The organism is Pseudoxanthomonas helianthi (assembly GCF_017939625.1).
GTDB lineage: Bacteria > Pseudomonadota > Gammaproteobacteria > Xanthomonadales > Xanthomonadaceae > Pseudoxanthomonas_A > Pseudoxanthomonas_A helianthi.
The window spans coordinates 1,104,964-1,160,267 of sequence record NZ_JAGKTC010000001.1 but is presented as its reverse complement, the minus strand read 5'-3'; the positions used below and the strand labels follow the sequence as shown (position 1 = coordinate 1,160,267).

Sequence of the window (55,304 nt, the reverse complement as noted above, 5' to 3'; positions counted from 1 at the left end):
GGACCGGCCGCCGTCGGTTTGGCTCCTGCCTCCAGCTCCACTCCGTGGGGGCAAGGAAGATCGGCTGGGTGATCCCAGAGGCAAGGATGTGTCCTCGCTGTAGTACTGCGCCGAGTGCAGCCATGTAGAGCCGAACACATCCGGCTGCTTTTGCCGTTGCTCGTCATCCCGGCGAACGCTGGGATCCATTTTGCTTTTGCGCCCGTAGGAGCGCACCTTGGTGCGCGACCGTAAAAGCGAAGTTGCGTGGACGATTCCTCAGCAAATGAGGCTTCCGGTCGCGCACCAAGGTGCGCTCCTACAAGAGCTTTCGCGCTGGTGCGCGAGTCACTTTTCTTTGCTTGTGCAAAGAAAAGTAACCAAAAGAAATGCTCTTCAACAGGCGAATGTCTGGTCAAGCACACCCTTCCTCGCGCCCTTCGTGCTGCGCACGAAGGGTCCGCGGAGACGGCGGGAATTTCCGGAAGCAACATCCTGTTGCTCCGGAAACGGCGCACATCCCTGTGCGCCGCCCCTGCGGGGTTTACCCGCCGTCTCCGCCGCTGCGGACGGGGCCCGCCAAGCAAGGGCAACAGCAAAAGCAAAAATCCGGCATTACGCTCGGCTTAGTTATCCCCACGTCCCAGCAATGCCCGCACCACCGCTTCGGCCTGCCCGCGCAACTCCGGCACCGCCGTGCTTTCCCACAGGCAACCGATGCGCAGGCTGCCCAGTGCCAGCAGGCGTGATTGCGCCTGGCCCGCGGCATCGACCACGCGGCCGTCGAGGGTGGTGCGGATGCCGATGCCGTGCGCACCCGGTACGGCCATGCCCTTGCCCAGCAGGTCGGACAGCAGCGGGTTGCGCATGGCCTGCGCGCGCATTTCCATGCCGGTGGCGTTGATCACAGTGTCGACGTCGAACTGGTCGATGCGGCCGTCGCGCATCTGTGCGGAAACGCGTACCCGCGGGCCGACCGTCTCGACTTCGCGCAATCGTCCGCGATGCAGCCGGATTCGGCCGTCCTGGACCAGTGCCTGTACGGACGCATGCACCTGCGCGGCGACGCGATGGCGGTGCACGTCCCAGTAGCGCACGACATGGCGCAGGAAGCGACGCTGGTCGGCTGGCGACAGCGATTGCCAGAGCGCCTGTCCATGCGGGCGCAGGCATTCCATCACCGCCTGCCAGGGCGTGCCGGCCTGCCCTGCCTCGCGCACCGCCTCGCGCAATACGCGCATGCGCTGGCGCAGCGGCAGGCCGAGCAGGGCCTTCACGTTCAGGTCGACCGTCGCATGCGGCGCGTGCGATTGCGGCAGCAATGCATGTCGCGACAGTACGTGGATGCGGCCGTGGTGGCCGTTCGCGGCCAGGCTCAGCACGGCGTCGACCATGCTCAGGCCGGAACCGGCGATGCACACCTCGGCGCCGGCCGGGACGCGCTTCACCGCGTCGAAATTCCACGCCGACAAGCGCTGCGCCGGGGACAGCCGGATCGCGCCGTGCGCCGGCAGCGGCCGTGGCGTATTGCCGATGGCCAGGACGACGCCACGCGCGCAGATCTGCTCCCCGTCTTCCAGGGTCAGCCGCGAGCGCGTGCCGTCGTCGTCCAGTGCGACCACCCGACTGCCGTGCACGACCAGTTCGGCGGTGCTGGCCTCGCGCGCTTCGCGCAGGCGTTCGCCGAGATAGTCGGCGTAGCGGTGGCGTTGCACGAATTGTGGGCCGAGCTGCTCGCGACTGGCGCCGCCGGCGTCGGTGGCGACGACGAAATCGAGGAAATCCTCCGGCGCATCGTCGAACGCGCTCATCCGCTGCGCCGGCACGTTGAGCAGGTGTTCCGAATGCACGGTCGCGTAGGCCACGCCCTGTCCCAACGCCGCCGGTTCCACCAGCGCGATGCGTGCGGACGCCCTGCACAGGCGCAGGGCATGTATCGCGGCCATGACTCCAGCCGCGCCGCCGCCGACAATGGCGATGTCGAAGCTTGCCCCGTGCTGCGGTGCGGGGGCGGTCCCGTGGTTTGCATCGCTCATCGCGCACATTGTAGGCGATGCTGTGTTGCGGCCTTTTCGCACGCCTTTCCTGCGGTCACATCAGCGAATCGGCCAGTCGCGCGATCCCTTCGCGGCTACGGTGCCACGCGGGGCGCTTGCGCCAGGCCTGCAGCGAGATCGTGTCGGCCTCGGCCAGGTACGAGGCTTCGATTTCGCGCATCCGCGCGACCACGCCGGCGTCGTAGCAGACCAGGCCGACTTCCGCGTTCAACGCGAACGAGCGGATGTCCAGGTTGATCGAGCCGATCAGGGCCATGTCGTCGTCCACGCTGAGGTGCTTGGCGTGGAGGAAATGCGGGCGATACAGCGCGATTCTGACGCCGCAGCGCAGCAGTTCCTCGTAGTACGACGCCTGCGCCCACGCAGTCAGCCGCTGGTTGTTGCTCGCCGACAGGATCAGCTGCACGTCCACGCCCGACAGCGCGGCGATGCGCAGCGCGCTGAGCGTCGCATCGTCCGGCACGAAGTACGGAGTGACCAGCACCAGCTTGCGCTGGGCCAGGTGGATCAGTGCGTTGACCGTGTCGCGCGCGTTCTCGAACGGATATGCAGGGCCGCTGGGCAGCAGCTGGGTGGCGACGTCGGCGTTGTGCACCGGCGTGGTCGGGGTCACCGGCAGGGCTTCGCCGGTCTCGATGTACCAGTCGCTGGCGAACACGCCTTCCAGATGCGCCACCACCGGGCCGTGCACGCGCGCAACCAGTTCGCGGTTGGGGCGGCCGGGGACGAAGTCCGCATCGGCCAGGTTCTGCGAGCCGACATAGGCGGTGCGATTGTCGATCACCGCGACCTTGCGGTGGTTGCGCAGGTCCATGCGCCCGCTGCGCCGCCAGCGCAGGCCGCCCGGCAGCATGTCGTGGACCTGCACGCCGGCGGCGCGAAGACGCCGGGCATACGCGTGCAACCCGCGCTTGGCCCCGACCGCGTCCAGCAACAGGCGGCAACGCACGCCGCGCGCGGCGGCGCGTTGCAATGCGTCGGCCACCGCGTCGCCGACCGCATCGTCGAACATCAGGTAATACAGCAGGTGCACGCGTTCGCGCGCCGCGTCGATGTCGCCGATTAGCGCGCGCAGCGAAGCGTCGTAGTCGTCGAGCAGTTCGACCGCGTTGCCGTGGGTGGGCATGAAGTCGCCCAGCCGCTCGATCAGCGGCGCCATTTCGCTTTCCGCGCCGTGGCCGGGCGGGGTCCAGCGCAGGTCGCGCAACGGCGCCTGTTCCTCGCGGATCATCTGCGAAGCCAGCGCCTGCCGGTGCACGCGTTGGCGCGACAGCCAAGGGTGGCCGAACAACAGGTACAGCGGCAGGCCGAACAACGGCACGAAGCCGACCAGCAACATCCAGCTGCGCGCGGCCGCCGAGGTGGTGCGCGAAGGAATCCACAGCAGCGCGGCGACGCGGATGGCCCAGTCGAGGCCCAGCAGCCAGGTGCCGAGCGACCAGTGCGGTTCCATCAGGCGTCAGCGATCAGGGACGACATGGGGCGATTGTGCCGGTCGCCGCCACGGTTTTGTAGGCACTCGTTTGTTGCCGGCACCCCTCAATGCGCAGGGTATTCGGGATGGTGCGAACTCGATGCGGTTTCCCTCTCCCCGCTGCTTTTCGGGGAGAGGGTGCCGAAGGCGGGTGAGGGGCGTTTTTGCTTTTGCCGTTGTTGCTCGTATGCCGGAAGCAAAAGCACGCTCGCTTCGCTCGCGCCCCTCATCCGGCCTGCTGGCCACCTTCTCCCCGCTTGCGGGGAGAAGGGGACTCCCTGTCGAAATCCGGAGACCCAAAAGAAAACCCGCCGTGAGGCGGGTTTTCTTCGGATCCCGGAAGCGGGATTACTTGATCTTCGCTTCCTTGTAGACCACGTGCTTGCGCACCACCGGGTCGTACTTCTTCATTTCCATCTTCCCGGGGGTGTTCTTCTTGTTCTTGTCGGTGGTGTAGAAGTGGCCGGTATCGGCCGTGGACACCAGCTTGATCTTGTCGCGCTTGCCTGCCATGTCCTATCTCCTCAGATCTTCTCGCCGCGCGCGCGCAGCTCGGCCAGCACGACGTCGATGCCGACCTTGTCGATGGTGCGCAGGGAGTGCGCGGAAACCTTCAGCTTGACCCAGCGGTTCTCGCTGGCGACCCAGAAGCGGCGCTCGTGCAGGTTGGGCAGGAAGCGGCGGCGGGTACGGTTGTTGGCGTGGGAGACGTTGTTGCCCGTCTGCACACGCTTGCCGGAAACTTGGCATACGCGGGACATCTGTGCACCTCGAAATAATCTTGCCTTCCATAGCCTGGAAGACGGCGGCCCCTGCGGCCGAGGCCGCCATGCGATACGGGGAAGGAACGCTGCAGACCCAAGCCGGAATCGCGCTTCCGGCCGCAAATCCGGCACGAACCGGACGCAGCGAGCCGCGCATTATGCCCGCCGGCAGCGGGGCGGGCAAGCCGCCGGCCGGCAAATTTCCATGAATATCCAAGACTTAGCCGCGACATGGGGTTGGAGGGGAAAATTTCCATTCCATCAAGTAAAAAATTATTGACATCGAGTAAATCCAGTTTTACCTTGCGTCGCGTGTCCTTGACCTTCAATCGCAGGGGAGTAGCCAACATGTTGCCCAGGGAACGTTATGCGTGGATCTGGCTGGTGGCGCTGGTCGTCGTGTTCACCGCCTACTTCTCCGCCATCGGCATCGGCCACCAGGCGTGGCTGGCGCAGAGCTTCCTGCACAAGATCGGCTGGCTGGCCCTGGCGCTGGGTTCGCTGGGGCTGATCGCCTTCTTCGCCTGGCTGTTCACCCGCGACCCGAAGGCAGTGGACGAACGCGACCGCCTGATCGATCTGCGCGCCTCGGCCATCGCGTATTACGTGCTGATGGCCGGGATGATCGTGGTCGGTTGCGTGATGCCGTTCCAGCACACCGGCTGGGACATCGCGCACGCCGCGCTGCGGGCCATTGCCATCGCCGAGATCGTGCACAGCGGGCTGGTCGTGATGTGGTACCGCCGGGGTGGCTGGCATGGCTGAGCGCCGCTTGACCAACAACATCCGCACCTTGCGCTTCCTCGCCAACGAGATGACCCAGGCGGAACTGGGCCAGCGGGTCGGGCTGACCCGGCAGACCATCGCCGCGGTGGAAGCCGGCAAGTATTCGCCAAGCCTGGAGACCGCGTTCCGCATCGCCGAGGTGTTCGGCAAACCGCTCGAGGAAGTGTTCCGCTGGGAGGGGTGAATGCGGGGGGTGGCGTGGTTGATGCGGATTGACGCGGAAAACGCGGATAAAACTTCAGAGTTTTTATCCGCGCCCATCCGCGTCAATCCGTGTCGATGACGCTTTCGAAAGCGCTGGCGCGGCGTTTAGCCGGCCTCGGCGCCGCGATGCAGCCAGCGATACAGCACCGGCAGCACCAGCAGGGTCAGCAGCGTCGACGACACGATGCCGCCGATCACCACCGTGGCCAGCGGCCGCTGCACTTCCGAACCGGCGCCGACGTTGAAGGCCATCGGGATGAAACCCAGCGAGGCCACCAGCGCGGTCATCAGCACCGGCCGCAGGCGGCCGAGCGCGCCGTCGATGATGGCGTCTTCCAGCCGATCGCCCTGTTCGCGTAGCTTGCGGATGAAGGCGATCATCACCAGGCCGTTGAGCACCGCCACGCCCGACAGCGCGATGAAGCCCACGCCGGCGGAAATCGATAGCGGTATCCCGCGCAGCCACAACGCGATCACCCCGCCGGTCAGCGCCAGCGGCACGCCGCTGAACACGATCGTGGCGTCCTTGGCCGAACCGAAGGCCATGAACAACAGCGCGAAGATCAGCAGCAGGGTCACCGGCACCACCACGGCCAGGCGCTGGCTGGCCGAGATCAGTTGCTCGAACGTGCCGCCGTAATCGATCCAGTAGCCGCTCGGCACTTCGACTTCGGCGCCGACGCGGCGGCGCAATTCGGCGACGAAGCCGCCAAGGTCGCGGCCGCGCACGTTGGCGGTCACCACGACGCGGCGCTTGCCGTTCTCGCGGTTGACCTGGTTCGGCCCCAGCATCGTTTCGATCTTCGCGACCTCGCGCAGCGGTACCGTCTGCGGTGCGCCGGACATCCACGCCGCCGCGCGGCTCGATTCGTCGAGGTTGTCGCTGCCGCCCAGCGGCACCGGCAGGTCGGCCAGCGCCGCTGGGTCCTGGCGCAACCGCTCCGGCAAACGGACCACGATGTCGAAGCGGCGGTCGCCTTCGAAATACTGGCCCGCCACTTCGCCGCCGACCGCCGTGGCCACGGTGTCCTGCACCGCGCCCGGGTTCAGGCCGTAGCGCACCAGCGCCTGCCGGTCGGGTGTGACCGCCAGCAAGGGCAGGCCGGTGGCCTGTTCCAGCTTGACGTCGGCGGCGCCCGGCACGGTCTTGGCCACCGCCTCGATGCGCTTGCCCACCTCGACCAGCGTGTCCAGCTCGTCGCCGTACAACTTGATCGCGACGTCGGCGCGCACGCCCGAGATCAACTCGTTCATGCGCATCTGGATCGGCTGGGTGAACTCGTAGTTGTTGCCGGGCAGCTGTTTGACGGCCTGTTCGATCTCCGCGACCAGTTGCGCCTTGGTCTTGCGCGGGTTCGGCCACTGCTCGCGCGGCTTGAGCATGATGAAGGTGTCGGCCACCGAGGGCGGCATCGGATCGGTGGCGACCTCGGCGGTGCCGAGCTTGCCGAACACGCGCTCCACCTCCGGGAAGCGCTTGATGCGTGCTTCCAACGTCGACTGCATGGTGATCGCCTGGTCCAGGCTGGTGCCGGGAATGCGCAGCGCATGCAGGGCGATGTCGCCCTCGTCGAGGCTGGGAATGAACTCCGAACCCAGTCGCGTGGCCATGAACCCGCATGCGGCCACCAGCACGAGCGCGCCACCGACCATGCCGGCCCGGTGCCGGAGGGCCCATGCCAGCGCTGGCGCATAGGCCTTGCGCGCCCATCGCATCGCGCGGGTCTCCTTCTCCACCACGCGGCCGCGCAGGAACAGCGCCACCGCGGCAGGCACGAAGGTCAGCGACAGCAACATGGCGCCGCTCAACGCGAGCACCACGGTGATCGCCATCGGATGGAACATTTTTCCTTCCACGCCGGTGAGGGCGAAGATCGGCAGGTAGACCGCGGTGATGATGCCCAGGCCGAACAGGCTGGGACGGATCACCTCGGCGGTCGCCGAAGCTGTCGCATCCAGGCGTTCTTCGTCGCTCAGCGCGCGTCCCAGCGCATGCTGCAGTTCGCCGAAGCGGCGCAGGCAGTTCTCGATGATGATCACCGCGCCGTCGACGATCAGGCCGAAGTCGAGCGCGCCCAGGCTCATCAGGTTGCCCGACACGCCGCCGCGGACCATGCCGGTCATGGTGAACAGCATCGCCAGCGGAATGACCGCGGCGGTGATCAGGGCCGCACGGAAGTTGCCCAGCAGCAGGAACAGCACCGCGACCACCAGCAACGCACCTTCGACCAGGTTCTTCGCGACCGTGCGGATGGTGCGGTCGACCAGCGTGGTGCGGTCGTAGACCGGGTTCGCCGAAACCCCTGGGGGCAGGCTCCTGCTCGCCTCGGCCAACTTCGCCGCCGCGGCTTGCGAGACTTCGCGGCTGTTCGAACCGATCAGCATGAATACCGTGCCGAGCACGACCTCGCGACCGTTCTGGGTGGCCGCACCGTTGCGCAGCTCCGGGCCTTCGCCGACGTCGGCCACATCGCGCACGCGGATCGGCACGCCGTCGCGCCGATCGAGCACGATGTCGCGGATCGCGTCGAGGTCGGCCACCTGGCCCGGCGCGCGCACCAGGAACTGCTGGCCGTTGCGCTCGATGTAACCGGCGCCGACGTTCTGGTTGTTGGCGGCGACCGCCGCGACCACGTCGTGCAGGGTGAAGCCAAGGGCGACCAGCCGCGCCGGATCCGGGGTGATGTGGATCTGCCGGGCGAAGCCGCCGATGGTGTTGACCTCGGTGACGCCGGGCGTGTTGCGCAACTGCGGCCGCACCACCCAGTCCTGCAAGGTGCGCAGGTCGGTGGCGGTGTACGGCGTCCCGTCCTGCTTGCGCGCATCCGGCCTCGCGTCGACCGTGTACATGAAGATCTCGCCCATGCCGGTGGCGATGGGACCCATCTCCGGTTCCAGCCCTTGCGGCAGTTGCGATTTCACCTGCTGCAGGCGTTCGGCGACCTGTTGCCGGGCGAAGTACGGATCGGTGCCGTCCTCGAACACGACGGTGACCTGCGACAGGCCGTAGCGCGAGATCGAGCGCGTGTAGTCTAGCCGCGGCAGGCCGGCCATCGCCGTTTCGACGACGAAAGTCACGCGCTGCTCGGCTTCCAGCGGAGAGTTGCCGGGCGCCTCGGTGTTGATCTGCACCTGCACGTTGGTGATGTCCGGCGTCGCGTCGATCGGCAGCCTGGTGAAGCTCCATGCGCCGATGCCGACCAGGGCCAGGGTCGCCGCCAGCATCAGCCAGCGGCGCGCGATGGCGAACCGGACGATCCGTTCGAGCATTCCCTTGGGCTCAGTGGTCATGCGAGGCCCCCGACTTTTCGATGTCCGCCTTCACCAGGTAGCTCTGCTCGACCACGACCTGGTCGCCCGGCTTGAGCCCGGACAGCACTTCGACGCGCTGCGCGTCGCGCTTGCCCAGTTCCACCGGTCGCACCTCGTAGGTGTCGCCGACGCGGACGAACACCACGTCCCAGTCGCGGAACGTCTGCAGCGCCGCCAGCGGCACCACCAGCGCAGCCGGCTGCTGGTCGACGGTGATGCGCGCCTTGACCGCCGAACCCGGCCGCCACAAGCCATCGGCGTTGGCGATCGTGGCGCGCGCGACCGTGCTCTGGCTGGCCGTGGCCGTGCCCGGCAGCACGCGTTCCAGCGTGGTCTGCGCGGTTGCGCCATCGCTCAGCCGGGTGATCTCGACTGGCACGCCCGCGCGGATGTGTTGCGCATCGCTGCCGAACACGTGCAGGTCCACCCACAGCGAGGACAGGTCGGCGACTTCGAACAGCGGCGCGGCATCGCTGGCGACGCTGCCCACCGCGGCGTTGCGCGCGAGCACCACGCCGGAAATCGGCGAAGCCACCGTGTAGGTGGTCAGGCTGAGGTTGCTTTCGATCGAGGCCAGCGCCTGGCCGGCACGCACCGTGTCGCCCGCGTTGACCGTCAAGCGGCGCACCGGCCCCGGGAAGCGGGCGGTTACCTTGGCGATGCGTCCTTCGATCGGGGTCAGCAGGCCCTGTACCTCATGCTCGTCCGCGATGGTCCCGGCGCCCGCCGTGGCGACGCGGATGCCGGCGTCCTGCGCGATCTTCGCGGGGATTGCGGTGCGGCCTTCGTAGCTGGGATAGGTCCAGCGCAGGTTCGTGCCATCGACGTTCGCGACCACGTCGACGTCGAACGAATGCGGCTCGCCGACGACGGTCGCCGCCATCAGGCTGCCATCGGCCTGCGCTTTGAGCGCGTGGTTTTCGGCGATGTTGCCCAGGCGCTTGAGCCGCACCTCGACGCTGCCGGCCGAAGGCGGCAAGGGCTTGCCGTCGCGATACAGCCAGGCCTGGAACCGGGGCGGCGCGCCATCCTCGGCGATGCCCAGTTCGACGGTGTAGCCGTCCTTTTCGAGCAGGCGTCCGCCGTGCTCTCCCTTGGCGGGTTGCTGCGTTTCCGCGTGTTCGCCATGGCCGCCTTCGGCGTGCGAATCGCTTTCGGAAGGTCCGCCGCAGGCGGCCAGCAACAGGGTCAGCGCCAGCGCGCCGGCAATGCGATGCATGTTCATGGAGTCGATCCTTGTTCGATGGCGGGGCCGGCGACGAACGCCTGGCCGGTGAGGCGCTGGATTTCGATCAGCGCGCGCTGCGCATCCACCGCGGTGTCGAGTTGCTGCCTGCGCGCGGTGGTGCGCTCGGATTGCAGTTGCGCCCATTCGAGGTAGCTGATCGCGCCGGCGCGATAGGCGCGCTCGGCGGCGGCTTCGGCGCGCGCCAGCTTGGGCAGCACGTCGTCGTGGAGGCGCCGGACTTCGAGTTGCGCCACGCGGTAGCGGCCGTGCGCCTCGACCAGGGTCGAATACAGCGACAGGTCCTTCGCTTCGCGTTCGATCTCCAGCGACGCCAGTTCGGCTTCGGCCGAGCGGATCGCCGGCTCGGCACGACGTCGCGCGCCCAGCGGCAGCGAAAAGCCGGCGACCAGCGCGGTATCGGCGGTGTCCTGCAGGCGGCGCACGCCCACTTGCCAGTCCACGTCCGCCGCGGCCGACGAGCGCGCCAGTTGCAGGCGGGCTTCGCGCAGGCGGCGCTCGTCGGCGAACTGGGCCAGTTCCGGCGTGCGTTCCAGCAAGGCGACCAGGACGGAGGCATCGTCGATGGCTGGCAGCACCAGCGGATCGCCCACCGCGATGTGGAACTGCGGGTTCCTCTCGCCCCACAATGCCGCCAGGTGCTGGCGCGCGGCTTGTTCCTGCTGTTCGCCACGGGCGCGGGCCAGTTCAGCGCGTGCCAACGCCGCCTGTGCGGTCAGCAACACGGATTCGGGCGAAGCGCCGGCCTGCAATCGTGCGCGCGCTGCGGTCACCGTGCGTTTGCGCTGGGCGATGTCGAAGTCGGCCAACTCGATCCGGCGCTGTTCGGCGACCACGGCCAGGTAGCGGCGTGCGGTTTCGGCGAGCAAATCGAGGCGCCGGCTTTCGCGTTCGACCGCGAGCGCGTCGATGCGGCTCTGGGCGAAGGCGCGGCGTGCGTCGAGCTTGCCGCCGCGTTCGAATACCGAAGCCAGGGTGAGTGTCGCTTCGGCGCCACGGGCGCCATTGAACGCGCCGCTGCCGAGGAAGTTCTCGAGCGTCGCACCGGCGACGAAAGCCGGCTTCTGCGCGGCGAGGTCGCGCTCGGCTTCCAGCACGTCGTACCGGTTGCCGAACAGGCGCAGGTCCGGATGCCGGTCCTGGACACGTGCGAATGCGTCGTCGAGGGTGAAGGTCGAAGCGCTGCGCGTATCCGCGCCGGGAATGGAATGCGTGGCAGCGGCCACGGGAACGACGGGTCGCGGCTGCGCCTGCGCGGGCAGGCACAACGCAACCGTCAGGACGGCCAGGGCCGCCGGACGCGAATGCATGGGATTTCTCCGAAGGTGACGGTGACGGATTTGCGGCGCAAGGCCGCGAGCGCGTCAGGCCACGATCGGCGGGCGCAACGGGTTGTCGACGCGCCGGCTGGCGGCGGCGATGGAGAAGGAAACGGGCGCCTGTTCGGGCAATGCGATCGGCGCCCAATCCAGGGTCATCGGGATCGCGACGAGATGGCCGCAGCAATGCCCGGCATGCATCAGGGCATGCGAGAGGCCGGCGTCCGCGTCGGGATCGTCGCCGGCGTCGTCGTCCAGGCCTTCCGCATGGGCATCCACATCATGCAGGTTGCCGCCATGGCTCAACTCGTGCACCTCGCCTACCGCGGCAAGAGCAGGTTGCGCCACTACGCCCAGCATCAGCACGCACAGCGCGAACAGGCGTGCGAAGGAGAGCTGGCGGCAGCGTTGCAACAGTGGCATCGCGACACAGGTTAATCGCGCAAGGGGGCGTTACACAATCGCAGCGCCTGTCGGAAAGGCTTCAGTGGCCGGCCTTGTCGCGCTTCCAGCCACGGTGGCGGACATCCAGGTACAGGCTGTACGTCGCGGTGAACGCCGGGAACAGGTTGCCGAGGATGCCGACCGCGTCGTTCTTGCCGAAGATGAAGTAGCTGAGCGTCATCAGGCTGCCGACGATGCTCATGTACCAGAACAGGCGCGGGATCACCGGCTTGCCCTGGCGCTTGCTGGCAAGGAACTGCACCAGCCAGCGGCCGCCGAACATCAGCGTCCCGGTCAGGCCGATCAGCTTCCACGGGCTCATGTGGATGCCGGTCCATTCCAGCCACGCCAGCGGCGTGTCCATGAAGCCGCGCTGCGCGACCTGCACCGCGGCGACCAGCAACGACATCAGGCTTCCTCCACCGCGGTGCGGCGGCTGCGCGCGATCAGCCACGCCACCCCGCGCAGGTCGCGGATCCCGACCAGGGCGCGGTTGAGGTTGTTGTACTTCGACACGCCGCTGGCTCGGTGGCGGTGGTTGACCGGCACGCTGACGGTCTTCCAGCCGGCGCGCTGCATCAGCGCGGGCAGGTAGCGGTGCATGTGGTCGAAGTAGGGCAGGTCGAGGAACGCGATGCGCTCGAACAGCTTGATCCCGCAGCCGGTATCCGGAGTGGCGTCCTGCAGCATGCGCGAGCGGATCGCGTTGGCCCACTTCGAAGCCCAGCGCTTGCTGCCGGAATCCTGCCGGTTGACCCGCCAGCCGGCGAACAGCTTGGTGTCGGGCGCGGCCCTGTCGCGTTCGGCCAGCAGCTTCGGGATGTCGGCCGGATCGTTCTGGCCGTCGCCGTCGAGGGTGGCGATCCACGGCGCGCGTGCCGCCTTGACGCCGTTGCGCACGGCGGTGCTCTGCCCGCTGTTGGACAGATGGCGAACGACGCGCAGTTCAGGGGTATTCGCCTTCAGCGCCTGCAGTCGCTGCAGCGTGGCGTCCTTCGACAGGTCGTCGACGTAGACGATTTCGAAATCCACCTTGCCGCGCAGCGCGGCGACGATCTCGCCGACCAGCGGCGCGACGTTGTCTTCCTCGTTGTAGACCGGCACGACGACCGACAGCTGCGGCGTTTCGCTCACGCACGTTCCCCGAAGTATTCGCGGCACCATTCCACCACCGGCGGCAGGCCGGCCTCGATCGGCGTCGCCGGCTCGAAGCCGAACGCCGCCTTCGCCCGCGCAGTATCCGCCATCGTCGCGACCATGTCGCCGGGTTGCATCGGTTTGTAGATCTTCTCGGCCCCGCGCCCGGCGGCCTGCTCGATCACCGCGATGAAGTACTCCAGTTCCACCGGGGTGTGGTTGCCCAGGTTGAAAACCCGGTGCGGCACGGGGTCCGCCGGCGGATGGTCGAGCGCGCCGAGCACGCCGCGGACGATGTCGTCGACGTGGGTGAAGTCGCGCCGCATCCGGCCTTCGTTGAACACCTCGATCGGTCGGCCGGCCAGCACTGCGCGGCTGAACAGCAGCGGCGCCATGTCCGGACGTCCCCACGGCCCGTACACGGTGAAGAAGCGCAGGCCGGTCGCGTGCAGGCCGTACAACTGCGCGTAGGTGTAGGCCATCAGTTCGTTCGCGGCCTTGGTCGCGGCGTACAGCGAACGCGGCTTGTCGATGCGCTGTTCCTCGGAGAACGGCGGCACCGCCGAATCGCCGTACACCGACGACGAGCTGGCGTAGGCGAGGTGTTGCACGTCGCGATGCCGGCACAGTTCCAGCAGGGTGACGAAACCGACCAAGTTGCTCTGCACGTAGGCCTGCGGGTTCTGCAGCGAATAGCGCACGCCGGCCTGTGCGGCCAGGTGCACCACGCGTTGCGGCCGCGTTTCGTCGAACAGCGCGGCCATCCCGTCGGCGTCGGTCAGGTCCAGTGCGCGGATGTCGGCGCCTGGACACAACGCGGCGATGCGGTCGCGCTTGAGCTGCGGGTCGTAGTAGTCGTTGAAATTGTCGAGGCCCACGAAGCGTTCGCCGCGGCGTTGCAGTTCGCGACAGACGTAGGCGCCGATGAAGCCGGCCGCGCCGGTAACCAGGATCGTCATGCCCGCATTATCCCCGGTCGATGTGAACGGTAGTGGCAACGGCGATGTCCCGGTGGGAGCGGCCTGTGGGAGCGGCCTTGGCCGCGAATGCTTTCCAATCGCTGCCGGATCCCCGAAAAAGCATTCGCGGCCAAGGCCGCTCCCACAAGATCAGGGCTTGCCGCGCAGCCGCTCCAGCAGGCCGTCGAGCGTGTCGAGGTCGCTGTAGTGGATCACCAGCTTGCCCTTGTTGCCGCGGCCGTGGGCGATGGCCACCTTGGCGCCGAGCGATTCGGACAATTCGTTTTCCAGCGCGGCGATGTCCGGCTGCGGCATGGCCTTCGCGGTCTTGGCCTTCTTGCCTTCGCTCGGCAACTTGCCGGCGGCGAACTCGTGCGCGCGGCGTTCGACTTCGCGCACCGACCAGCCTTCCTCGGCGGCATCGTGCGCCAGTTTGCTGGCCAGGTCCGGCGACAGGGTCAGCAGGGCGCGGGCGTGGCCCATTTCCAGGCGGCGCGCTTCCAGCAGGGCGCGGATCGCCGGCGGCAGGTCGAGCAGGCGCAGCAGGTTGGACACCGCGGCGCGCGAGCGGCCCACCGCTTCGGCGGCTTCGGCGTGGGTCAGCGAGAATTCGTTGATCAGGCGTTGCAGCGACTGCGCTTCCTCCAGCGGATTGAGGTCTTCGCGCTGGATGTTCTCGATCAGCGCCATCGCGATGACGGTGCGGTCGTCGAGTTCGCGCACCACCACCGGCACTTCGCTCAGTCCGGCCTGCTGCGAGGCGCGCCAGCGGCGTTCGCCGGCGACGATCTCGAAGGTGCCGGCCGCGATCTCGCGCACCACGATCGGCTGGATCACGCCCTGGGCCTTGATCGACTCGGCCAGCTCGTCGAGCTTGGCCGGGTCCATCGCCGTGCGCGGCTGGTACTTGCCCGGCTGCAACTGGCCGACCGGCAGCTTGCGCAACGCTTCGCCCGGCTGCGCCTGCGGCGGCGGGGTTTCGGCGGCGGCCTTGGGGCCGAGCAGGGCTTCCAGGCCGCGGCCCAGGCCGCGCTTCTTCGGGGCGGACATCAGTAGTTCTCCTCGAATTGCGGTTGCTTGGGCCGCGCGCGATCGGCCTGGCGGCGCAGGATTTCGCCGGCCAGGCCCAGGTAGGCGACGCCGCCGCGGCTGGTCCGGTCGTAGCCGACGATGCTCTGGCCGTGGCTGGGCGCTTCGGCCAGGCGCACGTTGCGCGGCACGATGGTGCGGAACACCTTGTCGCCGAAGTGCGTGGTCAGTTCGCCCGACACGGCGTTGGCCAGGTTGTTGCGCACGTCGAACATGGTGCGCAGCACGCCTTCGATCTCCAGCGCCGGGTTCAGCCGCGCCTTTAGCGCCTCGATGGTTTCGACCAATGCGCTGAGGCCCTCCAGTGCGTAGTACTCGCACTGCATCGGCACCAGCACCGAGTCGGCCGCGGTCAACGCGTTGAGCGTGAGCAGCGACAGCGCCGGCGGGCAGTCGATGATGATGAAATCGTAGTCGCCGCGGATCGGTTCCAGCGCGGCCTTCAGCCGGCCTTCGCGGCCGTCCGCTTCCATCAGCTGGATCTCGGCCGCGGTCAGGTCGATGTTGCCCGGCAGCAGGTCGAACTCCTCGGCCGTCTTCACCACCGCGTCGCGCGCTTGCGCTTCCCCCAGCAGCACGTCGCAGGTGCTGGCTTCCAGCTCGCGCTTGTCGACGCCGCTGCCCATGGTCGCGTTGCCCTGCGCGTCCAGGTCGACCAGCAGCACGCGCTTGGGCGCGCGCGCCAGCGCGGCGGCCAGGTTGACGGCGGTCGTGGTCTTGCCGACCCCGCCCTTCTGGTTGGCGACGGCGATGATGCGGGCCATGGAGTTGGGGACCGGTGGTGGAAGGCGGATTATGCGGGATGACGGCGATATTTGTAGGAGCGCCCTTGGGCGCGTCTCTTGTGGGAGTGGCCACGGCATGTCGTGGCCGGCTTGGTCGCGAAAGCTCTTGATCTTCAGCCAGAAGCATTCGCGACCAAGGTCGCTCCCACGGGCAGGCGCCCAGGGTCCTCAGCCGCGCTCGACCACGACCAGATGGCGTTCCGCGTCGAGCCCGGGCACCGACAGCACGTGGACCGTTTTGAGCCGCCAGCCCGCGGGCAACGCGGCGATTTCCTCGTGCGGCACCGCACCTTTCATCGCCAGCAGCTCGCCGCCGGGTTTCAGCAGATGGCCGCCGACTTCGATGATGTCGGGCAGCGTGGCCAGCGCGCGCGCGGTCAGCGCATCGTAGGCGCCGGGCTCGTCGAGCGCTTCGGCGCGGCTTTCGGCGACGCGCGCGTTGCCCAGCCCGAGCTGGCGCACGGCCTCGCGCAGGAAACGCGCTTTCTTGCCGTTGCTTTCGACCAGGGTCACGCGCAGTGCGGGATTGGCGATGGCCAGTGGAATCCCCGGCAGGCCGGGGCCGGTGCCGAGGTCGGCCAGCGCCGCGCCGGTTCGCGCCAGCGTCGCGACGTGCGCATGCATCGCCAGCGAATCGAGCAGGTGCAGCGGCACCATCTGCTTCGGCTCGCGGATCGCGGTCAGGTTGTAGGTGCGGTTCCAGCGCGCGAGCAGGGCCAGGTAGGCCAGCAGCGGCTGCGCCAGTGCGTCGGCATCGAGGCCGAGCGTGGCTAGGCCGCGATGCAGAGCCTGCCCCGGACTTGATCCGGGGTCGTCGCGGATTTCGGGGGGAAGAGCGGTGTCGTTCACCGGCGCATTATCGCCGGTCCGCAGCTGTGGGAGCGGCCACGACATGCCATGGCCACTCCCATGAGAGCCAATCCCGCGGAAATCACGCGGATCGCCACGCCAGCGCGGCGCGATAGCCGGGTTGCGGTTCCCATTCGCGCAGCTGCCAGTCTTCCGGCAGGCCCAAGGCGCAGTCGCAGGCGACCAGGCGCAATTCACCGTCGCGTTCGTCGAACACCAGCTTTTCCAGGCCGAAGGAAATGCCCTGGCCATGCGCTTTCAGTACCGCTTCCTTGGCGCACCACAGGCGCACGAAGAACGGCACGCGCGCTTCCTCGGGCAGGGCCAGCAGGCGCGCGGTTTCGTCGGGATGGTAGAAGCGTTGCGCCAGCTCCATCGCGCGCGGCCGCGGACGCAGATGCTCCAGGTCGACGCCGAGTTCGATCGCTTCGCCCAGTGCGACCAGCAGCAGGTCGCCGCTGTGGCTCCAGTTGGCGTCGAAATGTGCGTGTGCGCCCTGCAGTTGCGGCCGGCCGTGCGCGTCGCGCTGCCAGGCCAGCGATGCGGTGCCCAGCGCGGCGGACAGCAGGCCGACCGCTAGCGCCTCGCCGCGTTCGCCGCGCGCGTGCGGGCGCAGCCAGAGGCGGACCGGGCCGTACTGGCGATGGGGCTCGCCCGCAGCCATCTTGGTGAAGGCGGATTCGCGATCTTGAACGGCGGCCGTGGGCTGTTGCGGTGCGGTGTGCATTCGTCGCGATTCGGGGCTATCAAAGGCGCGGCAGGGAAGCGCCCCACGCAGCTTAACAAGGGTTTCGCGCCAACGTTGTTCATGAGGCCCTCGCGGGCCGTACATCCATGCAAAGGAGACATGAATGAACTTGCTGATTCAATTGATCGTGGGTGGCATCGCGGGCTGGCTGGCCAGCATCCTGATGAAGCGCGACGGTTCGCAGGGCATCCTGCTGAACATCGTCGTCGGCATCGTCGGCGGATTCCTGGGCGGTTGGCTGCTGCCGATGCTGGGCATCGGCCTGGGCGGAGGCTGGGTCGGTTACCTGATCACCGCGCTGGTCGGTGCCGTCGTCCTGCTGCTGATCGTCAATCTGTTCACGCGCGGCAGGGCGCGCTGAACGTTTTCCGCTGCGGCCGCGTGCGCTGAGGCGAAGACGCACCCAAGGCCCGTGGCGTGCAAAGGCCCGGTCCGCCGGGCCTTTGCTTTGGTCAGAACAGGCCGTCCACATTCGGCGATTGCGCGGGCACCGGCATGCCCAGATCCCACATCTCGACGATCCGGCCCGCTTCGAAGCGGAGGATGTGCACCACCGCGAGGCCCGGGTCTTCCGGCTTGAAGCGCAGGTGCGAATGCACCGCGACGCGGTCGCCCTCGGCGATGGCCTGCTTCACTTCGAAGATCTTGTCGGGCTGTTGCACGTGCGCGGCCTTCATCGCTTCGCGCAAGGCCTCGGCGCCCGCAGGGAAATAGGCGTTGTGGTGGCGCATGCCGGCGGCGACGTAGCTGTCGTAAGCGCGATCGATCTCGCCAGCGGTGACCAGGCGAAGGAATTCCAGCGCCCTGTCCTTGTTGGTTGCGGTCATGGGTCGTCCCTCTTCATGGAAGCGTAGGGCGGGCCCTGGCCCGCCATCGCTTGCCGAACGAATCGCGCCGGCAGGGCTCACCCTGCGCACGCACCTCGGTTGCAGAGCGTTCGCAGGCGCGGCAGAGCATGCGCCTGCCGATGTTTGCTACGCGTGCAGCCTCACCCAGGCCGGCGCGTGGTCGCTGGGGCGCTCCCAGGTGCGTGGTTCGCGGTCGATGCCCGATTCCGCCGCGCGGTCACGCAGTGCGTCGGACACCAGGGTCAGGTCGATGCGCAGCCCCAGGTTGCGGCGCAGCCCGCCCATCCGGTAATCCCACCAGCTGAAGATGCCGGCCTCGTCGCTGTGCAGGCGGAACGCGTCGTGCAGGCCCAGCGCGTACAGGCGCTTCAGCGCGTCGCGCTCGGCGGCGGAGGTCAGGATGTGGTTGTCGTTCCAGACCTTGGCGTCGAACACGTCGCGATCGTCCGGCGCGATGTTGAAGTCGCCCATCACCACCAGTTGCGGATGGCGCTGCAGCTCGCCGGCCAGCCAGCCATGCACCGCGTCCAGCCAGCGCAGCTTGTAGCTGTACTTCTCGGTGCCCACGTCCTGGCCGTTGACCACGTACAGGTTGACGATGCGCACGCCGTTGACGGTGGCGGCGATGACGCGCTTCTGTTCGTCCTCGAAACCGGGAATGCCGACCTGCACGTCGAGCGGCGCTTCGCGGGCGAGGATGGCCACGCCGTTGTAGGTCTTCTGCCCGGCGAACACGCTGCGGTAACCCAGGCCGGCCAGCACCGTGTCGGGGAACTTGTGGTCCTCCAGCTTGGTTTCCTGCAGGCCGACCACGTCCGGCGCGAAATCGCGCAGCCACTGTTCCAGGTGCGGCAGGCGCACGTTGAGCGAATTGACGTTCCAGCTGGCGATTTTCATGGCGCCAATGCTATCCAAAACCCGACGTGGGAGCGACGTGAGTCGCGAACGCCTTTCGTGGCGCTGCGACCGGAGCCCTGCGCGACTCACCGGTTTGCTGCCGCAACCGCTCCCACGGCAAGCATCGTCGTGATTACCGCACGATCAAGTCGATCAACCACTGCGCCTTCTTGTACGGCGGCTTGAGCAGGTCGCCCCCGGTGCGCCGCGCCTGCCACAGGATCGGCAACGCCTTGCTCATCGCATCGAAGCCGGCGCGGCCGTGGTAGGCGCCCATGCCGCTGGGCCCGATCCCCCCGAAGGGCAGGCCGCTGATGGCGAAGTGGAACAGCGTGTCGTTGACCGAAATGCCGCCGGCCAGGGTGCTGCGCAGGATCTTCTCGACGCTAGCCCGGTCGTGGCTGAAGGGATACAGCGCCAGTGGGCGGTCGTGCGCGTTGACGTAGGCGATGGCCTCGTCGAGCGACTTCACGCTGCGGATCGGGAATACCGGGCCGAAGATTTCCTCCTGCATCACCTTGGCGTCGTCGCCCGGTTCCAGCACCAGAGTCGGCGGGAACAGGCGTTGCGCCGGATCGGCCGGGCCCAGCGCGATCACTTCCAGTCCGCGCGCGCGCGCATCGTCCACGTAGCCCTGCAGGCGCGCGTATTGGCCATCGTTGACGATGCGGCTGTAGTCGCCGGCATTGGCGAAACCCTCGCCGTAGCGCGACTTCACCTGTTCGCGCAGCGCCTGCACCAACGCGTCGCGGCGCGCGGCGCCGACCAATACGTAATCCGGCGCGATGCAGGTCTGGCCGCCGTTGAACCACTTGCCGGTGGCCAAGCGCGCCGCGGCCTGTTCCACCGGGTAGTCGTCGCAGACGATGGCCGGCGACTTGCCGCCCAGTTCCAGCGTCACCGGGGTCAGGTTCGGCGCGGCGGCGGCCATCACCTTGCGCCCGACCGCGGTGGAGCCGGTGAACACGAGGTGGTCGAACGGCAACGCGGCGAACGCAGCCGCCACGTCCGCGCCGCCTTCGGCGACGGCGACGCGGTCTTCGGGAAACACTTCGGCCAGCAGTTCGCGCAGGAAGGCGCTAGTGCGTGGCGTGTGCTCCGACGGTTTCAGGTAGACGTGGTTGCCGGCGGCGATCGCGGTGGCCAGCGGAATCAGCGCTAGGTTGACCGGGTAGTTCCATGGCGCGATGACGCCGACCACACCGACCGGTTCGGGACGGATTTCCGCGCGTGCCGGCAGGAAGCGCCAGCCGACCCCGACGCGCTTCGGCTTCATCCAGCCGCGCAGGTGCTTGCGCAGGTGGTCGATCTCGTTGAGCACGGTCATGCCGTCGGCGATGCGCGATTCGTGCAGCGAGCGGTGGCCGAAATCGGCGGCGATGGTCTGCGCCATATCGTCCAACCGCCGCTTCAGCACCTCGCGCAGGCGCAACAGGTCGGCGCTGCGCTGGGCGCGGTCGGGGCGTTGGGCCTGCCATGCGGTGCGCAGGCGGTCGAAAGTGGGGCGCAATTCGGAGACGGGGGTCGCGGCGTTCATGTCCATACGCCGGAGTCTAGTCCTGTACGATGCGGTTTTTCCGCGAACCTGCCGCGCCAACGCGACCATGACCTCTCTGCGCCCCCATCTCGGCCGTTTTCCCACCCTTGGCCAGCGCGCCTACGTCGATCCGGCGTCCACCGTGATCGGCGACGTGGTGCTGGGAGACGACGTTTCGGTATGGCCGGGCACGGTGATCCGCGGCGACGTCAACTTCATCCGCATCGGCGCGCGCACCAACGTGCAGGACGGCACCATCGTCCACGTCAGCCACGACGGTCCGCACGCCAAGCTGGGCGGCTTCGCCACGGTGATCGGCGAGGACGTGACCATCGGCCACCAGGCCATCGTCCACGCCTGCCGCATCGAGGACGCGGTGCTGATCGGCATGGGCGCGATCGTGCTGGACGGCGCGGTGGTGCAGAAGCACGCCTTCGTCGGCGCCGGCGCGCTGATCGCCCCGGGCAAGGTGGTCGGCAGCGGCGAGATGTGGCTGGGCAGCCCGGCCAAGTTCGCGCGCAGGCTAAGCGACGCGGAGATCGACGCCCTGTACTACTCGGCCAAGCACTACGTGAAGCTGAAGGACGAGTACCTGCAGGCGGGATAGCCACCGTGGTGGGAGCGAGCTTGCTCGCGAATGCTTTTGCCTTCCGGGCCCTGGAGTCGAAATAGGGGGCTGCCTTGCGATACCAGAAGCATTCGCGAGCAAGCTCGCTCCCACAAAAGCCGGCCGGTCAGTCGGGCCGCGTCGCGGTTTCCAGCGCGGCGAGGATCGCCAGCGCCTCCTCGCGCGAGTGGCCGCACATCTCCGGACCCGGTTTCAGCGACGCGCAGAACGCGGGCCGTTCCGGCCGGCCGAACAACCGGCAGCGGTCGGCTTCGTCCAGTTGCACGCAACGCACGCCGGCCGGTTTGCCCTGCGGCATGCCGGGGATCGGCGAATGGATCGACGGCGCGATGCAGCACGCGCCGCAGCCGCCGCGGCAGGAAAACGTCGCGCTCATGCGGGCCAGTCTAGCGGGCTGGGCAAGCCCGGGCGCGGCGGTTAAAGTCGGCGCAGGGAATCTTCGGAAACCGCGCATGCCGCGCCCGCAGGAACTCCGGCAGGATGGCCGGAACGCAATCGCTACGCCGCCTGCGCAGGTGAGCGGCTGATGCTGGACACCTACCGCGAAGTGGTCACGCCCGAAGGCGTGGCCCTGCACCTGCCCGCCGCCGGTCCCGTGCCCCGCGCGGTGGCTTGGGCCATCGACCTGTGCGTGCGCATGGGCGTGCTGATGGTCGCCGGCATGATCCTCGGCCTGCTTGGCGGCATGGGCGCCGGCGCCAACCTGATTGTGATGTTCGCCGTGTACTGGGCCTATCCCATCGTGCTGGAGGCGCTGTGGAACGGGCAGACCGTCGGCAAGAAGGCGATGTCGCTGCGTGTGGTGGCCGCCGACGGTGCGCCGGTCGGCTGGCTGGCGGCGATCACCCGCAACCTGCTGCGCACCGTGGACATGCTGCCGTTCGGCTATGCGGTCGGACTGGTGTCCTGCCTCGTGGATCGCCATGGCCGCCGCCTCGGCGACCTGGTCGCGGGCACCCTGGTGGTGCACAACGAACGCGAGCGCGACGCGCTGCCGGCGCCGGCCAATGCAGTGCTGGCGCCACCGACCGGACTGCGCCCGGCCGAACAGGCGGCCATCGTCGCTTTCGGCGAACGCGCGCCGCTGCTGACCCCATCGCGCCAGGCCGAACTGGCCGACATCGTCGAACCGCTGACCCGCGCACGCGGCCAAGCCGGCGTATTGCGCCTCTACGGCATGGCGAACTGGTTGCTGGGGCGGCGATGAAACAGGAACAATTCGTCGCCCGCCACCAGGCCGAATGGCAGGCCTTCGAACAATGGCTGCAGACCCGCGGCGACGCCCGCATCGCCCGTGGCGAGCGCAACAGCGGCGAACTCGGCGACGAACAGATCCCGCAGCGCTACCGCCGCCTGTGCCAGCAACTCGCCCTCGCCCGCCGCCGCGGCTACAGCCCGGTGGTCACCGCGCGCCTGCAGGAACTGATGCAGCGCGGCCACAACCTGCTGTACCGCACCCCGCCGCCGCGCTGGCGGCGCGCGCTGGAATTCGTGCTGGCCGAGTTCCCGCGCCTGGTGCGCAGCGAACCCGGTTGCATGTGGGCCGCGCTGGCGCTGTTTGCGTTGCCGCTGGTCGGCTTCTTCGTGTTGCTGCAGTTCCAGCCCGAGCTGATCCACGGCCTGATGGATCCGGTGCAGGTCGCGCAGATGGAACAGATGTACGACCCCGAAAGCCCGTCGCACAAGCTCGGCCGCGACAGCCAGAGCGACTGGTACATGTTCGGCGTGTACATCATGAACAACATCAGCATCGGCCTGCGCACCTTCGCCAGCGGATTGGTATTCGGCATCGGCGCGATCCTGGTGCTGATATTCAATGGCGTGAGCATCGGCGCGGTGTTCGGCCACCTGCAGCAGATCGGCTACGGCGACCCGCTGTGGCGCTTCGTCTGCGGGCATGCGCCGTTCGAACTGACCGCGATCGTGATCGCAGGCGGCGCCGGCATGCGCCTGGGGTTGGGCCTGATCGCGCCGGGGCGGCTGACCCGCGGCGAATCGCTGCGCGTGGCCGGCGTCAAGGGCGCGAAGCTATGCCTCGGCGTGGCGATGATGCTGCTGGTCGCGGCCTTCATCGAGGCGTTCTGGTCGTCGATCGGTTCGATTCCGGCCGTCGTCAAGTATTCGGTGTCCGCAGTGTTGTGGACATTGGTGCTGGCGTGGCTGTTCTTCGGAGGGCGAGGCCATGACGTGCTGGCGCGGCATGGCCGCGCCGTCATGCCGAGCGCCCGGCCAGGGATGGCCGGGCAGGACGATCCGCAAGCCGGGATGTCCCGCCATGGACGGCTGCAGGAAAGTTTGACGGGGCATGCCGATGCGCCTTGACCAGCTGACCGTCAACCTGCGCGCGCGTTCGCCGTGGGAAGCGGTGGAGCTGGGCACCGCGCTGGTGCGCCGACACGCAGCCGCGATCTGGAAACCCTGGTTGCTGCTGAGTCTGCCGCTGTTCGCATTGCTCAACCTCGCCGCATGGGCGCTGGATGCGATGTGGCTGGCCGGCGTGGCGATGTGGTGGTTGAAGCCGTTGTTCGACCGCATCCCGCTGTACGTGATCTCGCGCGCGACCTTCGGCAACGTCCCGACCCTGCGCGAAACGCTGGCGGCGCAGGCGCGCTGGGGCTGGAAGCCGCTGCTGCATTACCTCACCTGGCGGCGTTTCAGCTTCGCCCGCGCGCTGTACCTGCCGATCGACCTGCTGGAGGGCGTCGATGGCGAGCGCCTGCGCGAACGCCGCCGCGTGCTCGGCGGCGCGGTATACGGCAATGCCGCGCTGCTGGGCCTGGTCTGCCTGTGCTTCGAGGCCGCGCTGAACCTCGGCATCATCGCCGCGATCCTGATGTTCGTACCGATCGACGAACTGCCGGAAACCGTGCGCGCCGGCTGGGCGCTGATCGGCGAGCAGACGCCGTGGTGGGCCAGCCTGGGCCTGAACGCGATCGCCTGGCTGGCACGTAGCGTGGTCGAACCGTTCTACATCGGCGCCGGCTTCGGCCTGTATCTGAATCGCCGCACCCAGATCGAGGCCTGGGACGTCGAGATCGCGTTCCGCCGCTTGCGCGAACGCCTGCGCGCCGCATCGATGACCTTCGCCGTGCTGCTGGCCGTGACCGGCGCATTCGCCTTGCCCGCACGTGCGCAGGACAGCGATCCGCTGCCGCCCAATGCCGCGCCCGTGCGGACGCAGCAGGACGCCGCCGTCCAGGTCGTGGATGGAAAGAAGCCGGAAGACGCGGCGACGCCGGCCAGCGTGTTCGGCGAACAACGCGTCTACGATGCCAGGTTCCGCAAGGCGGTGGACCGCGCCTATGCCGACCCGCTGCTCAACGGCAAGCGCAAGCAGACCAGCTGGGAGCGGCGGCGTACCTTCGATCGGCCTGCCGATCCGCGCAAGGCACCGGATTTCTCCTGGATGGCGGGCATCGCCCAGTTCTTCGCCCTGGTCGGCGAATGGGGCCTGTGGATCATCCTCGGCATCCTGGTGCTGGTATTGCTGGCCACCGCGCCGCGCTGGTGGCCGTGGATGCGCGGCTCGTTGCGGCGCAGTGCGGTCGAAGCGCAAGGCAAGGTCGAAGTCGAGGCGATGCCGCTTCCGGACGTGTTGCCGGAGAACGTCGTTGCCGCCGCGCGCCGGCTGTGGCGCGAAGGCCGGCCGCGCCATGCGTTGGCCCTGCTGTATCGCGCCAGCGTCGACAGCATGGCAGCGCGCGCCGACGTCGTGCTGCCGCCGGGCGCGACCGAATCCGAATGCCTGCGCGCGTCGCGGCGCATGCCCGACGCCGACGACCGCAGCCTGTTCGCCCGCGTGGTCAAGGTCTGGCAATACGCCGCCTACGCGCAGCGCTTGCCGGAGGAAGACGAATTCGAAACCCTGCTCGGCCAGCTGCAGCAACGCTATGGGTGGGCCGCATGAACGCCGCGGCGAAGAGCAGCACGCGCGGCGCGCGCGTCGGCCTGGTCCTGTTCGCCGTGGCGGCGGTGGCGTTCGTGGCCATCGCCTGGTTCCTGCACAACTTCCATCGCGTCGAGCGCGAATTCGACCTGCCGCCGCGCGGCGAAGCCGCATACAACCCGCTGTACGCGCTGAAGAAATCGTTGCAGGCCGACGGCATCCGCGTCGATTCGCGCCAACGCCTGAACCTGGCCGCGCATGCCCTGGGCGCCCGCGACACCCTGCTGCTCTACAGCGACCCGCGCAGCCTGTCGCCGCCGGAAGTGGATCGCGTGCTGGACTGGGTCGAAGCCGGCGGCCACCTGGTCGTGCGCACGCCGGGCTGGCGCGACGGCAACAACGATGTGGCCATCGCGCTGTTCGACGAACTCGGTGTGGTGCTCGAAGGCGAGGAGGGCAGCCGCGAGTGCATGCCGTTCCAGGTCGAAGGCGAGAAGCCGCACGTCGAATTCTGCGGCAGCCAGCGCTTCACCTTCGTCGAGGATGAAGTGCCGGAACTGGCTTGGGGCGATCTGAAGAACGGCTACGTGTATGCGCGGCAGGGTTGGGGCGAAGGCCATGTCGACGTGCTCGCCGATTTCGATTTCCTGACCAATGGCAACGCGCCCGGTGGGCTGGCCGGCCTGTTCGGCGGCGGCGGACGCGGCGAAGGCCTGCGCGAGGCCACCCATGTGGCGCTGGCGCGGCAAGTGCTGGCGCCGAACTACGGCGACGGCGCCATGCACTTGGTCTACGCCGCGCAGATGCCCTCGCTGTGGCGGGTCGTGTTCACCCGCGGCTGGATGGTGTGGTTGCCGTTGGCGCTGGCCCTGTGCGCATGGTTGTGGCTGCGCACGCAGCGCTTCGGCCCGCTGCGACCGGCGCCGGCGGCGGAACGGCGCTCGTTGCTGGAACACGTGCGCGCCAGCGGCGACCTGCTGTTCCGCTACGGCAAGGGCGCGATGTTGTACGTGGCGGTGCGCGAGGCCTTCCTGTCGCGCCTGCGCCGCCGCGATCCGCTCGCCGCCGCGTTGACCGGCGAGGCGCAGGCCGATGCCATCGCCAGGCGTCTGCAAGTCGCGCCGAGCGCCGTATTGCAGGCGTTGCAAACGCCCCCGTCGCACGACAAACCCGCTTTCCGAGACCGCATTTCCCTTCTGATCAAACTGAGAAACCAGTTATGAGCGACGAAATCCTTCCGCCGTCCATCGCCGCCGGCGACGTGGCCCCGATGCGCGGCGACGCGCTGGCCCAGCGTGCCGCGCAGGTCCGCGACGAAGTGGCCAAGGCCTTCATCGGCCAGCCCGATGTGCTCGACCAGGTGCTGATCGCCCTGCTCGCCGGCGGCCATGTGTTGCTCGAGGGCGTGCCCGGCCTCGGCAAGACCCTGCTGGTGCGCGCGCTGGGCCAGGCGCTGGAACTGAACTACGCGCGCGTGCAGTTCACCCCCGATCTGATGCCCAGCGACGTCAGCGGCCACGCCGTGTACGACCCGAAGACCGAAAGCTTCAAGATCCGTCGCGGGCCCGTGTTCACCAACCTGCTGCTGGCCGACGAAATCAACCGCGCCCCGGCCAAGACCCAGTCGGCCCTGCTCGAGGTGATGCAGGAAGGCCAGGTGACCATCGAAGGCAAGCCGTTCGCGCTGGATCCGCCGTTCATGGCGCTGGCCACGCAGAACCCGGTCGAGCAGGAGGGCACCTATCCGCTGCCCGAGGCGCAGCTCGACCGCTTCCTGCTGAAGGTGCTGATCGATTACCCGTCGCTGGAGGAAGAGAAACGCATGGTCGATGCGGTCACCTCCGGCAGCAACGCCAGCGACTTCGACCTGTCGCAGGTGCAGCGTGTCGCCAGCGCCGTCGACATCCTCGCCATGCAGCGCGGCACCGCGCAGGTCGCGGTCGACGCGCAAGTGGTCGATTACGCGGTGCGCATCGCCGCCGCGACGCGCAAGTGGCCGGGCATCGCGCTGGGCGCGGGCCCGCGCGGCAGCATCGCCCTGGTCCGCGCGGCGCGCGCGCAGGCGGTGTTGCAGGGCCGCGACTTCGTCACCCCGGACGACGTGCGCGACGTGGCCAAGCCCGCGCTGCGCCACCGCATCACCCTGTCGCCGGAATTGCAGATCGAAGGCCAATCGCCCGACGACGCGTTGCACGCACTGCTGGCGAAGGTGGAAGCGCCGCGGAAATGAGTCTGCGGGGACTCCAGATCGAGGTCGGTGTCTCCCTCTCCCCGCGTGCGGGGAGAGGGTGCCGAAGGCGGGTGAGGGGCCGCGAGCACAGCGAGCGGCTGCTTTTTCTTTTGCTGTTGCCTTTGCGTTTTGCCCGGCAACAACAAGATCAAAAGCGCCCCTCATCCGGCCTTCGGCCACCTTCTCCCCGTAAAAGCGACGGGGAGAAGGAATGGAGCGTGTGCGCATGAGGCCCGCACCGCTGCTGATCGCGCTGCTGGCCCTGTGGGGCCTGTCCGGCCTGCCCGTGCTGTTCTTCGGCGTGCCGGCATGGGCGTGGTGGGTCGCGGGCGGCGCGCTGGCCCTCGTCGTGCTGTTCGATGCGTGGCGCCTGCGCGCCAGCCCGACGCCGGAAGTGGCGCGCGAGATTCCAGACGCCCTGCCGCTGGGCGTCGAACGCGACGTGCACCTGCGCGTGGAGTCGTTGGTGCGCCAGCGCGTGGACGTGTACGACCTGCATCCCGGCGACTGGCCGGCGCAAGGCCTGCCGCGCCGATTGGCGTTGGCGCCGGCCACGGTGTCGCGCTTCGGCTACCGTCTGCAGCCGAGCGCGCGAGGCGACGCGGTGTTCCCCGGCGTGCAGCTGCGCCTGCGCTCGCCGCTGCGGTTGTGGCGGCAATCGCGCGTCGCCGGTGCGCCGCAGACGGTGCGCGTGTATCCCGACTTCGCGCCGCTGGCCCGCTACGCGCTGTTCAGCGCCGAACAGGCCTCGCGGCTGATGGGCGCGCACCTGAAGCGCCGTCGCGGCGAGGGCACCGACTTCCACCAGATGCGCGAATACCGCGTCGGCGACAGCCTGCGCCAGATCGACTGGAAGGCGACCGCGCGCTCGCGCAAGCTGATCTCGCGCGAATACCAGGACGAAAAGAACCAGCAGCTGGTGATGCTGATCGACACCGGCCGGCGGATGATGGCGCGCGAAGGCGAGTTGGCCCATTTCGACCACGTGCTCAACGCCTCGCTGGTGGTGTCGTACCTGGCCCTGCGCCAGGGCGACGCGGCCGGATTGATGGCTAGCGGCGGACAGTCGCGCTGGGTCGCGCCGTTGCGCAGCCTTGGCGCCATCGACAACCTGCTGCGCGCCAGCTACGACCTGCAACCGCAACCCGTCGCCACCGATTACCTGGCCGCCGCTACCGAGCTTTCGCTGCGCCAGCGCCGCCGCGCGCTGGTGATGCTGGTGACCAACGTGCGCGATGAGGACATCGAGGACCTGCTGGCTGCCGTGCGCCTGTTGCAGCGCCGCCACCTGGTTTGCGTCGCCAGTCTGCGCGAACGCGCGCTCGATGATGCCCTGCGCGAAGAAGTACACGACGTTCCCGGCGCGATCCGCGCCGGCGCCCTGGCCCGCTACCTGGAACAGCGCAGCGCCGCCCACGACCTGTTGCGCAGCCACCGCGTGATGGTGCTGGACGTAACCGCCGAACAACTGCCCGCCGCGCTGGTCGAACGCTACCTCGCGGTCAAGCGCGACGGATTGCTGTAACGTGGGCGCATGCGCCTGATTCCGGTTTTCCGATCGTTGCTCGTGCTGGCCGTGGCGTTGCCGCGTGGCGACGTCCGTGCGGCGGAAGTGCAGCGCATCCGGCTGGTTTCCCCCGGCGCGGTGCTGGAAGTCACGCCGGCGCTGGGCGGACGCGTGCTGCATTTCGGCGCCATCGGTCGGCCCAACCTGATCAAGGTGGGCGATGCCGTCCGGACGCAGCCCGAGCCGCAAGTTTCGGCGGCTGCTGACGACATCGCCTATCTCGGCCACGATGTATGGCTGGGCCCGCAAAGCGGCTGGTGGAGCGACCAGTCGGCGAATCCCGCGCGTCGCGATGCCAAGGCGGGCTGGCCGCCGGATCCCTACCTCGCCTTCGCTACCACGCGCGTGGTCGAGCAGGACGAAAGCCGGTTGGTGCTGGAAGGCATCGACAGTCCGGTGACCGGCGTGCGCCTGCGCAAGTCCTTCGCCTTCGACGCAGCCGATCCGGCCACGGTGGAAGTCGCCGCCAGCGCGCGCAATATCCGCGATCGACCATTGTCGCGCGACCTGTGGTTCAACACCCGCGTTTCGTCCGCCACGCGCGTCTACGTGCCGGTCGCTTCGGCTAAGGACGTGCGCATGCAGTCCGGCGTCGACGTGGCGCCACCGCAGTGGCAGGTGCGCGACGGGATATTCGAACTGGCCGGATCACCAGTGCCCGCCGGCAAGTCCGCGCGTCGCGGCAAGTTGCTGTTGCAGCCGTCCGCAGGATGGATGGCGGGCTTCGCCCAGGGCCAGGCCTTCATCATCCGCTTCCGCCACGAACCGGTCGAAAGCATCCATCCCGAGCAAGGCCAGGTAGAGCTGTACCTCGACCATGGCGACGACATCGCCGCGGGCCTGCTGGAAATGGAAGTGCATGCGCCGATGCGCACGTTGGCACCGGGCGAAGCGATGCAGGCGGCCGAACGCTGGACGGTGCTGCGCTACGACGGCGAGGACAGCGAGGCGGCGCGCATCGCATTCCTGTGCGAACGCGCAGGGCTGTGCGCCGACCGCCCCACGAACCGAGCGCTCTAGGCGCCAGCGCGTCGACGAGCGCGACGGATGGCGCAGGAGTCAGAGCAGTCGCTTCGGCGCCTTGCGCGCCCACGCCTGGCGCAACAGCGATTCGACGAACTTGGGCTTGGCTTTGGCCAAGGTGACGCGCAGCCCGAGCACCTGCTTGCCCCAGTGCAGCTTTTCGAGGAAACCCGGTTCGATGGCCAGCGCGGCTTCGCGCTGTTCCTCGTCGACGAACACGTGCAGGTGCGTGCCTTCGGGCGGTGCGGTGGCGAAGATCTTGCCGGCGACGCGGAACGAGGTGTAGTTGAAGTGCGGGGCTTCCGCGGCTTCCGGCAGCGACAGGGCGAAGCGGCGGGCCCGTTCGAGATCCATCGTCGGTTGTCAGCGTTCCGCGTGCCTGCTGGCGCGGCAGAATCCCCATGCCAGCAACAGCAGGCCGGCCATGTAGACCAGATTGAAAAGGATGCGGACCGCGCCCATTGCGGCGTAGAAGTGGGCGATCTCGACAGTGCCGTCGCCGGCGGCGAAGCGGGCCTGCACGGACCAGTTCTGCCACAGGTTCAACAGAAGGCTGATCACCACGCTGCCCAGCATCAGCGCCAGCCCGGTCACGCCTTGCTTCCGGCCGGGTCCCCGCCGGGCGCCGCTCAACAACATGGCCAGGGCGATACCGCAACCCAGCAGTTCCGGCAGGGCATAACCGAAGATGGTCAGCACCTGGATCAGGCTCGTGGCGGAATCCATGCGCTCAGTCCGACGTCACCAGCACCGCGCTGTGGCCGCGCAGCGTAGCGTAGACCGGATCGGTGTCGGGACGCGTGCCATGCCACAACGCGAAGCTTTCCGCCGCCTGCTCGACCAGCATGCCCAGGCCATCGAACACATCGCGGCAGTTCGCCGCGCGCGCCCAGGCGAGGAACGGAATCGCGGCCTCGCCGTAGTTCAGATCGACCGCCAGCGTGCGCGAGGTGGTGATCGAGAACGGCAGGCTGAACTCGCCCTGCCCGCCGCGCGCGGCCGAGGTCGCGTTGACGATCAATTCGAATTCGCCGAGGTTGCCCAGGTCGTCCCAGTAGCGCGAATGCGCGCGCTTCGGCTCGCCCAACGCGTCGGCCAGCGCATCGGCGCGTTCCGGCGTGCGGTTGCTGACCACCAGTTCGGCGATGCCGGCATCGAGCAGGGCGGGGGCCACGCCGCGTGCAGCACCACCGGCGCCGAGCAGCAAGGCGCGGCGGCCGCGCAGGTCCAGGCCGTGGCGCGCGGTCAGGTCGCGGACCAGACCGGCGCCGTCGGTGGTGTCGCCATGCCAGCGGCCATCGACGCGGGTCAGCGTGTTCACGGCGCCCGCGCGCCGGGCGCGCTCGGTCAGTTGCGCGCTGAGCGCGAACGCGGCTTCCTTCAATGGCATCGTCACGTTGGCGCCGCGGCCGCCGTCGCCGGCGAAGCGTTCCAACGCTTCCACGAAAGCTTCCGGCGCTGCGTCGATGGCGGCATAGCGCACGTCGATTCCGAGTTGGTGGCCGAAAGCCGTATGGATGCGCGGCGACAGCGAGTGGGCGATGGGGTGGCCGAAGACGGCGTAGCGGATCATGTGCAACTCCTCGGTTTCTTTCCCGCGGGAGCGACGTAAGTCGCGAACGGGGTTCGGTAAGGCAAAAGCTTTGCGACTTACGTCGCTCCCACGGGAAAGATTACGCTTGTTCCTTCATCCAGCGCGCCGCATCCAGCGCGAAGTAGGTCAGCACGCCATCGGCGCCGGCCCGCTTGAACGCGGTCAGCGCCTCCATCGCGCAGGCCTTTTCGTCCAGCCAGCCGTTGGCCGCGGCGGCCTTCAGCATCGCGTATTCGCCGCTGACCTGGTAGGCGAAGGTCGGTACGCCGAATTCGTCCTTGACCCGGCGGATCACGTCCAGGTACGGCAGTCCCGGCTTGACCATCACCATGTCCGCGCCTTCGTCGATGTCCAGCGCGACTTCGCGCAGCGCTTCGTCCGAGTTGGCCGGATCCATCTGGTAGGTGAACTTGTTGCCCTTGCCCAGGCTGCCGGCGCTGCCGACCGCGTTGCGGAACGGGCCATAGAACGCCGAGGCATACTTGGCCGCGTACGACATGATCCGGGTGTTGACGAAACCGGCAGATTCCAGCGCCTCGCGGATCGCGCCGATGCGCCCGTCCATCATGTCGCTGGGCGAAACGATGTCGACGCCGGCGGCGGCGTGCGCCAGGGACTGCCTGACCAGCGTTTCGATGGTGTCGTCGTTGAGGATGTAGCCGCTGTCGTCGATCAGCCCGTCCTGCCCGTGCGTGGTGTACGGATCCAGCGCCTGGTCGCTCATCACGCCCAGTTCGGGAAAACGAGATTTCAGCGCACGGATCGCCCGTGGAATGATGCCGTCCTCGTCCCAGGCGATGGCGCCGTCGGCGGTCTTCGCCGCCGGGTCCGGCACGCCGAACAGGTCCAGCACCGGCACGCCCAGCTCCAGTGCCTGTTCGCCGACGCGCAGCAACTCGTCGATCGACAACCGTTCCACGCCCGGCATCGACGGCACCGGCGCGCGGCCCTTTTCCTCGTGCACGAACACCGGATAGATCAGGTCGTTCGCCGTCGGCACGTGCTCGCGCATCAGCCGACGGGAAAAATCGTCGCGACGCATGCGCCGCAGGCGGGTGTAGGGGTAGGTCATCTTCGACTCCTTGGATGGAGCGAATGATACGCCCCGCCTCCGTTCCCCGTTACCGTTACGAATCCGGCGAACGGAAAGCAGTATCCCGGCACAAGAAAAAACCGGCGCCGCAAGGGCGCCGGTTTCGGGTCGCAAGCTACCGGCCGGTTTACTTCGATTTCGTCTTGGTCACGCAGGCCATGACCCGGTCGGCTTGGTTGTCGAGCAGCAAACCCGCGGCCTGCGCATTGGCGACGTAAGCGCTCATGCACGATTGATAGCCGTTCTTGCCGCTCGTGTTGGTGTGGCACAACTGGTTCCACGCCTGCACGTTGGCGCCGGCGATCAGGCCGCCCGAGGTGTACAGCTTCACCCCGGTATCGCAGCCGCTGATGCGGGCGTTTTTGCCATCGATCCGCCAACCTTCATCGGCGAACAGGTCCACGGTCAGATCGACCAGGACGTTGGCCGCCAGCGAATCGTTGATCGCCGGCTCCATCAACGCATTCGGCGTCAGGCTGGTATCGAAGTGCGAGAACGTCGAACCGCCGGCTACCGTGGCGGGCGTGTACAGCAGCGCACGTCCGCCCGCATCGGCACCGGCCACACGCCCCGGCACCGTGCCGAGCACGACCGAGATGCCCGGCAACGCGGCACGGAAGGCATTGGCGTCGGTCAGGTTGAGGCTCAGCGCGGGAATGCCGGCGGACAGGGTCGGGTCGTCGGCCATGCCCGGCGCGGTCGCGGGCGAGCCCGAACTGGCGACGTTGCCGATGATCACCGCCGTGGCGCCGGCGTTCTGCGCATTGACCGTCTTGAACTCGAAGCCACAGGTGCCACGATTGACGAAGGCGACCTTGCCGCTGAGGCTGCCGGCGGGCAGGGCTTCGCAGGCATCGGCCGTATCGCCGACGCCATCGTTCGCCAACACCACCGCACCACCGAAATTGGCGGAGGTGGCCGCCGGACCGAACGACGCAGTGCCGTAGAACTGGTAGTTGGCGTTCAACGTGCCCGTCGCCTGCAACAGGATCAGCGGCATGGTCAGGACCGATGGCACGCTGGCCTTCACGCTGGCGCCATCCCAGGAGGTGCGTCCCGGCGTGCGCATCGCGGCGGCGCGGTCGGCGTCGGCCATGCCGGCGTCGGTGAAGCGCAGGTTCTTGACGTTGTCGTAGGCGTTGAAGGTGTAGACGTCGTTGACGCCGGGCGTGCCGACGCGTTCGCCGAGCACGCCGCTGCCGTAGCCGACGAAGCCGGAGAAGCCCAGGCCGTGGCCGATCTCGTGCATCACCACGTCCAGGAAGCTGATCTTGCCGGCCGGCGTGACGCCATCCAGACCGTAGTACCAACCGCTGCCGGAGAGACAAGGCGTGCCGTCCGGATTGGTGCCGCCCAGGTTGGCATTGAAACGGCTGCTGATTTCGATGTCGTCGGGAGCGACATAACTCGGGTCGCCCGCCATCAGGTTGACGCCGGCAAGCGAGTTGGCCAGCGCTTGGTGGTACCACGCGTTGGCGACCGGGAAGTCGGGCGAGCGCCAGATCCACCAGGGACCGGCCGAACCGAGCGTGGCGCCGGTGGCGGTGCAAGCCAGCGGCTGGAAGCTGGCGCCGACGCGGGTTTCGACGTTGCTCTTCAGCACCGAGCCCCACAGGTCCGCAGCGAACTGGTAGACGATGCGGCGCTGTTCGCCCACGGTGGTGCCGGGATTACCGCCTTCGGGCGCGCGCGGCGTGTTGTCGTTCAAGCCCTGGTTCGGCGGGTCCAGGTTGACCGGGGTGATGGTGCCGGCCTGGGCAGATGCCGCGAACAGAGCGGCGGCGAGTGCGCCGACGAGAAGTGGGGTTTTCATTCGCCCACCTCCTGCGCGGTCGCGGCCGGATGGGCATCGCTTTCGGAGAAGCTCAGCTTCCCATCGGCGTTGCGGCTGACGGTCATCGAGCTCATGGCATCGGTGGGCACCCGCATCGACGCGGCACCGCCCGGGTAAGTACGCAAGGTCGCGCGCGCCTGGGCCGCGGTCTTCGGCGCCTTGTCCCATTGCGAATCCGCGCGCTTCTGCATCGCATTGGCCTTGGCGGCCAGGGCCTTGCTCTCCGCGGCGGTCAGCGGACGCAGTTTCTTGGTCTTCGGATCGATGCCGACGTTGACGTCGTTGCCGGCGCTGGCCTGTCCTTGCGATACGGGGTGCTTGGCTTGGGGGGCGGGTGTTTCGGCGGCCTGTGCGCTCAGGCAAAGCGACAGCGCCATGCCCGACAACAAACTAGCTGGTCTTGCCAATCTCATTGCAGGATCCTCCAGATTCAAGAATGAAAGACACCGCCCTCGGCCCGTGCTGCAGCCGCAGACGATCCAATGAAGCGCAAGCGGCCCGCCCCCTTCCGCGCCGCCAACGCTGGACGCAGTCTGGGTCAGTACGGCGGTGCAACACAACCGGAATGGCGGCCACGGACAAGCCGCGGCCTGCAAGCGGACCGGGAAGCAATCAAGCCAACGGTTGTTTGGCGAAGCGGGGCCCTGGAGATGTCCGGAGATCCCGCTCTTTCTGCGTGGATTCTCAGATCACTCCGCCGCCGATGCCCAGGCGCACGATGGCGACCACGATGACGATGCCGTTCAACACCAGGCCGGTCTTGGCGCGGCCGCGCTTTTCGCTGCGGGTGAAGAGCACGCCGATGGCGGCGATGATCGCGCCGACCGCGGCGAACGGAATCAGGAACCAGTTGCCCCAGCCCAGCAGCGGGATCAGGGCCAGCACCATCCAGATCATCGCGACGATGCCCCACAACAGACTGATCAGACCCATGTCGTTCTCCGGTTGATGGGAAACCACTATACGGAAAGCGAGCGTGTCGCACGCAATCGCACGCCCTGTCGAAGCTTTCGTAGAAGCGCTCCTGGGCGCGACAGGGTCTCTGGTCGCGCCCAGGGGCGCTCCTACAGCCCGTGCATGCCTTCGATTTCGACGCGCAGCTCGCGCCGGCACACGTCGGCCTGCAACAGCACGCGCGGCACCTCGGCGCCGAGGCGCAGGTCGAGCAGGCGGGCGACGGCGTCGGCGTCTTCGGCGTCGCGCACGTACACCTTCAATCGCGAGCTTGCGTCGAACTGCGCGGCCAGCGCCGGGCGCTGCGCGCGCGCGGCGCCGAGCAGGCTGTGCAGGTTGGCCAGGGTTTCGTCGAGCTGCGCGGCCAGCGATTCGACGTGGCGCGAGGCGTGGCCGACGATGCTGGCGGTGCCCGACAGCAGCAGGGGCAAAGGCGCCGGCGCCGGCGGCAGCATCGCGCGGGCAAAGCTGGGCGATTGCGGGCCGTATTCGCGCGGGTAGCGCCATGCGCTGGTCTGGCGCGGGTTTTCCAGCGGCGTGCCGGCCTGGCGCGCGGCCAACCAATAGACTTGCAGCACGCGGCGTCCGTCGTTCGCGCCCGGTTTCGTGCCGATGGCGGTCGCCGCGGGCAGCGTTGCGGTGTCCACCGCACCGAGTCCGCGCACGCGGCCGATGCAGAACTGGCGGTAGCGCTCGCCGTCGCCGTCGCCTTCGGTGATGGCGTCCAGGTAATTCCACACGCGCAACAGGTGCGGGAATCCGCTGCGCCGGCGAAACGCCTCCAGCCGCGCGTAGGCGCGCTCGCTGGCCGCGAGGATGCCGCCATCGTCTTCGACCAGTTCCATCGCGCCGAACTGCAGCCCGCCGTCGTCGGCATGGGCGATACCGTCGTCGAAGCCGTGTGCGACGGGTCCGGCGGCACGCCAGACCTCCAGCCGCGGCGCGTCCAGCGGTTGCAGCGGCACGCGCAACCAGCGCGGGTCGACGGGGACTTCGTGCGTAGATACGCCGAAGCCGAACACGGCCAGCGTGTCCGGCCGCGCCAGTTGCGCGGCCAGCGTGGCCGGATCGGCCAGGTCGACCGCCAGGCGCGGCCATGCGGCCGGCAGGTCGGGGGAAGCGCTCATCGGGGGAACGGTCGGTGATCCAAGCGCGCATGATAACGCGCGGTCCCTCGGCGCCTCGCCGGCGCGGGTGTGCGAGGATTCAGTCGTCGCGGCGGAACATCGCCATGAAATCGGGCCGTACCCTGGGAGATCGCCATGAAATTCCGTCTCGTCGCTGCGTTGTTCGCCGTGGCCGCCCTGGCCGGATGCGCGAGCGCGTCGAAGGTGATGCTGGGCCAGGCGCGGCCGGCCATCGACCCGTCGCAGGTGCAGGTCTATTCGACGCCGCCGCCGGGTTCGGTGGAAATCGCCCAGCTGGAAGCGACCAGCGCGGTCGGTTTCGGCACCCAGGGCCAGACCGACGCGGCGGTGGCGCGGCTGAAGGCCGAAGCCGCGAAGCTGGGCGCGAACGGCGTGGTCCTGGTCGGCGTCGGCGCGTCCGGGCAGTCGCCGGTCGGCATGTCGGTTGGGGCGGGCAGTTTCGGCCGCCATACCGGCGGTGGGCTGAGCGTTGGTATTCCGACCCAGCAGAAGAAGGCGGCGGGCGTGGCGATTTGGGTGCCGCCGGCGCCATGACCGTCCCTGCATGATCTCCCGCATCTGGCACGGCTGGACCACGCCGCAGAACGCGGACGCTTACGAACGCCTGCTGCGCGAGGAGATCTTCGCCGGTATCCGTGCGCGCCGCATCGAAGGCTTCATCGACATCCAGTTATTGCGCCGGCCTGTCGACGGCGAGGTCGAGTTCGTCACCCTCATGCGTTTCGAGAACCTCGAAGCCGTGCGTGCCTTCGCCGGCGCCGACCATGAGGCCAGCGTGGTGCCGCCGCGTGCCCGCGAGCTGCTGTCGCGTTTCGACGCGCGTTCGCAGCATTACGAGATCCTGGTCCCGGCCTGATCGCGGTTTCACGCGACGTATACATCGCGCCGCCGAACCGTTACCTGTCCGTCATCGGCATGCAATGCGCGCCGCGCACCCTGCGCGTCCCCGACCACCCCCGGAGACGTCCATGCGCCGCGCGCACACCACCCTCGGCAGCGCCATCCTCACCGTCCTGATCGCCGCGCCCGCGCTGGCCGGCCAGTCCGTCCACATCCAGGGCAAGACCGCGGCCAAGCGCATCGCGCCGGTCGCCGCCGCCAGCGGCGAAAGCGCCGAGAAATGGTTCATCGACGGTGCCCGCGCCGCGAAGGCCGGCGCCAACCTGCGCCCGAACCAGAAGAAGGCCAAGAACGTCATCCTGTTCGTCGGCGACGGCATGGGCATTTCCACCGTCGCGGCCGCGCGCATCCTCGAAGGCCAGCTCAAGGGCCATAGCGGCGAAGAGAACCTGCTCAGCTGGGAACGCTTCCCTTACGTCAGCCTGTCCAAGACCTATTCGGCCAACGGCCAGACCCCGGATTCGGCGCCGACCATGACCGCGATGGTCACCGGCATCAAGACCAACCAGGGCGTGCTCAGCGTCACCCAGAAGGCCACGTACAACGATTGCGCCTCGGCCAACGGCCAGGGCGTGTCCACCATCCTCGAAGTCGCCGAAGCGCTGGGCCTGGCCACCGGCATCGTCAGCACCGCGCGCATCACCCATGCCACGCCGGCCGCGACCTATGCGCACACGCCGAACCGCGACTGGGAAAGCGATGCGGAGCTGGGCGCGGACAACGCCGCCAAGGGCTGCAAGGACATCGCCCGCCAGCTGATCGAGTTCCCGTACGGCAATGGCCTGGAAGTCGCGCTGGGCGGCGGCCGCAGCTACTTCCTGCCCAACACGGTCAACGATCCGGAAGACGCCGGCGCCAAGGGCCGTCGCAAGGACGGCCGCAACCTGCCGAACGAATGGACCAGCCACCTGGCGAATTCGGCCTACGTGTGGAACAAGGCGCAGTTCGACGCGATCGACCCGAACAGCACGCAGCACCTGCTGGGCCTGTTCGAGCGTTCGCACATGGAATACGAAGCCGACCGCGCCAAGGACGCCGGCCAGGAACCGAGCCTGGCGGAAATGACCGCGAAGTCCATCGACATCCTGAAGAAGCAGGGCGGCAACAACGGCTTCTTCCTGATGGTCGAAGGCGGACGCATCGACCATGCCCACCACGCCGGCAACGCCAAGCGCGCGCTGCTCGACGCCATCGCCATGTCCGACGCGGTGCGCGTGGCCAACCAGAAGACCTCGGCCGACGACACCCTGATCATCGTCACCGCCGACCACAGCCACACCTTCACCGTCGCCGGCTATCCGGACCGCGGCAACGACATCCTCGGCAAGGTGGTCACCGACGGCAAGCTGGCGCTGGACGCCAACGGCAAGCCGTACACCACCCTGGGCTACATCAACGGCCCCGGCTACCGCGGCCCGTTCGCGCGCCCGGACCTGACCGCGGTCGACACCGGCGACGTGAACTACCTGCAGGAAGCCGCGGTACCGCTGGATTCGGAAACCCACGCCGCCGAGGACGTCGGCATCTACGCCCGCGGCCCCGGCGCGAACGCCTTCCAGGGCGTGGTCGAGCAGAACGTGATCTTCCACGCGATGGCGCAGGCGCAGAACCGCCTGGCGGTGTTCTACGACTCGCTGTTCGGCAATGGCGGCAAGGTGGCGCCGCCGTTGATGGAAGACGATTTGCGCGCCGGCCTCGGCGCGAAGCGCAAGTGATGGTGCGTGCGTCGTTGTTGATGCTGTTGTTCCTCGCCGGCCACGGATGGGCCGGCGAGGCGGCATGGGAAGGCCGCTATCGCATCCGCGACGCCGTCGGCGAACGCGAACTGGTGTTGCTGCGCGGCGACGATCGCATCGAGTACCGCATCGCCGGGGAACCGGCACGGGTCTGGCGCAAGGTCGCCGATGGCATCGAACTGAGCGAGCTGTACCCGCAGCAGCGGCGCAAGGTGGTGTTCTCGCCGGGCGACCTGCGTACGCTGGACAAGGAACCCGACTGGGCGCTGCTGGGCGATCTGATCGATCCGGCGCTGCGCGCGCAGTTGCAGGCCGCTGGGGGCGGCCGTGGTTTCGACCAGGCGCAGACCCGCTACCGCGGCCACGACGCGCAGGGCCGGCCGGTCGAGCTGGACTGGCTGGATGCCGCCGCGCTGCCGGCGCGCTACTGCGTCGGCCGGCCGAAGGCGAAGCGCTGCGACGGCGACGCGATCCGCCTGCAGGGGCTGCGGCAGGTCGATGCGACGGCGTTCAGCCCGGCCGACGAACTGCTGGAAATCGACCAGGCCGACCTCGGCGACATGGAGCTGGACCCGTTCGTCAAAGGCCTGGGCCACGCCGGGCATTGAGGGCTTCTCCTTCTCCCCCCGGGAGAAGGTGGCGCGTAGCGCCGGATGAGGGAGGGAGCCATCAGGCGCGAGGCTGGCTGCGTGGCAAGCGAGTCTTCCGCCCTCATCCGCCCTTCGGGCACCTTCTCCCGGTGGGAGAAGGGAAGCACAGCCAACTTCCGGCAGGGGTCGCACCCCCCGGCTCGCGCTAGCATCATCCGGTTGCGCCCACGCGGCGCGTGCTGGGAACGGGACGATGAGGCAGGGCGATGCGAAGCGAATCTGGCTGGGGGCGGCGCTGATGGCTGGCGTGGCGGGATCGGCCATGGCGCAGGTGGGCGTGGCGGACTACGAACGCGCGGCGAAGATGCTCGGCGATCGCACCGCCCCGCTGGTCGATGGCGCGGTGCGCGGCATCGAGTGGCTCGGCGACGACGCCGTCGCCTATGTGGTGCACGACGCCAAGGGCGATCACTACCTGCGCTTCGACCTCGCTGCCGGCAAGGCCGTGCCGGCGTTCGACGCCGAGTCGCTGGCCGCCGCGATCCACAAGGCCGATCCGAAAGGCAAGCCGGTCGATGTCGCCAAGCTGCCGGTGGCCAAGCTCAAGCGCAACGACGACGGCAGCCTCACGGTCACCGCGCGCGGCAGCGACTACCGCTGCGACGGCCAGAAGTGCGTCGCGCAGGAGAAGAAGGCGGGCAAGCCGGGCAGCGAACCCGGCGCGGCTTCGCCCGACGGCGAGTCCGAGGCCTTCATCCGCGACTGGAACCTGTGGCTGCGCGATGTCGCCAGCGGCAAGGAGACCCAGCTCACCACCGACGGCAAGCCGGATTACGGCTACGCCACCGACAACGCCGGCTGGAAGCACACCGACAACGCCGTCGTCGTGTGGTCGCCGGATTCGAAGAAGATCGCCACCTTCCAGCAGGACCAGCGCAAGACCCGCAGCATGACCCTGGTCGGCACCAACGTCGGTGCGCCTAAGGTCGAGCAGTGGAAGTATCCGTTCGCCGGCGATCCCGACGTGACCATGATCGAGCGCGTGGTCATCGACCTGTCCGGCGACAAGCCGCAGCTCGTGCGCCTGCAGATGCCGCCGGACCAGCACCGTTCCACCTGCAGCGACGACATCGTCTGCGACAACGGCTGGGAAGACGTGCAGTGGGCGAAGGACGGCAAGACCCTGGCCTTCGTCAGCACCGATCGCGGCCACAAGTCGGCGCAACTGCGCGTCGCCGATGCCACCACCGGCGCGGTGCGCGACGTGTACAAGGAAACCGTCGCCACCCAGTACCAGAGCGCGCCCGCGCTGGCTTCGGTCAACTGGCGCTACCTGCCGGAAAGCAACGAGTTCATCTGGTTCAGCCAGAAATCCGACTGGGGCCACCTGTACCTGCACGACCTCGCCAGCGGCAAGCTGAAGCGCCAGATCACCTCTGGCGACTGGAACGTCACCGACATCGCGTACATCGACGCCGCCACGCGTACCTTGTGGTTCCGCGGCGTCGGTCGCGAACAGGGCGAAGATCCGTACTTCGTCCATTTCTACAAGGTCGGCCTCGACGGCGGCGAGGTGCAGGCGCTGACGCCGGAAAGCGGCAACCACACCGTCACCGTTGCCGAAGACGGCAAGCATTTCGTCGATTCGTATTCGTCCACCAGCGTGCCGCCGGTCACCGTGCTGCGCGATGCGGACGGCAAGCAGCTCGCCGAACTCGCCCGCGCCGACATCGCGCGGCTGAAGGCCGCCGGCTGGGTCGCGCCGGAGGACATCAAGGTCAAGGCCCGCGACGGCAAGACCGATCTGTACGGGCTGATGTTCAAGCCGTCGAACTTCGACGCGTCGAAGAAATACCCGGTGGTGCTGTACATCTATCCCGGTCCGCAGGTCGGCTCGGTGGGGCGTCGCGGCTTCGCGCCGTCGCGCGCCGACCACCAGGCGCTGGCCGAGCTGGGCTTCATCGTCGTCGCCATCGACGGCATGGGCACGCCGTTGCGCAGCAAGTCGTTCCAGGACGCCTGGTACGGCAACATGGTCGACAACACCCTGCCGGACCAGGTCGCTGGACTGAAGCAGCTGGCGGCGCGTTACCCGTGGTTCGATATTTCGCGCCTGGGCATCTGGGGCCATTCCGGCGGCGGCAATGCCACCGCCACGGCGATGTTCAACTACCCGGATTTCTTCAAGGTCGGCATTTCCGAATCCGGCAACCACGACAACCTGACCTACGAGGACGACTGGGCCGAGCGCTACCACGGGCTGCTGCAGAAGAAGGACGACGGCACCAGCAACTACACCGGGCAGGACAACGCCGCGGCGGCGAAAAACCTGAAGGGCAAGCTGTTCCTGATCCACGGCATGATGGACGACAACGTGCCGCCGCAGAGCACGCTGCTGGTGGTCGACGCGCTGATGAAGGCGAACAAGGATTTCGACCTGCTGCTGCTGCCGCACGCGCGCCATGGCTACGGCAAGGACGGTTACTACGTGATGCGCCGTCGCTGGGACTACTTCGTGAAGAACCTGCTGGGCGCGCAGCCGCCGGCGCAGTTCGAGTTGAAGCCGGCAGAATAAGCCCTCAAAGCCCTTCCCCCTCGAGGAGGAAGGGTTGGGATGGAGGTGAGTCCGGAGCCGGCTTGATCTCCGTTGCGACGTCGCATCGAGTGCCGTTTTGTAGAGCCGAGCATGCTCGGCTGCTTTTTGCTCGTCATGACCCGACATGCGTCGGTTGAAAACCCCGCGTAGGCGGGAATCCATGGACGTTGCTGTTGCCGGTAAAAGCATTGACCAGCCATTCGGCTGTTGAAAAGCGGTTTCGCGCTGACGCGCGAGTCACTTTCTTTGCTTGTGCAAAGAGGCGCTTTTCAACAGCCCGGAGGGCTGGTCAAGTAACCAAAGAAGTGCCTTTCAACAGACGAATGTCTGGTCAAACACACCCTTCCTCGCGCCCTCGCGCTGCGCGCGAAAGGTCCGCGGAGCCGGGGGGAATTTTCGGAAGCTGCCTCCTGCAGCTCCGGAAACGGCGCACATCCCTGTGCGCCGCCCCTGCGGGGTTTACCCACCGGCTCCGCCGCTGCGGACGGGACTCAAAGGCGTAACTGCAGAAGCAAAAGCTTGCTGCTCAGCGCTGCCCGAACAGGATCTTCTTCTCTTCCTCGCTCATCGGCTTGCCCGCATCCGGATTGACCTGCTTCGCCACCGCGTACGCGCGCTGCGTGGCCGGGCGTGCGGCGATCGTGGCCTGCCAGCGGCGGACATTGGCGAACGGCGCCAGGTCCAGCGGGACTTTCGTGTACGGGTTGATCCACGGGTAGCTGGCCATGTCGGCGATGCTGTATTCGTCGCCGGCGATGAATTGGCGTCCTTCCAGCCGCCGGTCCAGCACGCCGAGCAGGCGCAGGGCTTCGTTGCGGTAGCGGTCCTTCGCGTACGGAATCTGTTCCGGCGCGTAGACGTGGAAATGGCCGTATTGCCCGGTCATCGGGCCCAGCCCGCCCATCTGCCAGAACAGCCATTCGTTGACCACGATGCGCTGGCGCAACTGGGTGGCGGCGTCCGCGCCTTCGGCGAACCCGAGGAAGCGGCCGGTCTTGTTGGCGAGGTACAGCAGGATCGCGCCGGATTCGAACACGCTGATCGGCGCGCCGCCGTCGTTCGGCGCATGGTCGATGATCGCCGGCATCTTGTTGTTCGGCGAGAAGGCGAGGTACTCCGGCTTGAACTGGTCGCCCTTGCCGATGTCGACCGGCTTGATCGCGTAGTCCAGCCCCGCTTCCTCGAGGAACAGGGAGATCTTGTGGCCGTTGGGCGTGGGCCAGTAGTAAAGGTCGATCATGGCGCGCATCCATTTTGGGGACGTGCAGTCTAGGCCGCCGCCGGTGGACGCCGCGCATCGGCATTGCAACGCTGCGTCTTGGCCGTGCTGCCGCGGCGACTGGCATCTGGCAGAATCGGGCAGGGCAAGGACGGGTCGAAACCGATGCGGGCGCGGATCGAGGATGTTGCGGAAGCGGCAGGCGTGTCGATGAAGACCGTTTCGCGCGTGCTTAACAACGAGCCGAACGTCTCCGAAGCCACGCGCCTGCGCGTCGAGGCGGCGGTCAACCGCCTGCACTACAAGCCGCACCATTCCGCGCGCGCGCTGGCCGGGCGGCGGTCGTACCTGGTCGCGATGCTGTTCGACAACCCGTCGAGCAACTACCTGATGGAAGTGGAGCTCGGCCTGCTCGACGCCTGCCAGTCGCAGCATTACAACCTGATGCTGGCGCCACTGGTCTACGACGCGGGCGACATCGTCGCCAAGGTCGAATCGCTGGTCGCGCAATCGCAGCTCGACGGCGTGGTGCTGACCCCGCCGATCACCGACGACACCGCGTTGCTGAAGCGGCTGCGCGAACTGGACGTACCCTACGCCAGCATTTCCGCCAAGGAAGCCAACCGCCGCATCGGCGTGGTCGTCGACGAGCACCACGCGGTCTGCGCGATGATCGCCCACCTCGCCTTGCTCGGGCACAAGCGCATCGGCCACATCAAGGGCCATGCCGCGCACGGCGCGAGCGGCTGGCGCCTGGCCGGCTATCGCGACGGCCTGAAGCGGGCCGGCCTGCGCTACGACCCGACACTGGTGGTCGAAGGCCAGTTCTCCTACGAATCCGGCTACACCGCCGCCAATCGCCTGCTAGACCAGAAATCGCCGCCGACCGCGATCTTCGCCGCCAACGACGACATGGCCGCCGGCGCGATCTGCGCGATTTGCGAACGCGGCCTGTCGGTGCCGCAGGACGTTTCGGTATGCGGTTTCGACGACGTGCCGATCGCGCGCCAGGTGTATCCATCGCTGACCACGGTACGCCAGCCGACCCGCGACATGGGCCGCCTCGCCGGACTGGAATTGCTGAAGGAAATCCGTAGCCCCGGCAGCGGCGTCATCGTCGACGTGCCGTACACCCTGCAATTGCGTCGTTCGACCGGCCCCGCGCCCGCATGAATGCGCCGCGTGCGCTTGGCAGCCTGCGCCGCCGCCGTTAACCTGCAGTCCCCCGCTTGAGACGTGCTTTCCAGATGACAGATCCGCGACAGGAACGCCTGGGCCCGTTGCCCGCCCTGATCTTCAGCTCGCGCTGGCTGCAATTGCCGCTGTACCTCGGCCTGATCGTGGCCCAGGGCGTGTATGTGTTCCTGTTCGGCAAGGAACTGTGGCACCTGATCCACGAGACCCCGCGTCTCGGCGAACAGGACATCATGCTGATCGTGCTGGGCCTGATCGACGTGGTGATGATCAGCAACCTGTTGATGATGGTGATCGTCGGCGGCTACGAGACCTTCGTATCGCGCCTGCGCCTGGAGAACCACCCGGACCAGCCCGAATGGCTGAGCCACGTCAACGCCAGCGTGCTGAAGGTGAAGCTGGCGATGGCGATTATCGGCATCTCCTCGATCCACCTGCTGAAAACCTTCATCGCCGCCGGTTCGCTGGGCGGCCTGCCTTTCTGCACGCCCGAGGCGCTGGCCGCGACGGTAGAAGGCGCCAAGGCGACGTGTTCCAGCCTGACCCCGCAGGGCGTGCTGTGGCAGACCATCATCCACTGCGTGTTCATCCTGTCGGCCATCGGCATCGCCTGGACCGACCGGATCATGCAGGGTGGCAGCGCAAAGGCGAAGCCGGCGCATTGAGCGCGATCGCGGAGGACGCCATGGGCAGGATCGAAGCGTTGCATCCGGTGTTGGCCAGCCGCGACGTGGTGGCCTCGATGGATTTCTATCGAGCGCTCGGCTTCGCATGCGTGTTCGTCGACGATTCCGCCGCGCCGGCCTACGCTGCACTGCGCCGAGACCGCGTCGAATTGCACCTGCAATGGACCAATGCCGGGCAATGGGCCGTTGGCGTCGACCGGCCCGCCTGGTCGAGGACGTGGATGCGCTGCACGCGGAATTCGCCGCAGCGCTCGAGCCTGGTGCCTGGAGCGGCCCATGGGCGAAACCGGGCGATACGCCGTGGGGCACGCGCGAATTCCACCTGCGAGACCCCGGTGGCAACGTGTTGCAGTTCTATCGCCCGCGCTGAACGCCGCGCCGCGTAAAATGCGCGCATGGATGTCTCCCACCTGCTCGACGGGCTGAACCCGGCCCAGCGCGAAGCCGTTTCCGCACCTCCCGGCCACACCCTCGTCCTCGCCGGCGCCGGTTCCGGCAAGACCCGCGTGTTGACCCATCGCATCGCCTGGCTCAACGAAGTCCATGGCGTACCGGTGCACGGCATCTTCGCCGTCACCTTCACCAACAAGGCCGCCGGCGAAATGCGCCAGCGCGTCGATGCGCAGTTGCGCAACGGCTCGCGCGGGCTGTGGGTCGGCACTTTCCATGGCCTGGCCCACCGCCTGCTGCGCCTGCACTGGAACGACGCCAGGTTGCCGGAGGGCTTCCAGGTCCTGGACAGCGACGACCAGCTGCGCCTGGTCAAGCGCGTCGTCCAGCAACTGGAACTGGACGAGGCCCGCTTTCCGCCCCGGCAGATCGCCTGGTGGATCAATTCGCAGAAGGACGAAGGCCGCCGCCCGCAGCACCTGCAGCCCGATCCGCGCGACGAGTGGGGCGGGGTGATGCAGCGCAGCTACGCGCTGTACCAGGAGCGTTGCGATCGCGCCGGGCTGGTCGATTTCGCCGAGCTGCTGCTGCGCGCGCACGAACTGCTGCGCGACAACCCGGCGCTGCTGGCGCACTACCGCCATCGCTTCCGCGAAATCCTGGTCGACGAGTTCCAGGACACCAACAGCATCCAGTACGCCTTCGTGCGCGTGCTGGCCGGCGATACGGGCCACGTGTTCGTGGTCGGCGACGACGACCAGAGCATCTACGGCTGGCGCGGGGCCAAGGTCGAGAACATGCAGCAGTTCCTGCGCGATTTTCCCGATGCGCAGACCATCCGCCTGGAGCAGAACTACCGCTCCAGCGCCAACATCCTCGGCGCCGCCAACGCGGTGATCGCGCGCAACCCCGGCCGCATCGGCAAGGAATTGTGGACCGACACCGGCGACGGCGAGGCCATCGATGTATACGCGGCCTACAACGAGATCGACGAAGCGCGCTACGTGGTCGAGCGCATCCGCCAATGGGTGCGCGATGGCGGCAGCTATCGCGATGCGGCGGTGCTCTACCGCAGCAACGCGCAATCGCGCGCGCTGGAAGAATCGCTGCTGGCCGAACAGGTGCCCTACCGCGTCTACGGTGGCATGCGCTTCTTCGAGCGCGCGGAAATCAAGGACACCCTGGCCTACCTGCGGCTGATCGCCAATCGGGCCGACGACGCGGCCTTCGAGCGCGCGGTGAACACGCCCGCGCGCGGCATCGGCGAACGCACGCTGGACGAAGTGCGCAGGCGCGCCCGTGCGCAGTCGTGGTCGTTGTGGCAGGCGGCGCGTTCGCTCGCGAGCGAAAACGAACTGGCCGCACGCGCACGCAACGCGCTGGCCGGCTTCCTCGCCCTGATCGATGCATTGACCGGCGAGGTCGCCGAGCTCGACCTGAAGGACAAGATCGACCACGTGCTGGCGCGTTCCGGCCTGCGCGAGTTCTATGCCAACGACAGCAAGGGCCGTCTGGATTCGGAATCGCGGACGGAGAACCTCGACGAACTGCTGTCGGTGGCTTCGCGCTTCGTCCGCACGGAGGGCGATCCCGACGCCGAGGAAGCCGGCGACATGAGCGAACTGGTCGCGTTCCTCTCGTATGCCGCGCTGGAAGCGGGCGAAGGCCAGGCCCAGGCCGACGAGGACGGCGTGCAGCTGATGACCCTGCACACGGCCAAGGGATTGGAATTCCCGCTGGTGTTCCTGGTCGGCATGGAGGAAGGCCTGTTTCCCAGCAACCGTTCGCTGGACGAAAGCGGGCGGTTGGAAGAAGAACGCCGCCTCGCCTACGTGGGCATCACCCGCGCGCGCCAGCGCCTGATGCTCAGCTATGCCGAAACCCGGCGCCTGCATGGGCAGGACATGTACGGCTTGCCATCGCGCTTCCTCCGCGAAATCCCGTCGCACCTGCTCAACGAAGTGCGTCCGCGCGTGCAGGTGTCGCGGGCGTATGCCCCGCCGCCGCCGCGCACCTTCGGCCATGCGCCCGTCGAAGCACCGCCGATCAAGCTCGGTGCGAACGTGGTGCATCCGAAGTTCGGCAGCGGCGTGGTCACCGACTACGAAGGCAGCGGCGCGCATGCGCGCGTGCAGGTGCAATTCGATGCGGAAGGCAGCAAATGGCTGGTCCTCGCCTACGCCAACCTGTCTCCCGCCTGACGTATCCGACGCGCTCGCCCGTTGTTTGATCCCGGTCAAGGCGCCGGCGTCCTCGCGGGCGTGAAATAGCGATGCCGCGATTTCCGCGGCGCTGCCGGGAGCAGAGCATGTACAAGCGCATCCTGATCGCCATCGACGGTTCCGAACTGGCCGAACGCGGATTGCGGCAGGGCCTGCAGCTGGCGGCCCAACTGGGCGCGGCGGTCGACATCGTCACCGTCAGCGAGCCGTGGGCCCTGGGCGTGTACGACGCGATGGGCTGGACCCTGGGCTACGAAGCGAGTCCCGAACACCGCAAGGAGCGCGAGGCGCAGGCGCAGGCGGTGCTCGCGCCGGCGCTGCAGGCCGCCGATGCGGCTGGCGTCGCTGCCACCACGCACCACATTCCCGAACGCTATGCGGCCGACGGCATCCTGCAGGCGGCGAGCGACTGCGGCAGCGACCTGATCGTGATGACCTCGCACGGGCGCCGCGGCGTTAGCCGGGTGCTGCTGGGCAGCCAGACCATCCAGGTGCTGACTTTCAGCAGCGTGCCGGTGCTGGTGGTCCGCTGAAGCGTCGCGCCGCTAGTGGCGGGCCTGCTTCGAGTGCCAGTCGCCGTCGTCGCCCTTTTGGTACTGGTCTTTCACTGCGGCCCACGCCACCCTGTGCGCTGTTTCCTCGCGGCTGGCGTGGCCGCGCCGTTCCTCCGGCCGGTCGTATTGCTCCCAGGCGCTGTTGAAGGCTTCCTTGTAGATTTCCTGCGCGTGTTTGGGCAGGTGTTCCCGGACCGGGCCGGGAAGTTCACTGATGCGGGCAAAAGGCATGGCGTCCTCCGCAGGGGCGGGAAGCCATTTTCGGAAGCGACCGGTTAAGTCGCTGGAAACGCGGCGTCATCACCGCGTGAGGCCTCACCAGCCGAACAGCTTCCAGTAAACCGGCGACACGTCCATGTTGTCCTTGCTCTTGTCCATGTGGCCGTCGCCATCGCGGTCGTACACCGTGTAGGCGGGGCCGCGCACCGGGGTGACCCGGATCGCCCGCAGCTGGCCGGCGATGCGGAATTCCTGGATCAGGTCGCCGTTGGTCTCGGTGCGCACGGCGACATCGGCGTTGGCCAGGTCGGCGTCGGTCAGCTCCGCGCCGGCGGTCGTGGCGCAACCGGCAAGGCAGAGCAGCAAGGCGAGGGCGGGAAGCTTCATGGCGGACGCTCGGCGGAATCGACGACGGCGATTATGCGCCCGCTGCGTTCGCAACGGGTGAGCCGGCCGCAGCGTAGAATCCGGCCATGCCCAGACTCGTGCTGATCGACGGTTCCAGTTATCTCTATCGCGCCTTCCACGCCCTGCCGCCGCTGAGCAATGCGGACGGCGAGCCGACCGGCGCGCTGTTCGGCGTGGTCAACATGCTGCGCGCGACCCTGAAGGAAAAGCCGGACTACGTGGCTTTCGTGGTCGACGCCCCCGGCAAGACCTTCCGCGACGAGCTGTATCCGCAATACAAGGCCAACCGTGCCGCGATGCCGGACGACCTGCGCCTGCAGGTGCAGCCGATGTGCGAGATCGTGCAGGCCCTGGGCATGCCGATCCTGCGCGTCGAGGGCGTCGAAGCCGATGACGTGATCGGCACGCTGGCGGTACAGGGCGCGGCGCAGGGCATCGCGGTGACCATTTCCACCAGCGACAAGGATTTCGCCCAGCTGGTGCGGCCCGGCATCGAGCTGGTCAACACGATGAGCGGCAGCCGGCTCGATTCGGACGAATCGGTGCTGGAGAAGTTCGGGGTGAAGCCGGCGCAGATCGTCGACTACCTGGCGCTGATGGGCGACGCGGTGGACAACGTGCCCGGCGTGGAGAAATGCGGGCCGAAGACCGCGGCCAAGTGGCTGGGCGAATACGGCACGCTGGACGCGGTCATCGCGCACGCGGCCGACATCAAGGGCAAGATCGGCGACAACCTGCGCGCCGCGCTGCCGCGCCTGCCGCTGAACCGCGAGCTGGTCACGATCAAGACCGACGTCGCGCTGGAGGGCGGTCCCGATTCGCTGGCGCTGCGCGAACGCCACGTCGACGACTTGCGCGTGCTGTACAAGCGCTACGGCTTCAACCAGGCGCTGAAGGAACTCGACGGCGCCGCAGCAACGGCGGCGATTCCCGAGAAGGAGCCCGGCAAGGCGCGCGGCACCGGCCGGGTTTCCGCGCCTGCGGCCACGGAAGAAGCCCCGCCGGACGCCGCGCTGTCCGCGGCGGGCGAATACGAAACCATCCTGACCGACGCGCAGCTCGACCGCTGGATCGCGGCGTTGCGGCAGGCCGACGAGTTCGCCTTCGATACCGAGACCGACAGCCTCGACCCGATGCAGGCCAACCTGGTCGGCCTCAGCTTCTGCATCGAACCGGGCAAGGCCGCCTACCTGCCGCTGGGCCACGAATATCCCGGCGCACCGGCCCAGCTCGACCGCAAGGCGACCCTGGAAAAACTGGCGCCGCTGTTCGCCGATCCGGCCAGGAGGAAACTCGGCCAGCATGGCAAGTACGACCTGCACGTGCTGCGCCGCCACGGCCTCGAAGTCGCCGGCTACGCCGACGACACGATGCTGGAGAGCTTCGTGCTGAATTCCGGCAATGCGCGCCACGACATGGACAGCCTGGCCCGGCGTTGGCTCGGCTACGACACGATCAAGTACGAGGACGTCGCCGGCAAGGGCAGCAAGCAGATCCCGTTCTCGCATGTCGCCATCGACGACGCCACCCGCTACGCCGCCGAGGACGCCGACATCACCCTGCGCCTGCATCGCGTGCAGGCGCCGAAGCTCGCGGCGATCCCGTCGCTGGAAGCCGTGTACCGGGATATCGAGATGCCGCTGGTGCCGGTGCTGGAGCGGATCGAGGCGAACGGGGTGAAGATCGATGCGGACGAGTTGCGCCGGCAGTCCGCCGACCTGTCCAAGCGCATGCTCGCCGCGCAGCAGAAGGCGACCGAACTGGCCGGGCGCAGCTTCAACCTGGATTCGCCGAAGCAGCTCGGCGCGCTGTTGTTCGACGAACTGAAGCTGCCGGCGCTGGTGAAGACGCCGACCGGCCAGCCCTCGACCAACGAGGAAGCGCTGGAAGCGATCGCCGACCAGCACGAACTTCCGCGGATCATCCTCGAATACCGCGGCCTGGCGAAATTGCGCAGCACCTACACCGACAAGCTGCCGGACATGGTCAATCCGGCTACCGGCCGCGTGCATACCAGCTACCACCAGGCCGGCGCGGCGACCGGGCGGCTCGCCTCGAGCGACCCGAACCTGCAGAACATCCCGATCCGCACCGACGACGGCCGCCGCATCCGCAAGGCCTTCGTCGCGCCGCCGGGGCGCAAGCTGCTGGCCTGCGACTATTCGCAGATCGAGCTGCGGATCATGGCTCACCTGTCGCGGGACGAAGGCCTGTTGCGCGCGTTCGCCTCGGGCGCCGACATCCACAAGGCGACCGCGGCCGAAGTGTTCGGGCGCAAGCTCGAAGAAGTCACGCCGAACGAACGCCGCGCCGCCAAGGCGATCAACTTCGGCCTGATGTACGGCATGAGCGCGTTCGGCCTGGCCCGGCAGCTGGGCATCGGCCGCGGCGAGGCGCAGGACTACATCGCGCTGTACTTCAGCCGCTATCCCGGCGTGCGCGACTTCATGGAACGCACGCGCCAGCAGGCGCGCGAGCATGGCTACGTCGAGACGGTGTTCGGCCGCCGCCTGTACCTGGAGTACATCAACAAGGGCACGCAGGGCCAGCGCGCCGGCGCCGAACGCGCGGCGATCAACGCGCCGATGCAGGGCACCGCCGCCGACATCATCAAGCGCGCGATGATCGCCGTCGACGCGTGGCTGGCGGGGCAGCAGGGGCGCGCGCTGATGATCCTGCAGGTGCACGACGAACTGGTGTTCGAGGCCGACGCCGATTTCGTCGACACGCTAAAAGCCGAGGCCTCGGCGCGCATGGCCGCGGCGGCAGAGCTGGCCGTTCCGCTGGTGGTCGACAGCGGCGTCGGCGACAACTGGGATGAGGCTCACTGATCAAGGTGAGCCTCGGCGCGCTGATCAAAGCTCGGCGCACGAAGGATCCCGGTCCGGTTACCTGAACAAAGAAGGGCCAAACCCGCCAAATCGAAACCCGCCGGCGGAGCCAATTTCGATATCGGGGCCGAATCGGGCTTCGGGCGAATCGCAAGCCAGAAGAAACCCGCGGAAATCCAAGAAGATGCAGCGGGAAATGCAGGAAAGAGATCGATTGCAACCAATTCAGAACCGGTGAGTTCAGGAACTGAATCCCCCTTAAATTCCACAGGATTTTTACGATTTTCTTCACATACTGTGTATGTGTTTCGTGTTCCCATAGCACCCGACAGATGCAAGGTCTGTCGCAGATCCCTCCCATCCCCTGGAGCGCGATCTACTGGAACGGCGGCCCCTCCCCAGGCCACGTTCCCTGGCCCCGCCGACCTCCCCCTGGTCTGCGGGGCTTTTTATTGGCCGCCTTTTGGCGGCCAATAAAAACCCAAGGTTTGCTGCGCAAACTTCGGGCCTCGGCTAGTGCACCCAAACCCCCGCGGCTTCGCCACGCCCCCTTTACTAAAGGGGGGCTTTCCTCCATGTGGGAATATCGCGGCTGGAGAGATTCGGGACTTGGGGGCACACGATGGCTGAGTTGTTCCAGATGAACGCGCCGTGGTGGCACTTCGTGCTGCGCGGGGTCGCGATCTACCTCTTGGTGATGGTACTGATCCGGGTGTCGGGAAAGCGCGCGGTCGGCCAGTTCACGCCGTTCGACCTGATCCTGTTGATCCTGATCGGCAACGCGGTGCAGAACGGCATCAATGGCGGCGACAATTCGCTGACCGGCGCGGTGGTGATGGCGTCGACGCTGATCGTGCTGAACTACGCGGTCGCGTGGCTGTCGGCGCGCTATCCGCGCATGCGCAGGCTGGTCGAAGGCGAGCCGGTGCTGGTGGCCCGGGACGGCCACGTCTATCGCAACGTGCTGAAGCGCGAACTGGTCAGCGACGCCGATTTCCGCAAGGCGATGCGCGAGTCGGGATGCGCGCACGAAAACGATATCCGCCTGGCGATCCTGGAAACCAACGGCCACATCACCATCGAAACCCGCGAGGGCCAGACCGGCTAGGCCGCTTCGCCCAGCCAGTCGCGCGGACGCAGGTAATCGGCCAGGCGCGCTTCGGCGCTGCCGGCTTCGGGCTGGAAGCCATATTCCCAGCGCACCCGCGGCGGCAGGCTCATCAGGATGCTCTCCGCGCGGCCGCCGCTCTGTAGGCCGAACAGGGTGCCGCGGTCGTAGACCAGGTTGAACTCGACGTAGCGGCCGCGCCGGTACAACTGGAATTCGCGTTCGCGCTCGCCGTGCGGCGTGTCCTTGCGGCGCTCGACGATCGGCAGGTAGGCGTCGAGGAAACCGTCGCCGACCGCGCGCAGATAGGCGAAGTCGCGCTCGAAGTCGTCGTGCAGGTCGTCGAAGAACAGGCCGCCGACGCCGCGCGTTTCGTTGCGGTGCTTCAGGAAGAAGTATTCGTCGCACCAGCGCTTGTGCGCGGCATAGCGCTCCGCGCCGCCGAATGGCTCGCACAGGTCGCGTGCGGTGCGGTGCCAGAGGCGCACGTCTTCGTCGAACGGGTAGAACGGGGTCAGGTCGAAGCCGCCACCGAACCACCAGGCCACGGTTTCGCCGTCGCGCTCGGCGCGGAAATGGCGCACGTTGGCGTGGGTGGTGGGCAGGTACGGATTGCGCGGGTGAAACACCAGCGACACGCCGACCGCGCGCCACGCCGCGCCGGCCAGTTCCGGCCGCGCCGCGCTCGCCGAAGGCGGCAACCGCGTGCCGGACACATCGGAAAAGCCGATGCCGGCCTGCTCGAACACCGCCCCGTCGCGCAGCACGCGCGTGCGCCCGCCGCCGCCCTCGGGGCGCTGCCAGTTGTCTTCGGCAAAGCGCGCGCTGCCATCGGCGGCCTCGATGGCGGCGCAGATGCGGTCCTGCAGGTCGGTCAGGTAGGCGCGGACGGGGTCGATCGAATTCTCCATGCGCGCATTGTAGATGCTGTGGCGCGGAGTACCGTGGGAGCGGCTACAGCCGCGATCTAACGGTGCGGAGAAGCCTCGCGGCCGCAGCCGCACCCACAAGTGCCGTCAGCGAACGAACTCGTCGCGCACCTTGCGCGTGGTGAATTTCCACGCCACCCAGCCGAGCAGGGCGGCGATCAGCAGGCCCACCGCGCCGCCCATCAGCATCGCCACGTTCGTCATCGTTTCGGCGAACTCCTCCGGCATCGCCTGGCCCGGCGGCATCGCGGCGTTCTGCGCGGCCAGCGTACCTCCGACGATCTGCCGCATCATCCACAGCGAACCGAATTGCCAGGCCACGCCGAGCAGCAGGAAAGCGATGAAGGCGATGCGCGCCCAGTCGCGGCGCTTCAACAGGTTCCACGACACCCAGGCGAACAGCGATGACAGGACCAGTTCGATGCTGCCGACCAGCAGCGTGTGGGTGTAGAGCCACTGCATCAGCGGTGGCAACGATAGCGGCTGCCCCGCGGGATTCATCATGCGCAGGTAGAAATCCTTCGGCATGAACAAACCGCCGAGGACCTGGGTCAGCCCGTAGAACGCGCCCAGAAGCGCCAGCGCGAAGGCGATCCAGCCGATGACGGTGACGAAACTGCCCGTGGGCCGCAGCTGCGTGGCAGCGAGTGGTGGAAGTTCGGGAGGCGTCGCGCTCATCGTGTTCTCCGTTGGCGTGTTCCGAATGGCTGTCGTCGATTGTAGGAGCGTCCTTCAGGGCGCGACCATGGATCCGGTTCGCGAGGTCGATTCGTTGGATGGCGCACCGGGTCGCGCCCTGAAGGACGCTCCTACGGGGAAGCAGCGAGAGCGAATTCCGCGCGGACCGTCGGCGAGCACAACTTCCACACGATGGCCCCGTGCAGCACCACCACCAGGACGGCGCCCAACCACATCATCGTCCGCATCGCGGATTGCAGCGATTGCAGCATCGGGTCCATGTCTTCACCGCCGCCGAGACCATCGAGGATGTGGCCGAACCACGCTGCCCCCACGATGCCCGCCAGCGCGCCGAGCACGAGGAAGCCGATGAAGCCGAGCCGGCCCCATTCGCGCCGCTTCAGCAATCCCCAGGAGACCCAGGCGAACAGCGCCGAAGACAGCAGCGACAGCAGGTTGAGCAGTTGCAGGTGACCGAACATCCAGGCAAGCGCGGGAGGCAGGCTCGCTTCGGTGCCTTCCAACGGCTGCAGCATCGCCTCGACCGGCAACGCCGGCAGCAACGCGGCCTGCATCAGCCCCGACACGGCGCCCAGCACGCCCAGCGCGATGGAAATCCACGCCATCACGGTGACGAAGGAACTGCCAGTGCC

General features: G+C 67.9%; 56 protein-coding genes (1 of these 56 running past the window's edge). 23 read left to right on the top strand and 33 right to left on the bottom strand.

Going from position 1 to position 55,304, the window contains the following annotated elements; translation table 11 throughout:
- Nucleotides 1-605 precede the first annotated feature (605 nt).
- The 4 genes from J5837_RS05260 to rpmB all read right to left on the bottom strand — a co-directional run bounded on the left by J5837_RS05260 (nt 606) and on the right by rpmB (nt 4,271).
- The gene (locus J5837_RS05260; RefSeq protein ID WP_210535650.1) at nt 606-2,015 is read right to left on the bottom strand and encodes an FAD/NAD(P)-binding protein; all 1,410 of its coding nucleotides are present in this window, start codon (nt 2,013-2,015) and stop codon (nt 606-608) included.
- A gap of 55 nt (nt 2,016-2,070) precedes the next feature.
- On the bottom strand, nt 2,071-3,489 hold the full coding sequence (gene cls / locus J5837_RS05255) for a cardiolipin synthase (RefSeq protein ID WP_210535649.1): 1,419 nt from the start codon (nt 3,487-3,489) through the stop codon (nt 2,071-2,073).
- 369 nt (nt 3,490-3,858) lie between these two features.
- Nucleotides 3,859-4,023 (bottom strand): 50S ribosomal protein L33, encoded by a 165-nt coding sequence (rpmG, locus tag J5837_RS05250; RefSeq protein ID WP_210535648.1) that lies wholly within the window; start codon nt 4,021-4,023, stop codon nt 3,859-3,861.
- An 11-nt stretch (nt 4,024-4,034) separates the two neighbouring features.
- Nucleotides 4,035-4,271, bottom strand: coding sequence for a 50S ribosomal protein L28 (rpmB, locus tag J5837_RS05245; RefSeq protein ID WP_210535647.1), 237 nt, complete (start codon nt 4,269-4,271; stop codon nt 4,035-4,037).
- A 351-nt stretch (nt 4,272-4,622) separates the two neighbouring features.
- On the opposite strand from rpmB, the gene J5837_RS05240 reads away from it, so the two are divergent.
- Entirely contained in the window at nt 4,623-5,039 is a 417-nt protein-coding gene (locus J5837_RS05240; RefSeq protein WP_210535646.1) for a DUF2178 domain-containing protein, read from the top strand.
- Nucleotides 5,032-5,244 carry a helix-turn-helix transcriptional regulator gene (locus J5837_RS05235; RefSeq protein WP_425504817.1) on the top strand — a complete coding sequence of 71 codons (213 nt, stop codon included), beginning with the start codon at nt 5,032-5,034 and terminating at the stop codon, nt 5,242-5,244. The genes J5837_RS05240 and J5837_RS05235 overlap by 8 nt, the downstream gene beginning before the upstream one ends.
- 125 nt (nt 5,245-5,369) lie before the next feature.
- Here J5837_RS05235 and J5837_RS05230 read toward each other — a convergent pair whose 3' ends face one another.
- The 11 genes from J5837_RS05230 to J5837_RS05180 form a co-directional block, all read right to left on the bottom strand.
- A complete protein-coding gene (locus tag J5837_RS05230) occupies nt 5,370-8,534 on the bottom strand; it encodes an efflux RND transporter permease subunit (protein ID WP_210536146.1) in 3,165 nt (1,054 codons plus the stop codon).
- Between the two features lie 10 nt (nt 8,535-8,544).
- Complete coding sequence (locus J5837_RS05225) at nt 8,545-9,801, bottom strand: efflux RND transporter periplasmic adaptor subunit (protein WP_425504816.1); 1,257 nt, start codon at nt 9,799-9,801, stop codon at nt 8,545-8,547.
- Nucleotides 9,798-11,132 (bottom strand): TolC family protein, encoded by a 1,335-nt coding sequence (locus tag J5837_RS05220; protein ID WP_210535645.1) that lies wholly within the window; start codon nt 11,130-11,132, stop codon nt 9,798-9,800. The genes J5837_RS05225 and J5837_RS05220 overlap by 4 nt, the downstream gene beginning before the upstream one ends.
- 54 nt (nt 11,133-11,186) lie before the next feature.
- Nucleotides 11,187-11,564, bottom strand: a complete 378-nt coding sequence (locus tag J5837_RS05215) for a hypothetical protein (RefSeq protein WP_210535644.1) — start codon at nt 11,562-11,564, stop codon at nt 11,187-11,189.
- 61 nt (nt 11,565-11,625) lie between these two features.
- Nucleotides 11,626-11,994: a lipid-A-disaccharide synthase N-terminal domain-containing protein gene (locus tag J5837_RS05210; protein WP_210535643.1), complete on the bottom strand. Its 369-nt coding sequence runs from the start codon at nt 11,992-11,994 to the stop codon at nt 11,626-11,628.
- Nucleotides 11,994-12,719 (bottom strand): glycosyltransferase family 2 protein, encoded by a 726-nt coding sequence (locus J5837_RS05205; RefSeq protein ID WP_342345505.1) that lies wholly within the window; start codon nt 12,717-12,719, stop codon nt 11,994-11,996. The genes J5837_RS05210 and J5837_RS05205 overlap by 1 nt, the downstream gene beginning before the upstream one ends.
- Nucleotides 12,716-13,681, bottom strand: a complete 966-nt coding sequence (locus J5837_RS05200) for an NAD-dependent epimerase/dehydratase family protein (RefSeq protein WP_210535641.1) — start codon at nt 13,679-13,681, stop codon at nt 12,716-12,718. Before J5837_RS05200 ends, J5837_RS05205 begins: the two co-directional genes overlap by 4 nt.
- 150 nt (nt 13,682-13,831) lie before the next feature.
- Nucleotides 13,832-14,731 (bottom strand): ParB/RepB/Spo0J family partition protein, encoded by a 900-nt coding sequence (locus J5837_RS05195; protein WP_210535640.1) that lies wholly within the window; start codon nt 14,729-14,731, stop codon nt 13,832-13,834.
- Nucleotides 14,731-15,534, bottom strand: coding sequence for a ParA family protein (locus tag J5837_RS05190; protein WP_210535639.1), 804 nt, complete (start codon nt 15,532-15,534; stop codon nt 14,731-14,733). The genes J5837_RS05195 and J5837_RS05190 overlap by 1 nt, the downstream gene beginning before the upstream one ends.
- A 189-nt stretch (nt 15,535-15,723) precedes the next feature.
- The gene (gene rsmG / locus J5837_RS05185) at nt 15,724-16,404 is read right to left on the bottom strand and encodes a 16S rRNA (guanine(527)-N(7))-methyltransferase RsmG (RefSeq protein WP_425504815.1); all 681 of its coding nucleotides are present in this window, start codon (nt 16,402-16,404) and stop codon (nt 15,724-15,726) included.
- 82 nt (nt 16,405-16,486) lie between these two features.
- The gene (locus tag J5837_RS05180) at nt 16,487-17,068 is read right to left on the bottom strand and encodes a 4'-phosphopantetheinyl transferase family protein (protein WP_210536144.1); all 582 of its coding nucleotides are present in this window, start codon (nt 17,066-17,068) and stop codon (nt 16,487-16,489) included.
- 187 nt (nt 17,069-17,255) lie between these two features.
- Between J5837_RS05180 and J5837_RS05175 the strand changes: the two genes are divergently transcribed.
- Nucleotides 17,256-17,513 (top strand): GlsB/YeaQ/YmgE family stress response membrane protein, encoded by a 258-nt coding sequence (locus tag J5837_RS05175; RefSeq protein WP_210535637.1) that lies wholly within the window; start codon nt 17,256-17,258, stop codon nt 17,511-17,513.
- A gap of 91 nt (nt 17,514-17,604) precedes the next feature.
- Here J5837_RS05175 and J5837_RS05170 read toward each other — a convergent pair whose 3' ends face one another.
- The 3 genes from J5837_RS05170 to J5837_RS05160 form a co-directional block, all read right to left on the bottom strand.
- On the bottom strand, nt 17,605-17,979 hold the full coding sequence (locus J5837_RS05170; RefSeq protein ID WP_210535636.1) for a nuclear transport factor 2 family protein: 375 nt from the start codon (nt 17,977-17,979) through the stop codon (nt 17,605-17,607).
- A 147-nt stretch (nt 17,980-18,126) separates the two neighbouring features.
- A complete protein-coding gene (xth, locus tag J5837_RS05165; RefSeq protein WP_210535635.1) occupies nt 18,127-18,897 on the bottom strand; it encodes an exodeoxyribonuclease III in 771 nt (256 codons plus the stop codon).
- Between the two features lie 133 nt (nt 18,898-19,030).
- A complete protein-coding gene (locus J5837_RS05160; RefSeq protein ID WP_210535634.1) occupies nt 19,031-20,434 on the bottom strand; it encodes a coniferyl aldehyde dehydrogenase in 1,404 nt (467 codons plus the stop codon).
- Between the two features lie 67 nt (nt 20,435-20,501).
- Between J5837_RS05160 and J5837_RS05155 the strand changes: the two genes are divergently transcribed.
- Nucleotides 20,502-21,041, top strand: coding sequence for a gamma carbonic anhydrase family protein (locus J5837_RS05155; protein ID WP_210535633.1), 540 nt, complete (start codon nt 20,502-20,504; stop codon nt 21,039-21,041).
- Nucleotides 21,042-21,168: 127 nt separating this feature from the next.
- Here J5837_RS05155 and J5837_RS05150 read toward each other — a convergent pair whose 3' ends face one another.
- Nucleotides 21,169-21,438 (bottom strand): YkgJ family cysteine cluster protein, encoded by a 270-nt coding sequence (locus tag J5837_RS05150; protein ID WP_210535632.1) that lies wholly within the window; start codon nt 21,436-21,438, stop codon nt 21,169-21,171.
- A gap of 150 nt (nt 21,439-21,588) precedes the next feature.
- Here J5837_RS05150 and J5837_RS05145 point away from each other — a divergent pair, with 150 nt between their 5' ends.
- The 7 genes from J5837_RS05145 (at nt 21,589) to J5837_RS05115 (ending at nt 29,765) form a co-directional block, all read left to right on the top strand.
- Nucleotides 21,589-22,269 (top strand): RDD family protein, encoded by a 681-nt coding sequence (locus J5837_RS05145; protein WP_210535631.1) that lies wholly within the window; start codon nt 21,589-21,591, stop codon nt 22,267-22,269.
- Complete coding sequence (locus J5837_RS05140; RefSeq protein ID WP_210535630.1) at nt 22,266-23,384, top strand: stage II sporulation protein M; 1,119 nt, start codon at nt 22,266-22,268, stop codon at nt 23,382-23,384. The genes J5837_RS05145 and J5837_RS05140 overlap by 4 nt, the downstream gene beginning before the upstream one ends.
- Complete coding sequence (locus tag J5837_RS05135; RefSeq protein WP_210536143.1) at nt 23,374-24,969, top strand: DUF4129 domain-containing protein; 1,596 nt, start codon at nt 23,374-23,376, stop codon at nt 24,967-24,969. Before J5837_RS05140 ends, J5837_RS05135 begins: the two co-directional genes overlap by 11 nt.
- Nucleotides 24,966-26,171, top strand: a complete 1,206-nt coding sequence (locus J5837_RS05130; RefSeq protein WP_210535629.1) for a DUF4350 domain-containing protein — start codon at nt 24,966-24,968, stop codon at nt 26,169-26,171. Before J5837_RS05135 ends, J5837_RS05130 begins: the two co-directional genes overlap by 4 nt.
- 47 nt (nt 26,172-26,218) lie before the next feature.
- On the top strand, nt 26,219-27,178 hold the full coding sequence (locus tag J5837_RS05125) for an AAA family ATPase (protein ID WP_210536142.1): 960 nt from the start codon (nt 26,219-26,221) through the stop codon (nt 27,176-27,178).
- 226 nt (nt 27,179-27,404) lie between these two features.
- Nucleotides 27,405-28,703: a DUF58 domain-containing protein gene (locus J5837_RS05120; RefSeq protein ID WP_210535628.1), complete on the top strand. Its 1,299-nt coding sequence runs from the start codon at nt 27,405-27,407 to the stop codon at nt 28,701-28,703.
- A 9-nt stretch (nt 28,704-28,712) separates the two neighbouring features.
- Entirely contained in the window at nt 28,713-29,765 is a 1,053-nt protein-coding gene (locus J5837_RS05115) for a DUF4380 domain-containing protein (RefSeq protein WP_210535627.1), read from the top strand.
- Nucleotides 29,766-29,804: 39 nt separating this feature from the next.
- On the opposite strand, the gene J5837_RS05110 is transcribed toward J5837_RS05115, so the two are convergent.
- From J5837_RS05110 to J5837_RS05075, 8 genes are all read right to left on the bottom strand, one after another.
- Complete coding sequence (locus J5837_RS05110; protein WP_210535626.1) at nt 29,805-30,122, bottom strand: MmcQ/YjbR family DNA-binding protein; 318 nt, start codon at nt 30,120-30,122, stop codon at nt 29,805-29,807.
- 9 nt (nt 30,123-30,131) lie between these two features.
- Nucleotides 30,132-30,494 (bottom strand): hypothetical protein, encoded by a 363-nt coding sequence (locus J5837_RS05105; RefSeq protein WP_210535625.1) that lies wholly within the window; start codon nt 30,492-30,494, stop codon nt 30,132-30,134.
- Nucleotides 30,495-30,498: 4 nt separating this feature from the next.
- The gene (gene aroE, locus J5837_RS05100) at nt 30,499-31,347 is read right to left on the bottom strand and encodes a shikimate dehydrogenase (protein ID WP_210535624.1); all 849 of its coding nucleotides are present in this window, start codon (nt 31,345-31,347) and stop codon (nt 30,499-30,501) included.
- Between the two features lie 94 nt (nt 31,348-31,441).
- Nucleotides 31,442-32,434 carry a porphobilinogen synthase gene (gene hemB, locus J5837_RS05095; RefSeq protein WP_210535623.1) on the bottom strand — a complete coding sequence of 331 codons (993 nt, stop codon included), beginning with the start codon at nt 32,432-32,434 and terminating at the stop codon, nt 31,442-31,444.
- A 148-nt stretch (nt 32,435-32,582) separates the two neighbouring features.
- Nucleotides 32,583-34,268 (bottom strand): PA domain-containing protein, encoded by a 1,686-nt coding sequence (locus J5837_RS05090; RefSeq protein WP_210535622.1) that lies wholly within the window; start codon nt 34,266-34,268, stop codon nt 32,583-32,585.
- Entirely contained in the window at nt 34,265-34,666 is a 402-nt protein-coding gene (locus tag J5837_RS05085; RefSeq protein ID WP_210535621.1) for a post-PEP-CTERM-1 domain-containing protein, read from the bottom strand. The genes J5837_RS05090 and J5837_RS05085 overlap by 4 nt, the downstream gene beginning before the upstream one ends.
- Nucleotides 34,667-34,973: 307 nt before the next feature.
- Complete coding sequence (locus tag J5837_RS05080; RefSeq protein WP_210535620.1) at nt 34,974-35,222, bottom strand: hypothetical protein; 249 nt, start codon at nt 35,220-35,222, stop codon at nt 34,974-34,976.
- A 131-nt stretch (nt 35,223-35,353) separates the two neighbouring features.
- The gene (locus tag J5837_RS05075) at nt 35,354-36,370 is read right to left on the bottom strand and encodes a chorismate transformation FkbO/Hyg5 family protein (RefSeq protein WP_342345504.1); all 1,017 of its coding nucleotides are present in this window, start codon (nt 36,368-36,370) and stop codon (nt 35,354-35,356) included.
- A 135-nt stretch (nt 36,371-36,505) separates the two neighbouring features.
- Between J5837_RS05075 and J5837_RS05070 the strand changes: the two genes are divergently transcribed.
- The 5 genes from J5837_RS05070 (at nt 36,506) to J5837_RS05050 (ending at nt 42,192) form a co-directional block, all read left to right on the top strand.
- Nucleotides 36,506-36,925 carry a hypothetical protein gene (locus tag J5837_RS05070; protein WP_244755630.1) on the top strand — a complete coding sequence of 140 codons (420 nt, stop codon included), beginning with the start codon at nt 36,506-36,508 and terminating at the stop codon, nt 36,923-36,925.
- A gap of 10 nt (nt 36,926-36,935) precedes the next feature.
- A complete protein-coding gene (locus J5837_RS05065; RefSeq protein ID WP_210535619.1) occupies nt 36,936-37,247 on the top strand; it encodes an antibiotic biosynthesis monooxygenase family protein in 312 nt (103 codons plus the stop codon).
- 112 nt (nt 37,248-37,359) lie between these two features.
- Nucleotides 37,360-39,006, top strand: a complete 1,647-nt coding sequence (locus J5837_RS05060; RefSeq protein ID WP_210535618.1) for an alkaline phosphatase family protein — start codon at nt 37,360-37,362, stop codon at nt 39,004-39,006.
- Nucleotides 39,006-39,635: a hypothetical protein gene (locus J5837_RS05055; protein ID WP_210535617.1), complete on the top strand. Its 630-nt coding sequence runs from the start codon at nt 39,006-39,008 to the stop codon at nt 39,633-39,635. Before J5837_RS05060 ends, J5837_RS05055 begins: the two co-directional genes overlap by 1 nt.
- A 235-nt stretch (nt 39,636-39,870) precedes the next feature.
- Nucleotides 39,871-42,192, top strand: coding sequence for a S9 family peptidase (locus J5837_RS05050; protein WP_210535616.1), 2,322 nt, complete (start codon nt 39,871-39,873; stop codon nt 42,190-42,192).
- A gap of 547 nt (nt 42,193-42,739) precedes the next feature.
- On the opposite strand, the gene J5837_RS05045 is transcribed toward J5837_RS05050, so the two are convergent.
- On the bottom strand, nt 42,740-43,453 hold the full coding sequence (locus tag J5837_RS05045; RefSeq protein ID WP_210535615.1) for a glutathione binding-like protein: 714 nt from the start codon (nt 43,451-43,453) through the stop codon (nt 42,740-42,742).
- A gap of 144 nt (nt 43,454-43,597) precedes the next feature.
- Here J5837_RS05045 and J5837_RS05040 point away from each other — a divergent pair, with 144 nt between their 5' ends.
- The 5 genes from J5837_RS05040 to J5837_RS05020 all read left to right on the top strand — a co-directional run bounded on the left by J5837_RS05040 (nt 43,598) and on the right by J5837_RS05020 (nt 48,457).
- Complete coding sequence (locus J5837_RS05040; protein WP_210535614.1) at nt 43,598-44,605, top strand: LacI family DNA-binding transcriptional regulator; 1,008 nt, start codon at nt 43,598-43,600, stop codon at nt 44,603-44,605.
- Between the two features lie 74 nt (nt 44,606-44,679).
- Entirely contained in the window at nt 44,680-45,291 is a 612-nt protein-coding gene (locus J5837_RS05035) for a TIGR00645 family protein (RefSeq protein ID WP_210535613.1), read from the top strand.
- A 199-nt stretch (nt 45,292-45,490) separates the two neighbouring features.
- The gene (locus J5837_RS05030) at nt 45,491-45,682 is read left to right on the top strand and encodes a VOC family protein (RefSeq protein WP_210535612.1); all 192 of its coding nucleotides are present in this window, start codon (nt 45,491-45,493) and stop codon (nt 45,680-45,682) included.
- A gap of 25 nt (nt 45,683-45,707) precedes the next feature.
- Nucleotides 45,708-47,903: a DNA helicase II gene (gene uvrD / locus J5837_RS05025; protein WP_210535611.1), complete on the top strand. Its 2,196-nt coding sequence runs from the start codon at nt 45,708-45,710 to the stop codon at nt 47,901-47,903.
- 107 nt (nt 47,904-48,010) lie between these two features.
- Nucleotides 48,011-48,457, top strand: a complete 447-nt coding sequence (locus tag J5837_RS05020; RefSeq protein WP_210535610.1) for a universal stress protein — start codon at nt 48,011-48,013, stop codon at nt 48,455-48,457.
- Nucleotides 48,458-48,469: 12 nt separating this feature from the next.
- Here the strand turns inward: J5837_RS05020 and chaB are convergent, their stop codons facing one another.
- On the bottom strand, nt 48,470-48,709 hold the full coding sequence (gene chaB, locus J5837_RS05015; RefSeq protein WP_210535609.1) for a putative cation transport regulator ChaB: 240 nt from the start codon (nt 48,707-48,709) through the stop codon (nt 48,470-48,472).
- Nucleotides 48,710-48,793: 84 nt separating this feature from the next.
- Nucleotides 48,794-49,084 carry a DUF2782 domain-containing protein gene (locus tag J5837_RS05010; RefSeq protein WP_210535608.1) on the bottom strand — a complete coding sequence of 97 codons (291 nt, stop codon included), beginning with the start codon at nt 49,082-49,084 and terminating at the stop codon, nt 48,794-48,796.
- Between the two features lie 86 nt (nt 49,085-49,170).
- Here J5837_RS05010 and polA point away from each other — a divergent pair, with 86 nt between their 5' ends.
- Both polA and J5837_RS05000 read left to right on the top strand, forming a co-directional pair.
- Nucleotides 49,171-51,936 (top strand): DNA polymerase I, encoded by a 2,766-nt coding sequence (polA, locus tag J5837_RS05005; RefSeq protein ID WP_210535607.1) that lies wholly within the window; start codon nt 49,171-49,173, stop codon nt 51,934-51,936.
- A gap of 622 nt (nt 51,937-52,558) precedes the next feature.
- Nucleotides 52,559-53,044, top strand: coding sequence for a DUF421 domain-containing protein (locus tag J5837_RS05000; RefSeq protein WP_210535606.1), 486 nt, complete (start codon nt 52,559-52,561; stop codon nt 53,042-53,044).
- Here J5837_RS05000 and hemF read toward each other — a convergent pair.
- From hemF to J5837_RS04985, 3 genes are all read right to left on the bottom strand, one after another.
- Nucleotides 53,041-53,955 carry an oxygen-dependent coproporphyrinogen oxidase gene (hemF, locus tag J5837_RS04995; RefSeq protein ID WP_210535605.1) on the bottom strand — a complete coding sequence of 305 codons (915 nt, stop codon included), beginning with the start codon at nt 53,953-53,955 and terminating at the stop codon, nt 53,041-53,043. The two genes, J5837_RS05000 and hemF, sit on opposite strands and share 4 nt — an antisense overlap.
- A 105-nt stretch (nt 53,956-54,060) precedes the next feature.
- Nucleotides 54,061-54,651, bottom strand: coding sequence for a hypothetical protein (locus tag J5837_RS04990; protein ID WP_210535604.1), 591 nt, complete (start codon nt 54,649-54,651; stop codon nt 54,061-54,063).
- Nucleotides 54,652-54,782: 131 nt separating this feature from the next.
- Nucleotides 54,783-55,304: the 3' portion of a hypothetical protein gene (locus J5837_RS04985; protein WP_210535603.1), read on the bottom strand. The gene runs 12 nt beyond the window's last position; 522 of the gene's 534 nt are visible here — the last part of the coding sequence; the start codon falls outside the window, past its right edge — the gene reads right to left on this strand; it ends in the stop codon at nt 54,783-54,785.

Coding starts and splice junctions, on each gene's coding strand:
- J5837_RS05260 (WP_210535650.1), bottom strand. CDS start 2,015: ATGAGCGATGCAAACCACGGGACCGCCCCCGCACCGCAGCACGGGGCA.
- cls (WP_210535649.1), bottom strand. CDS start 3,489: ATGGAACCGCACTGGTCGCTCGGCACCTGGCTGCTGGGCCTCGACTGG.
- rpmG (WP_210535648.1), bottom strand. CDS start 4,023: ATGGCAGGCAAGCGCGACAAGATCAAGCTGGTGTCCACGGCCGATACC.
- rpmB (WP_210535647.1), bottom strand. CDS start 4,271: ATGTCCCGCGTATGCCAAGTTTCCGGCAAGCGTGTGCAGACGGGCAAC.
- J5837_RS05240 (WP_210535646.1), top strand. CDS start 4,623: ATGTTGCCCAGGGAACGTTATGCGTGGATCTGGCTGGTGGCGCTGGTC.
- J5837_RS05235 (WP_425504817.1), top strand. CDS start 5,032: ATGGCTGAGCGCCGCTTGACCAACAACATCCGCACCTTGCGCTTCCTC.
- J5837_RS05230 (WP_210536146.1), bottom strand. CDS start 8,534: ATGCTCGAACGGATCGTCCGGTTCGCCATCGCGCGCCGCTGGCTGATG.
- J5837_RS05225 (WP_425504816.1), bottom strand. CDS start 9,801: ATGAACATGCATCGCATTGCCGGCGCGCTGGCGCTGACCCTGTTGCTG.
- J5837_RS05220 (WP_210535645.1), bottom strand. CDS start 11,132: ATGCATTCGCGTCCGGCGGCCCTGGCCGTCCTGACGGTTGCGTTGTGC.
- J5837_RS05215 (WP_210535644.1), bottom strand. CDS start 11,564: ATGCCACTGTTGCAACGCTGCCGCCAGCTCTCCTTCGCACGCCTGTTC.
- J5837_RS05210 (WP_210535643.1), bottom strand. CDS start 11,994: ATGTCGTTGCTGGTCGCCGCGGTGCAGGTCGCGCAGCGCGGCTTCATG.
- J5837_RS05200 (WP_210535641.1), bottom strand. CDS start 13,681: ATGACGATCCTGGTTACCGGCGCGGCCGGCTTCATCGGCGCCTACGTC.
- J5837_RS05195 (WP_210535640.1), bottom strand. CDS start 14,731: ATGTCCGCCCCGAAGAAGCGCGGCCTGGGCCGCGGCCTGGAAGCCCTG.
- J5837_RS05190 (WP_210535639.1), bottom strand. CDS start 15,534: ATGGCCCGCATCATCGCCGTCGCCAACCAGAAGGGCGGGGTCGGCAAG.
- J5837_RS05180 (WP_210536144.1), bottom strand. CDS start 17,068: ATGGCTGCGGGCGAGCCCCATCGCCAGTACGGCCCGGTCCGCCTCTGG.
- J5837_RS05175 (WP_210535637.1), top strand. CDS start 17,256: ATGAACTTGCTGATTCAATTGATCGTGGGTGGCATCGCGGGCTGGCTG.
- J5837_RS05170 (WP_210535636.1), bottom strand. CDS start 17,979: ATGACCGCAACCAACAAGGACAGGGCGCTGGAATTCCTTCGCCTGGTC.
- xth (WP_210535635.1), bottom strand. CDS start 18,897: ATGAAAATCGCCAGCTGGAACGTCAATTCGCTCAACGTGCGCCTGCCG.
- J5837_RS05160 (WP_210535634.1), bottom strand. CDS start 20,434: ATGAACGCCGCGACCCCCGTCTCCGAATTGCGCCCCACTTTCGACCGC.
- J5837_RS05155 (WP_210535633.1), top strand. CDS start 20,502: ATGACCTCTCTGCGCCCCCATCTCGGCCGTTTTCCCACCCTTGGCCAG.
- J5837_RS05150 (WP_210535632.1), bottom strand. CDS start 21,438: ATGAGCGCGACGTTTTCCTGCCGCGGCGGCTGCGGCGCGTGCTGCATC.
- J5837_RS05145 (WP_210535631.1), top strand. CDS start 21,589: ATGCTGGACACCTACCGCGAAGTGGTCACGCCCGAAGGCGTGGCCCTG.
- J5837_RS05140 (WP_210535630.1), top strand. CDS start 22,266: ATGAAACAGGAACAATTCGTCGCCCGCCACCAGGCCGAATGGCAGGCC.
- J5837_RS05135 (WP_210536143.1), top strand. CDS start 23,374: ATGCGCCTTGACCAGCTGACCGTCAACCTGCGCGCGCGTTCGCCGTGG.
- J5837_RS05130 (WP_210535629.1), top strand. CDS start 24,966: ATGAACGCCGCGGCGAAGAGCAGCACGCGCGGCGCGCGCGTCGGCCTG.
- J5837_RS05125 (WP_210536142.1), top strand. CDS start 26,219: ATGCGCGGCGACGCGCTGGCCCAGCGTGCCGCGCAGGTCCGCGACGAA.
- J5837_RS05120 (WP_210535628.1), top strand. CDS start 27,405: ATGAGGCCCGCACCGCTGCTGATCGCGCTGCTGGCCCTGTGGGGCCTG.
- J5837_RS05115 (WP_210535627.1), top strand. CDS start 28,713: ATGCGCCTGATTCCGGTTTTCCGATCGTTGCTCGTGCTGGCCGTGGCG.
- J5837_RS05110 (WP_210535626.1), bottom strand. CDS start 30,122: ATGGATCTCGAACGGGCCCGCCGCTTCGCCCTGTCGCTGCCGGAAGCC.
- J5837_RS05105 (WP_210535625.1), bottom strand. CDS start 30,494: ATGGATTCCGCCACGAGCCTGATCCAGGTGCTGACCATCTTCGGTTAT.
- hemB (WP_210535623.1), bottom strand. CDS start 32,434: ATGACCTACCCCTACACCCGCCTGCGGCGCATGCGTCGCGACGATTTT.
- J5837_RS05090 (WP_210535622.1), bottom strand. CDS start 34,268: ATGAAAACCCCACTTCTCGTCGGCGCACTCGCCGCCGCTCTGTTCGCG.
- J5837_RS05085 (WP_210535621.1), bottom strand. CDS start 34,666: ATGGCGCTGTCGCTTTGCCTGAGCGCACAGGCCGCCGAAACACCCGCC.
- J5837_RS05080 (WP_210535620.1), bottom strand. CDS start 35,222: ATGGGTCTGATCAGTCTGTTGTGGGGCATCGTCGCGATGATCTGGATG.
- J5837_RS05075 (WP_342345504.1), bottom strand. CDS start 36,370: ATGAGCGCTTCCCCCGACCTGCCGGCCGCATGGCCGCGCCTGGCGGTC.
- J5837_RS05070 (WP_244755630.1), top strand. CDS start 36,506: ATGAAATTCCGTCTCGTCGCTGCGTTGTTCGCCGTGGCCGCCCTGGCC.
- J5837_RS05065 (WP_210535619.1), top strand. CDS start 36,936: ATGATCTCCCGCATCTGGCACGGCTGGACCACGCCGCAGAACGCGGAC.
- J5837_RS05060 (WP_210535618.1), top strand. CDS start 37,360: ATGCGCCGCGCGCACACCACCCTCGGCAGCGCCATCCTCACCGTCCTG.
- J5837_RS05055 (WP_210535617.1), top strand. CDS start 39,006: ATGGTGCGTGCGTCGTTGTTGATGCTGTTGTTCCTCGCCGGCCACGGA.
- J5837_RS05050 (WP_210535616.1), top strand. CDS start 39,871: ATGAGGCAGGGCGATGCGAAGCGAATCTGGCTGGGGGCGGCGCTGATG.
- J5837_RS05045 (WP_210535615.1), bottom strand. CDS start 43,453: ATGATCGACCTTTACTACTGGCCCACGCCCAACGGCCACAAGATCTCC.
- J5837_RS05040 (WP_210535614.1), top strand. CDS start 43,598: ATGCGGGCGCGGATCGAGGATGTTGCGGAAGCGGCAGGCGTGTCGATG.
- J5837_RS05035 (WP_210535613.1), top strand. CDS start 44,680: ATGACAGATCCGCGACAGGAACGCCTGGGCCCGTTGCCCGCCCTGATC.
- J5837_RS05030 (WP_210535612.1), top strand. CDS start 45,491: ATGGGCCGTTGGCGTCGACCGGCCCGCCTGGTCGAGGACGTGGATGCG.
- uvrD (WP_210535611.1), top strand. CDS start 45,708: ATGGATGTCTCCCACCTGCTCGACGGGCTGAACCCGGCCCAGCGCGAA.
- J5837_RS05020 (WP_210535610.1), top strand. CDS start 48,011: ATGTACAAGCGCATCCTGATCGCCATCGACGGTTCCGAACTGGCCGAA.
- chaB (WP_210535609.1), bottom strand. CDS start 48,709: ATGCCTTTTGCCCGCATCAGTGAACTTCCCGGCCCGGTCCGGGAACAC.
- J5837_RS05010 (WP_210535608.1), bottom strand. CDS start 49,084: ATGAAGCTTCCCGCCCTCGCCTTGCTGCTCTGCCTTGCCGGTTGCGCC.
- polA (WP_210535607.1), top strand. CDS start 49,171: ATGCCCAGACTCGTGCTGATCGACGGTTCCAGTTATCTCTATCGCGCC.
- J5837_RS05000 (WP_210535606.1), top strand. CDS start 52,559: ATGGCTGAGTTGTTCCAGATGAACGCGCCGTGGTGGCACTTCGTGCTG.
- hemF (WP_210535605.1), bottom strand. CDS start 53,955: ATGGAGAATTCGATCGACCCCGTCCGCGCCTACCTGACCGACCTGCAG.
- J5837_RS04990 (WP_210535604.1), bottom strand. CDS start 54,651: ATGAGCGCGACGCCTCCCGAACTTCCACCACTCGCTGCCACGCAGCTG.